The sequence below is a fragment of the Peribacillus sp. NPDC094092 genome (assembly GCF_050279365.1).
Taxonomy (GTDB): domain Bacteria; phylum Bacillota; class Bacilli; order Bacillales; family DSM-1321; genus Peribacillus.
In genome coordinates, this window is the sequence record NZ_JBNNUC010000003.1 from 230,686 (window position 1) to 288,356 (window position 57,671).

Consider the following 57,671-nt stretch of genomic DNA (forward strand, 5'->3'; position numbering starts at 1 on the left):
CGTACTGAATGCGGATGGCTGCAGCTGCTTCATTTGAAAATTTGTCGGCAACGACTGAGCGGATATGTGCACAAACTTCATTTGCATCTTGAGCAGATGAAGATTTTCCTGTTCCAATCGCCCAAATCGGCTCATAAGCGATTACGGCTTGTTTCAATTGATCGTCAGATAATCCTGCCAGGCCTTTTTCAATCTGGCTGCCTACGAAATCATTCGTTTCGCCAGCTTCCCTTTGCTCAAGCGTTTCACCGCAGCAAACGATCGGAGTCAACCCGTGGGCAAAAGCGGCATGAGCTTTTTTATTAACGGCTTCATCCGTTTCGTTGAACATTTCCCTGCGTTCAGAGTGACCAAGTATGACGTAGGATACACCAAGGTCGGCCAATGCGATCGGGCTGATTTCTCCTGTGAACGCACCGCTTTCTTCAAAGTGCATGTTCTGCGCCCCGATTTTCACATCGGTTCCTTTTGCCGCTTGAACCAGCTGATCCAAAAATAAAGCTGGAGCACATACAACCGTATCGATTACATCTTGCTTCGGAATCAAATTGCTCACTTCTTCTAAAAAGGCAGTCGCTTCAGATAGTGTTTTATTCATTTTCCAGTTTCCTGCAATAATCGGTTTACGCATTTGGTTTCTCATCCCTTCTAAAGTTGAATTATGTAACGGATTTATCTTATTTATCGTTCAAGGCCACAACGCCAGGCAACTCTTTGCCTTCCATGAACTCAAGAGATGCACCGCCGCCAGTTGAAATATGGGACATCTTTTCTGCCAAGCCAAACTTTTCTGCAGCTGCGGCAGAATCCCCTCCGCCTACGATGCTGTACGTATCTTGTGCTTCCGCCAAGGCTCTAGCAACCGTTCTCGTTCCATTCGCAAATTTATCGAACTCGAATACACCCATTGGTCCATTCCAAATGACAAGCTTAGAACTTTTGATTACATCCGCAAATAAATCACTTGTCTTTGGACCGATATCAAGAGCCATTTTATCATTTGGAATAGCATCGATATCGACATTCTCAGCCTCTGCATCAGGTGAAAATTCAGTCGTTACGACTGCATCGATAGGCAAATGAAGTTTTACGCCTTTTTCTTTTGCACTTTCGATGAAAGATTTGGCCAATTCTATTTTGTCTTCTTCCAATAAAGAATTACCAATTTCATGACCTTGCGCTTTAATGAATGTATAACCCAGGCCGCCGCCAATGATCAAGTGATCGACTTTTTCCAAAAGGTTTTCGATAACACCTATCTTATCCTTTACTTTTGCTCCACCAATTATAGCTGTAAAGGGCCGTTCCGGGTTCGATAGGGCCTTTCCTAGTACAGAAAGCTCTTTTTCCATCAGCAATCCGGCAACAGCTGGGAGATGGTGCGCTATTCCTTCAGTTGAAGCATGTGCACGATGCGCAGCTCCGAATGCATCGTTAACATAAACATCAGCCAGTGCAGCAAACGACTTCGCCAATTCTTGATCGTTCTTCTCTTCTCCTGGATAGAAACGAACGTTTTCCAACAATAAAATCTCGCCATTTTGCATGTTATCAATGATTGATTGCACGGTCTCTCCGTATGCTTCTTCTGCCTTTTGCACGTCCTTGCCACTAAGTTCGCTCAGTCTTTTTGCAACAGGTGCCAGACGCAATTCTTCAACGACTTGTCCTTTAGGACGGCCAAGGTGGCTGGCTAGGATGACTTTGGCCCCCTGTTCCGTCAGATAGGAAATCGTCGGCAATGCTGCTTTGATTCTAGTATCGTCCGAAATCTCTCCGTCCTGCATCGGCACATTGAAATCGACACGGCAAAAAACGCGTTTCCCCTTTAATTCAATATCTTTAATCGACTTTTTATTCATAATCCAAGAACCTCCTTAGATATTGTTATCATATTTTTGATTCTTTTAGCCAAAAAGGGAGAGGGTAAATTTCCCAACTCCCCTTTTCTCTTTTTCATTATAGTCGGTTTCCAGGAATTTATCCAAAAACAAGAAATGTAAACGCTTGACTGATTAATGACTTACTAATAATATCATCTTCTGCCAAGTTTTTTTAGAGGTGTGATAAAAAAAACCTCACCTTGGTGAGGTTTTTTTATTATTCTAATTACAATCCTTTTTTAGCCAAATAGTCGATCAAATCAACAACACGGTTAGAATATCCTGTTTCATTATCATACCAAGATAATACTTTAACCATGTTACCTTCCATTACCATTGTGGAAAGGGCATCAATTGTAGATGATGATGGGCTACCGTTATAGTCAGTTGATACTAGCGGAAGTTCGCTGTACTCAAGAATTCCTTTTAATTCGCCTTCAGAAGCCTTTTTGAATGCTGCATTAACTTCTTCAACTGTTGTGTCTTTTTCAAGCTCTGCAACAAGGTCGACAACAGACACGTTTGGAGTAGGTACGCGCATTGCCATACCATTCAGTTTCCCTTTAAGTTCAGGAAGGACAAGTGCAACAGCTTTTGCTGCCCCAGTTGTTGTAGGAATGATATTCTCGGCAGCTGCACGTGCACGGCGGTAATCTTTATGAGGCAAATCAAGGATCTGCTGATCATTTGTATAAGAGTGAACAGTAGTCATCATACCGCGTTTGATACCGAATTGTTCATGAAGCACTTTAGCAAAAGGAGCCAAGCAGTTCGTTGTACAAGAAGCATTAGAGATTACATGGTGGTTTGCTGCATCATATTTGTCTTCATTTACACCCATGACAATCGTGATATCTTCATCAGATGCAGGAGCGGAGATGATTACCTTTTTCGCGCCAGCTTCTAAATGCTTAGCTGCATCTGCACGTTTTGTGAAACGCCCTGTAGATTCTACAACTACTTCTACTCCCAGTTCACCCCATGCCAATTGTGCAGGATCACGTTCAGCCAATACTTTTACTTTGTGACCATCAACAACAAGGAAGTCCCCATCAACTGTTACTTTTTCATTAAGTGATCCATGAATTGTATCGTATTGAAGAAGGTGCGCTAACATATTAGCATCCGTTAAGTCGTTAATAGCTACAATCTCTACCCCAGGATTACTCAATGCTGCACGAAATACATTACGTCCAATACGTCCAAAACCATTAATACCAACTTTTACTGCCATGAAAAATTCCTCCTTTTAAGTTCGCAAATATATTAAGGGGTGTAATTCCCCTGAATTAACTCTTGTGCCGCCGCTTCATCCGTGATCAAAACGGTTGATGAAGGCGCGCCCTTCATGTAGGAACGGATAGCCTTTGCTTTAGTTTTGCCGCCTGCCACAGTTATCACTCGCTTTTCAGGGCTAAGATCATCTAACTGGATGCCGACCGTCAGAACTTTATGAACAACTTTGCCGTTTTCATCGTAGTAATAACCGAATGCCTCTCCTACAGCATTTCCATCTAACAGCTTCTTTAACATTTCTGGCGAAGAATTTCTTCTCTCTGCCATCGCCATGGCATCACCGATTCCATGAATGATCATATCGGCAGATTTGATTTGGGAAATCACTTCTTTAATTGCAGGCTCCTTCTGAAACGAAGCATAAACCTCACCGCTTAACTGATCGGGTACATATAACACTCTGTATGAGGCCTGTGCCTTCTGTGCCATTTTTTCGACAATCGTATTGGCCTGATTCTGCACAGCTTCACCTATTCCCCCGCGGGCAGGGACAAATAGCAATTTCTTTGACGCTTCATCAGGTGACAACGAATTAGCCACTTCGGCCATTGTTGATCCGCCAGTAACCGCAATGATATTCTTTGAGTTCCATTCCCGTTTCATACGGTTTGCACAAGCTTTACCCAATTCTTTTTTCACCCATGGGGTCTCATCACAATTTCCTGAGACGATAATGACCTCATCCACTTGTAACAAATCCTGCAATTGCCGTTCCATTATGTCTATACCCATTACTTCACGCATTATTCCTTCTAACTTATCCAGGATTTCCATCCCTTCATCAGTCAGCGTCATGCCAGAGCTGAAAATGTTAACCAGGTTCTGACTTTTCAGAAAATCAACCTCGCCCCTAAGCGTCCGCTCTGTCAAATTAAGGCTCACGGACAGACTGCGCCTCCCAACCGGCTGCATCATTTTGATATAACGCAGGATATCATATCTTTTTTGCATAACCAGAAGGAAATCTGGCAATAATTTTCTTTGTACCTCGAGTAATGTACGCATATTTAAAACTCCTAAAAAGTTAAGTTGGACATTTTATGTCCCTCGTAGTCATTTTCTGTCCCACTTAAAACAAAAAAATATTCCTGCTACATATTTTATTCTAGCAGGAACGGAATGTTTCTTCAAATGATTTGAAAAATTATTTTTCCAAAAGCCTATTTAGAGCTGATTTATCAACGTTTCCGAATTGAACGATATCATCTTTCCATTCTATGACAGGAATCATCAGCCCGAATTTCTCTAGCAGATCATCATCTGTATGGATATCGATTTCCTTATATCCTATGCCTGACTCTGCCTTCACTTCTTCAAGCACCTGCTTGGCTTTATCACATAACGGGCATTTATCCCTACTATATAAAACAAACGCATTTGATTCCAAACCACTCATCCTTTTCAATCATATCTTTTTCGTTTAGATGAAGAAGGTATCCCTAATTGTTCCCGGTATTTGGCAACGGTTCGGCGTGCCAGGATAATCCCATGCTCCTTTTTCAACCGTTCCGCCAGGTCTTGATCCGAAAGCGGCTTTTGTTTATTTTCCCCATTGATGGCTGCCTGCAGGCTCTTCTTTGCCTGCATGCCCGACATATCCTCATCAAGGCCGACTGACTGTAAAGAAGTGGTGAAAAATATCCGCATCTCTATCGTGCCAAATGGTGTCTGCACGTATTTCCCTTTAACCGCCCGGCTAACCGTGGACTCATGTATTCCAAGTTCGTCAGCTATTTCTTTCATCGTCATCGGCTTCAAATAGTTCAGGCCATGATGAAAGCACGCCGGCTGTTTTTCGACGATGCACTGAATGACCTTCAATATCGTTTCCTTTCTTTGTTGAATCCCCCTGGAGATCCATTGGTATTCCTGCCACTTATCCTGGATAAACCGTTGAACTCCCTGATCCTTATGGCTCTTCATTCGGTTCAAATACCCTTTATCCACATTAAGATTCGGTGTGTTACCATCATAATTCCCTACAAGCAGCATGCCATCCCGAACTTCCACTACCACATCCGGCACTATATAAGAAGGCTTTTCCTGAAAAAAGAGTGAAGCCGGACGCGGGTTCAACGTCTGGACATAATCAAAGACTTCTTGGATCTCCTTCATTGTAACACCGATCTTCTTACTTAAGTCTTTCCAGCGCTTTTCAGCAAAATCGAGGAAATGATTTTCCATGATCGATTCCGCCAGCAGGTTCTCCCCTTCTGCTTTCACCTGAAGCAAAAGGCACTCTTGAAGGTTTCTCGCCCCAATGCCATGCGGCTCGAGTTCCTGTAAAATCGAGAGACTCTCTTCCAAAATGGACCGGGATATGCCTGGGACACATATATCATCCAGCTGGGTCCTCAAGTAACCGTTTTCATCAAGGTTGTGAATCAATAGAAGCATTGCCTTCTGCTGCTCACCTGAAAACTGCTGGTGATTCACCTGGGACATGATATGCTGTTCAAGCGATAAGGTATCTTCACTGATCTGTTCAATCCAATAGTTGGCATCATACGTATTTTTAAGGGTCCGTTTACCCTTTTTCCGGTCAAAAGTTGGCTGAAATAAAGAAGATGTTGGCTGATCTATGGACAGTAATGGATTCTCCACCATTTTATTTTCTAAAAAAGCCGATAGCTCCTGCGAGGAGTATTGCAGCAATGTAATAGCTTGCATAAGCTCCTGGGTCATCGCCATCTTTAATGTTTGCTGTTGAAAAAGTCCTGCTTTCATATTCATACTCATCGATTCATCCCTCCCCACTCCATTTTACATTATCAGGAGAAAATTCTACACAAAAACCCATGAAAACGCTTACGATTTTTTTCTGAATAGTTTATTTGTTTTAAATACTATATGTTAGAAATGCAAATTAAACAACTACTTTTATTGAAAATTCACCATTTTTCAATAGTGTGGGCGAATATTTTCAAGACAGGAATGACATGACAGAATCCGATGGAATATTACGGAAAACGAGCGAATTCACCAAAAATCTTAGGGATCAGCCTAAAAATGGCCCAATAAAAAATCCCCCGCTTTATTAAGCAGGAGATTGGTAATGCCCTCGGCAGGAATCGAACCTGCATTTCAAGCTTCGGAGGCTTGCGTTCTATCCGTTGCACTACGAGGGCGTAATAGAAAATATTTTTTCAACAGATTTCATTATATGATAGAATCCCCTTCTTTGCAAGGGTTATCAGGTTTAAAACTTTGACTTTTGGGTATTATGGGTAATGTGGAAATTCATCCCTGTGCGGCATAATAGATAAAGCAATCTATCGGGAAGGAGCCTTAGCCAGAAAATTGTCGAACAAATTATCCATTATAGGGTTTGTTTTGTTTGACCTAAATTGACCAAAAAGTGTATCATACATACATAAAGAATTTAAATGATTCTCTTAATCGAAGGAGGAAATGAACATGAATTTAATTCCTACAGTTATCGAACAAACAAGTCGTGGGGAGCGTGCCTACGATATTTACTCCCGTTTATTAAAAGACCGGATCATTATGCTAGGAAGTGCAATTGACGATAATGTTTCCAACTCCATTGTTGCTCAATTACTATTTTTAGAAGCGGAAAATCCTGAAAAAGATATCACCCTATACATCAACAGCCCTGGCGGAAGCATCACTTCCGGTATGGCCATTTATGATACTATGCAATATATCAAACCTAATGTATCCACAGTATGCATCGGTATGGCCGCTTCCATGGGCGCTTTCCTATTGGCTGCAGGTGAAAAAGGCAAACGTTATGCGTTGCCAAACAGTGAAGTCATGATTCACCAACCGCTTGGAGGAGCTCAAGGACAAGCTACCGAAATTGAAATTGCTGCCCGCCGTATCCTTCACTTGAAAGATAAACTGAACCAGATCCTGGCAGAACGTACTGGTCAACCTATTGAAGTCCTTCAAAGAGATACGGAACGTGATAACTTCATGACTTCCGAAAGAGCTCTTGAATATGGCTTGATTGACAAAGTCATCACGCGCAGCATCCTTGATGACAAAAAAGACTCTAAATAATTATCAACAATAGGCTCCGAAGATCGCTTCAAGCGACTTCCGGAGCCTTTTTTACATTAATAAAAAAAGGATGCACTTTAAGGCATCCTTTTCTATTAACCCTCTTGCTGAACGAACTCTTCCAATGCCTCTAACGCTTCTTTTTCGTCGCGTCCTTCGACGATTAACTTCACGGACACGCCAGAACTGATGGCAAGGCTCATTAATCCCATTATACTTTTTGCATTCACTTTCTTTCCTTCTTTTTCAAGAAAGACATCTGAATGAAAGCGGTTAGCTTCTTGTACAAAAAGAGCTGCCGGCCGTGCTTGCAAACCCGTCTTCAATTTTACCTCAACTTGTTTTTCCACCATCTTGATCTCCCCTGTTAGCTTTATTTTTTCGCAGCAATAGCCTCTCCCCCACGGAGCCTGTCAGCTATTTCATCAATTTTTCTTAATCGGTGATTAATCCCGGACTTACTGATGGTTCCCCCGGATACCATTTCCCCAAGTTCCTTTAGGGTTATATCCTGAAACGCTATCCTAAGTTCGGCGATTTCCCGAAGTTTATCCGGTAAAATGCTTAGTCCTACCGTATCCTCGATATAATGGATATTTTCGACCTGGCGCAATGATGCCCCGATCGTTTTGTTCAAGTTGGCTGTTTCACAATTCACAAGCCGGTTTACTGAATTGCGCATATCACGTACAATCCGTACATCCTCGAACCTTAATAAAGCTGAATGGGCGCCAACTATACTTAAAAACTCGGCAATTTTTTCGGCTTCCTTCAAATAAATGATGTACCCTTTCTTGCGTTCAAGCGTCTTGGCCTTCAAGCCAAACTTATTCATTAACTCACAAAGGGCATCATTGTGCTCTTTATAAAGTGAGAAAATCTCGAGATGATAGGAAGACGTTTCCGGATTATTTACTGAACCCCCTGCAAGAAATGCACCTCTCAGGTAAGAACGCTTACAGCATTTCTTCCCAACAATAGTATCGGATATATCATGGAGGATTTCAAAGCCATCACCTAAAATTTCCAAGTCCGTTAAAACCGGCTGTCCCCCGGATGACATCCTGACGATATATACATTATTCTTTTTAAGTTTCATCTTTTTACGGACCAACAGCTCGACCTGGACTTCATAACTTTTTTTCAGCAGCGTATAGATCCTTCTGGCAATCGCAGCATTCTCGGTTTGAATATCCACCACAAGCTTCCGATTAGAAAATGAAAGGGATCCGTTCATCCGGATAAGCGCGCATAATTCCGCTTTTCCGCAGCAATCCTTTCCCTCTAATGTAGTAAGCTCTTTTTTCGTTTCTGAAGCAAAAGACATCCATTTCACCCCCAATCGAACGCAAGTAATCTATTTTTATCAATCAAAAAAACGTCCCCGCTTATATCTACGGAATGATGGGGCTTTTAGTTTCATTTACAAGCATATTATAAAGCAAATCAGCCACTTTTTTCGTGTCATGGCGTATTACATTCCCCTCATAGCTGAAAATGCGTTCCTGAATGATTTCAAGACCCATCCGTTTTAAACTTTCCACATCATACATGACCGGTTTGGCATATTCAGCTTGGTAGCGTTGCTGAATCTCGGTTGGTATTTCCTCATTATTAACAAGTATCCTGTCAATGTATGCATTCCCCATATGGTCATATATCGCTTTTATATGATCGCTCGCACTATAATCCAGCGTCTCGCCGGCTTGTGTCATCAAATTGCAAATGTACACCTTCTTAGCCTTGGAACGGGCAACCTCTTCTCCTAGGCCAGGGACAAGTAAGTTAGGCAGAATGCTAGTATATAGGCTTCCTGGACCTATGACAATAAGATCTGCCTGCTTGATTTCCTGGAGAGTTTCACTGAGCGGCTTTATATGATGAGGAGACAGAAAGACTTTCTTTATTTTCTTTCCTGAGAAGGGGATCTTGGATTCTCCTGTAACAATCGTTCCGTCATCCATCTCCGCATGGAGAACCACACTTTGGTTGGCAGCCGGAAGCACTTTACCGCGGACATTAAGGAATTTACTCATTTCCTGGATCGCATGGACGAAATCGCCTGTCAACGAGGTCATTGCCGCCAGTATCAAATTCCCCAGCGAATGCCCGGACAACTCATTTTTGCTCTGAAAGCGATGTTGAAACATTTGTTCAACAAGGGGCTCTACATCCGATAACGCAGCCAGCACGTTACGGATATCACCCGGAGCGGGGATATCCATATCCTCGCGAAGGCGGCCAGAACTGCCACCATCATCAGCTACCGTAACGATCGCGGTTATATCCACTGGATGCTTCTTCAACCCTCTCAACAAAACGGGAAGGCCGGTTCCCCCTCCAACGATCACAACCTTAGGTTGTTTCTTATTATTTAACATCTGCTTTCCCCTTACTTTTTTCGATATCGCGATGTGATACTTGAACCCTGTAATCCTTTTTGAAGTGGTTAGAAATATACTCCGTCAACGCTACTGAACGGTGCTGACCGCCTGTACATCCAATCGCAACAACAAGCTGTGCCTTCCCTTCACGTTTATAATAAGGAAGCATGAATGCAAGCAGATCGGTCACTTTTTCCAAGAATTTTTGCGTCTCACTCCATTTTAAAACGTAACTCGACACTTCCTGTTCCAAACCAGTCCTTGGCCTCATATGATCAATATAATATGGATTTGGCAGGAAACGTACGTCAAACACAAGGTCGGCATCTATGGGCAGGCCATGCTTGAACCCGAATGACATGACATTGACTGTAAAGCCGACACTTTTATCGGCAGAAAATTCCGAAGCGATTTTCTCCCTCAATTCGCGCGGTTTCAGCTGGGAAGTATTAAAGATCAATTGAGCCCTTCCCTTCAATTCGTCCAACAGTTCCCGTTCCATTTTAATGCCTTCCAATGGCCGTCCCAATGGAGCAAGCGGGTGGGTCCTTCTCGTTTCCTTATATCTGCGTACCAAAGAATCATCATCAGCTTCTAGAAAAAGGATTCTTGGTGATACTGCAGCTGTATCCGTTAAATCATCGAGTGCAAGAAATAAGGAATCAAAAAACTCCCTCCCCCTTAAATCCATGACAAGGGCCACTTTATTCATCTTATTCCCGGAGTCCTTCATTAACTCCAAAAACTTTGGCAATAGCGTGGGCGGCAAATTATCGACGCAAAAAAAGCCGAGGTCTTCAAAACTTTGAACCGCCACTGTCTTGCCTGCTCCGGACATTCCGGTAATGATGACCAATTGCGTTTCACTCATCTGCCCTGTACTCATAGTTTCTCCGCCCCCATGTATATCTTTTTTTATATTTAAAAATCAACCTGGATCCAATCGGTAAGATAGCAGCTTAAATTCAGGCGTATAGGTAAATGTTCCATAGATGATCCCACTTCCATGAACCATATAGTCCAGGATGTGAAAATCACCTTCAGCCATCATCAGCTTTTTAACATCTTCAACCGGATGCCAGCTAAGTTCCCCTTCTTCACAAACATCCACATTTACACCATCGGAATCCGTTGCAAAGAAAGTGAACATCATCCATTCTGACAAAACTTTATCTCCGTCCTTCATAATGAAGGTGAAAATGCCTTTGATGGAAGGGTTTTTTAAATAAACGCCCGTTTCTTCGCGATATTCCCTAATGCAAGCATCGCGTACAGATTCCCCAGGTTCCATCTTGCCGCCTGGAGCTACCCACCATCCGCGTCTAGGCTTTTTCAATAAGAGGATTTGATTATCTTTGATCAATACACAGTTTGTGACACGTTGCACGTTCTTCACCTCAATTGGCTCTGCTCGACTATAGAAACCATATCCTTAAACCGCCGCTAGATATCCATTTGGCGATTTACAAATGCTAATAGTTCAAACAAGTTGTATTTTTCATCTTCTTACCATTATGAAAGATTATGTTTAGTATATCTTATCATTATACTATTTTTGAAATGAGCTAACAATAAAGTAAACTTCCTGCATTGGGGGAATATTCATCCGCAAGGAATCAATAGGAAGCCTTTATCCTGCTTAACTCCTATTCTTCTCCACTTTCGCTGCCTAAATGCAAAGGGATGGCTTACTTCACTTTAAAAATCATTTAAAAACAACCTAAAAATTGGAACAAAAGATATGGTCTCAAAGCAGGAAAACAAAAAAAAGACACAGAAACTCTATCTGTGTCCTTAACGTTTATAATTAAAGGGGGTCAACTTCTACCCATACTATACCCAATTATTATTTCACGCATGTTACAACGCCATTAAAACGGAATTACGATTGTATATTATTGTAATTAAGCCTTTGGCTGTAATTTTTCTTGAAGTTCCTCTACAAAATGCTGAGCGGATTGAGCGGCAATGCTTCCATCGCCTGTAGCTGTAACGATTTGGCGCAATGTTTTTTCACGAACGTCACCAGCAGCAAAAATACCAGGCACGCGTGTTTCCATCCGATCATTCGTTTCAATATAGCCTGTGGAATTCAAGATGCCCAAGTCCTCAAATGGTTTAGTTAGCGGAAGCATTCCGATATAAATGAATACACCGTCTGCGTCCATCACTGTCTCTTCCCCAGTTTCAGTGGAAACTAAAGTGACACCGCCGACTTTGCCGCCATTTTCATTAATTTCCTTCAAAGTATGATTCCAGATGAAGTTAATTTTCTCATTGGCAAATGCACGATCTTGAAGAATCTTTTGAGCGCGAAGTTCATCACGTCTGTGAACGATCGTCACTTTTGAAGCAAAACGGGTTAAGTACACACCCTCTTCAACAGCAGAGTCTCCGCCGCCGATAACGAACAGTTCTTTTTGCTTGAAGAAAGCACCATCACAAACTGCACAATACGATACACCGCGGCCGCCCAATTCTTTTTCGCCAGGAACGCCGATTTTCTTGTATTCGGCACCAGATGAAATGATGATTGAACGTGCTTTGAATTCCTTGGAACCGGCTTTGATCGTTTTATACTCTTCACCGTCAATGATTTCCTTAACATCCCCATAGGCATACTCCGCACCGAATTTCTTTGCATGATCAAACATTTTCGTTGAAAGTTCAGGTCCGAGTATCGTGTCAAATCCAGGATAATTTTCCACTTCCTCAGTATTGGCCATTTGACCGCCAGGCACTCCGCGCTCTAACATCAATGTTGAAAGGTTCGCACGTGATGTATAGACAGCCGCCGTCATCCCTGCAGGACCAGCTCCAATAATAACAACGTCATAAATTTTTTCAGACATGTTTTCACTCCTCCATATTCCATTAAAAATGGAATCTTCACTACGGTTAGTGTTCCCTACCTATTATCCTATATAACAAATAATTTTTCGTCCAAATATCTGCTCATCCCAGTAAGTTTTGAACCAGTTTTACGTACTTCGATAAGGTGGACACCGATATGAAATGTTTGTCTGCGATTGCCTGTTTGCTCGCCTTCTCATCTTTAAGCTGATTCCACACATACTCCACCGCAGAAGCCCAGCCTGCTGGATTATTTAACTTCTGTTCGGAATTCACCGCTTCGATGAAAACGGAAAACCACATTAAATAGAGGCCTGCTTCATTTAATTGAATCGGTTGGAAATGCCGATATAATAACTCAGCTGTGCGATCGGCAAAATCAATTGGTGTTAATTGGCGATCTTTAGCAGGAACTTGAACAAGTTCGGCATAATCACGTTCCAAATCAGTGAAATTTTGATTTAGGTTGAGGACCTGGTTTTTCAATAGCTTCTGTTTATGAACCGAATGTTTCAGAAGGAAAATGGCAAACAGCCTTTCTTCGATGAATTCACTTTCCAGCCTTTTTATAATAGAAGGAAAATGATGTTCAAAACCATCTGATGTTGAATTCATATCTCCCCAAGGCTCCATGCCTTCTTTTTCCGGATTCATTTCCACGACCTTTTTCCATGCCTTTTTGGCAGCATGTTCATGGCCTAAATGGTACGCGGAAATGGTAAGCCAATAGTAGAAGGTTCCATCTCCCTCGAACCCTTGCTTTTGGAGTCCTTTCAGCCAATTATATGCAGAAGCATAGTTTCCGATCAAAGCGAAGGTCGCTCCAAGCTTGAAACGATGTTCGGATAGCATCGGCCGAATTTTCTCCAACATCTGTATAAGCTCTTCAACTTTTGCTTCATCCTGTTGATAATGATGAAAAACAACAAGGTTACAAAGCGCATGTAGGTTTCCCGGACTTTTTTCCAGTACCTCATCAAGTGTTTCAAAAGCTTCATTTACTTGACCAAGATAGAAATAGGCTAGTGCCAGGTTATTATAAGCGGACCAGTAATCCTCATACTCGGCAATCGTTTCTTTCAGGACTTCGATTGCCTTCGGAAAATTGCCTGATTCCAGGTACTCACGGGCTTGTTCCTGTTTGGTAATGAGCCCATCATGCTTAAACGGGTTTTCTTCCGACTCATCCGACTCAAAAGTTATCAGTTCAAGCAAATCCTCTGCGTCATCGCTGAACTCCCCGTCTTCTTCTTTATCAAGATAAGCACTGGCGTGACGGTAGGCCTCCTTGAACATGCCTAAGTGGGCATAATTATTCGCGAGGAAGTAATGACATTCTGACATATAGGGATCCATTACATCCAAGATATTCTCCAATAGGTTGTTTGAATAATTATATTCACCGATTTCCGAGCAGGTGATTGCCAATTGACAGGCTATCATCGGTTCAGCAGGTTCAAGTTCCAGGGCACGTTCCAGGTATTTTTTTGATTTAGGTAACTCTCGTCTATGATAAGCTTTTAAACCCTTGGTGAAATAATACTCACCTGTTGGGTGAAAAGTTAGAATTTTTGCCTGTTGGCCAAATTTAGAGTCTTTACTCATGTAATCCTCCATCTTCAAGTTGATTAACCATAGTATTATAACATATTGAAGAAAATTTGCCGAACAATTCAAGAAAATGGAAAACGATAATCACCATGCTTTCTTTAAGAAAAAATCGAATGATATCCCTGGTCAAATGGGAATGTCATACTTACAAAAAAAGCCCTCCTATTGACGGAAGGGCATAGTTAGTTGATAAAAGGGGTTGGAAATATCTCTTTAATCAATGATGGTCCCGAACAAAGCAACACCTTCATGTCTCAGGCAGGATTCACCAAAATTAGTAGCAGTAGTTGATTGAAGAGGAAATCAACTTCCAAATTGAACAAGCCATAAAAAAAACTGAAGACAAACGTGATATTCATCGAGTTTGTCTTCAGTCAGAGCCCTTCAATGGACGGAGGGCAATCCCATTCATTCGGTTTCTTTCGGTTCGTCTTTATCGGCATGTCTAGCCTTCAATACATCAAGCACAGCTTGGAAAGGCAACTCCTGCTCCCGAAGAAGAACGAATAAGTGATAGAGGAGATCTGCACTTTCCATCGAAAGTTCCTCTGCATCCCGGTTCTTGGCCGCAATGATCACTTCTGCCGCTTCTTCACCGACTTTTTTCAGGATCTTATCGACGCCCTTATCGAATAGGTAGGTAGTATATGAACCTTCAGGCATATCCGATTTTCTTTTTTCAATCAACCTTTCCAATTCCGTCAGGAAAGTCACATTCGCCTTCACTTCTTGTCCGGCTTCACTGTTTCGGTAAATCGTTTCACTAAAACAGCTTGTTGCCCCTGTATGGCACGCAGGACCTGCAGGAACGACCCGAACGACCAAAGCATCTTGATCGCAGTCATACTTCATTTCGATGATTTTCTGAGTATTGCCGCTGGTTGCCCCTTTATGCCATAATTCATTGCGCGAACGGCTGAAAAAGACCGTTTCACCTTTTTCAATCGACAATTGCAGTGATTCTTGGTTCATGTAAGCAAGTGTCAGCACTTCGCCGGTTCCTGCATCTTGAATAATTGCCGGTATCAGGCCTTTTTCGTCGTATTTAATAGTTTCAAGATTCATCGTACAACCACTCCTTGTTGTTTGAGAAACGCTTTGACTTCTTTGACGGATGTTTCTTTATAATGAAAAATCGATGCGGCTAATGCTGCGTCGGCTTTACCTTCTTGGAAGGCTTCCTGGAAATGCTCGGCGTTACCAGCACCGCCTGAGGCGATGACCGGCACTGAAACGGCTTCGGATACCGCTTTTGTCAAAGCGATATTAAACCCTTTTTTCTCGCCGTCACAATCCATGCTTGTCAATAAAATTTCACCTGCACCGCGGGTTACGGCTTCCTTCGCCCACTCGGTCACTTCCCATTCAGTCGGTTTCCGACCGCCGTGGGTATATACACGCCATGACCCAAGCTCTTCTTCATATCGGGCGTCTATGGCGACAACGATACATTGGGAACCAAAATAATCAGCACCTTCATTGATTAGATCAGGGCGCAGAATGGCTGCTGTATTTAAAGATACTTTATCGGCACCGGCCCGTAAGATCCTCTTCATATCGGCCAATGAATTAATGCCGCCGCCCACAGTGAACGGGATTGCCAAGCTGCCCGCTACCGCTTGAACGACGTCGACGATTGTTTCCCTGCCTTCATGTGATGCGGAAATATCCAGGAAGACAAGCTCATCGGCACCTTCCTGGTCGTAAAAGGAGGCAAGTTCGACCGGATCCCCAGCATCCCTAAGGGAAACAAATTGTATACCTTTGACTACGCGCCCATCCTTTACATCGAGACATGGAATAATTCGTTTAGTGAGCATTTAACCACGCACCTTTTCTAGTGCTTCTTCTACAGTAAAGCGATTGGTATAAAGCGCCTTGCCAATGATTGCCCCTGCAATGCCTTGGGCTTCATACTCTTTGAGGGTGACAAGGTCTTCGAGTGAACTAATGCCTCCCGAAGCGATCACGTTTTTACCAGTTGCCTCCGCCATGGCCAATATCCCTTTCACATTCGGGCCTGAAAGCATGCCATCCGTCGCGATATCAGTCACGATAAAGGTTTCAGCACCAGCATCGGCCAGTAATTTGCCAAGATCTATCGCAAGGGTTCCAGAAGTTTGAAGCCAACCATGAGTGGCTACCCTGCCATCTTTCGCATCAATCCCGATTGCGATATGACTTCCATATTTCCTGATCATATCTTTAGTGAAATCAGGGTCTGAAACGGCCGTGCTGCCTAAAATGACACGTTCCACTCCATTATCCAGGTAATGGGCTATATCCCGTTCCGTACGGATGCCGCCGCCGATTTGAATGCGGGCCCCTAACTCACTTGCAGCTTTTATTACGTATGAATCATTGATGCGCACTCCTTCTTTAGCGCCGTCAAGGTCGACCATGTGTATCCATGCGGCCCCTTGGTCTGCAAAGCTTTTAGCCATATCGAAGGGGGAATCGCCATAAACGGTTTCCTGATTGTAATCTCCCTGGATTAAGCGGACGCACTTGCCTCCGCGCATATCAATCGCCGGATAAATAGTAAAGTTGCTCATGCTTCTTCCTTCCCTTCTACTAATGACAGATAATTTCTCAAGAGTGACATGCCCATCTTCCCGCTTTTTTCCGGATGGAACTGCATGCCGAAAACATTCCCTTTACCGACGATCGCCGGCACTTCCACATCATACGTCGCCGAAGCCGTAACGAATGATTCATCCGTATCGACGTAGTAAGAATGGACGAAATAAACATGTTCCCCTTCCAGTCCCTCATTCACTGGTGACGCCTGTTTAAATTCAAGACGATTCCAGCCCATGTGCGGCACTTTATAAACCTGGTCATTCGCATCCACCCCTTTGAAACGAACGACTTTACCTGGGATGAGGGATAATCCTTTTGCAGGTCCATTTTCCTCACTTTCATCAAAGAGAAGCTGCATACCAAGGCAGATGCCTAAAAGATACCCCCCGCCTGCTGCATATTCCTTCAGGAATTCATCAAGCTTTTGTTTTTCCAGGAGACTCATGGCATCCCTGAAAGAGCCAACACCGGGAAGTATGATCCCATTCGACTTAGAAAGTTCTTTTGGGTCATCGGAAATGAATGAATCGGCACCAAGGCGCTCCAGCCCTTTACTTACGGAAAATAAATTCCCCATGCCATAATCGACGATCCCGATCATTTACAACATTCCTTTCGTCGAAGGGATGCCTTTGACACGCGGATCGATGGTCGTAGCTTCGTCCAATGCACGTCCAAGCGCCTTGAATACCGCTTCGATCATATGGTGTGTGTTGTGTCCGTAATGAACGACCACATGCAGATTCATCCTGGCTTCAAGAGCGAATTTCCAAAGAAACTCATGTACCAGTTCAGTATCGAAAGTACCGACCTTTTGCGAAGGAAACTCAGCCCGGAACTCCAGGTGCGGACGATTGCTTAAGTCGATGACAACTTGGGCGAGTGCTTCATCCATAGGTACGAAAGCATTTCCGTAACGCTTTATCCCGCGCTTGTCTCCGAGGGCCTCCAATAACGTCTGCCCCAAACAAATGCCAATATCTTCAGTTGTATGATGATCATCCACGTCTGTATCTCCGTTTGCATCTACAGTCAAATCAAACTTTCCGTGTTTCGTGAACAAATCCAGCATATGCGTCATGAACGGAACGCCCGTCTTAATGGAGGAATTACCTTCCCCATCCACACCAAACTTCAAGCTTATTTCCGTTTCATTCGTCTTTCGCTCCACACTAGCAAAACGTTCCATTACAACTCCTCCTCAATTCCCAAGATGTAAAAGCATGTCAAAAATCTTTATATCAATTATTTCACTTATTTTAATAATTCAGGACTTTTTCCCGGATTCATTCACACCACGTGATTCAATGGCACGGGCGTGAGCCTCGAGTCCCTCCATCCGGGCAAATGCGGCAATTTTCCCTGCATTTTTACGGAAGGCTGTTTCACTATACATGATGACGCTCGATTTCTTTTGGAAATCATCCACATTCAGCGGGCTGGAAAAACGGGCCGTTCCATTTGTAGGCAACACATGATTGGGGCCTGCAAAGTAATCCCCGACAGGCTCCGAACTAAAGCGGCCAATGAAGATTGCCCCGGCATGACGGATTTTAGCCATGATTTCAAGTGCATCTTTAGCCACAATTTCCAAATGTTCCGGTGCAAGTTCATTGATCGCTTCAACAGCCTCTGCCATATTCCCGCATACTACGATTCGTCCATAATCCCTTATGGATGCTGCGGCAATATCATGGCGTGGAAGCAACGCCACCTGCTTGGTCACCTCTGCTGCCACTTCTTCTGCAAGAGACGTTGACGTCGTCACCAAAACGCTGCATGCCCGGGCATCATGCTCCGCCTGTGATAGCAAGTCTGCCGCAACTTCTGCGGCGATGGCTGATTCGTCCGCCAAAATCGCTATTTCACTTGGACCTGCTATCATATCAATGGCAACATCGCCGAATACTTCGCGCTTCGCTAATGCCACATAAATATTTCCCGGACCCACTATTTTATCCACTTTCTTAATTGTTTCCGTCCCATAGGCAAGAGCAGCTATGGCCTGGGCCCCGCCAACTTTATAGATTTCCTTAACCCCGGCAATTTTGGCAGCCGCCAATACCGCTGGTGATAATTTCCCGTCTTTTCCTGGTGGGGAAACCATAACGATCCGTTCCACTCCTGCGGCCTTTGCAGGCAACGCATTCATCAATACTGACGAAGGATATGCCGCTGTGCCTCCAGGTACATATATACCTACAGCATCAAGAGGGGTCAATTTTTGTCCTAGCATCGTTCCCGTTTCATCAGTCGTAAACCATGAATTTCGAACTTGTTTCTCGTGAAACATTCGAATATTATTAGCAGCTCCTTGAATAATATCAAGCTGCTCAGCATTTAAGGCCGCCGTCGCTTCTTCCATTTCCCGTTCCGAAACAAGTAATTCGCCTGGACTGACACCATCGAAACGTTCGGTATAGGTATGTAAAGCGGCGTTTCCGCTTTTCCTGACATCGTAAATAATATCCTGAACCGCTTTCCTTTGATCGGCAGTACCTGCTTCAACCGAGCGTTTCAGTGAAATCCCTTCAGCAAACCGTTCTATTTTCATACCTTCACCTCATTAGCGATTCTTTACTATTCAATAATTTCTGCTAGCCGTTCCACGATTTCGGTAATCCTTGCTTCTTTAATTCGATAGCTGACAGGGTTCGCTACCAGCCTCGAAGTCACATTGGCGATTTTTGCATATTCCACAAGACCATTTTCCTTCAATGTCCGTCCCGTTGAAACGATATCGACGATTCGTTCAGCTAAACCGATTAACGGTGCTAACTCAATAGACCCATTCAACTTAATGATCTCGACTTGCTCCCCCTGCTCACGAAAATAACTGGAAGCAACGTTCGGATATTTACTCGCTATTTTTGGGGCGATGTCACTTATTTTCGTACCAGGCAATCCAGCTACAGCCAAGTAACAGGCACTGATTTTCAAATCAAGTAACTCATAGACATCACGTTCTTCTTCCAACATGACATCCTTCCCTGCAATTCCAATGTCAGCGACGCCATGTTCCACATATGTTACGACGTCCATCGGTTTTGCCAAAATGAACCGCAGGTTTTCCTCTTCCACTTCAAGGATCAATTTCCGGGAATCATCAAACTCGGGAGGGAGACGAAAACCGGCCCTTCTTAACAGCTCTGCCGCTTCTTCAAATATTCTCCCTTTCGGCATGGCAATCGTTAAAAAGCTACTATTCATCTTTTCCATTCCCCCCATTCCCTACGAATAAATGAACTTCAGAAAATGTCCGTGTAAAAGCATCGACATTTTGGACGACCGTAATATCTTGAATCGTTACCGGCTTTCCTTCGGAGCGTTTTTTTCTTGCAAATTGTATGGCTTCCAATCTTCGTTCGGGACTGAACAAAATGCATTCTGGCGCTACAGGCTGAATCGGCTCCCCAAGAGCTTCTGCTAGACGGTCCACCCTGATTGCAAAACCCGTGGCCGAAGCATTCCAGCCGAATTTCGAAAGCAGATTATCATACCTGCCGCCATTGCCGATTGGCGACCCCACTTGTCCGGCATACACTTCAAATAAAGTTCCCGTGTAATAACTCATATGACTGACCAATGTTAAGTCGAAGCTCACATATTGTTCAACGTCAAATTCTTTCAGCTGCGCAGACAATTCCTTCAGTTCAGCCAAAGAATCTTGCCCTTTATTATTCTCAACCAACCCTAGCGCATTGTTCAGGGTTTCTTCACTGCCCCTTAATGAGGTAAATTCGATAAGCCGTTGTTTATCAATGGATGAAAGCGGCAGGGATTTAACATGCTCGCGATAACCGACATAATTTTTTTCATATAAAAACTTTCTTAATACAGAGGCTCTCTCCTCCGTACCTAGAATGCTTAAGAAAAATTCTTGCAGAAATCCGATATGTCCAATGGAAATCTTAAATTCCTGAAGCCCTGCAGCCTTTAGAGCATCCGCAAGCAGGGCAATCATTTCAGCATCGGCACTTATCGACTTATTACCGATACATTCAATGCCAATCTGTTCGAATTCTGCCGGCCTGCCTCCTTCGCGCTGCTGTGCGCGGTATACATTCGCGGAATAGGCAAGGCGAAGCGGAATTTGCTGTTTTAACAGTTTGGATGCTGCTACCCGTGCAATGGGAGCTGTCATCTCGGGACGGAGTACCAGTGTATGCCCCTGGGAATCGAGAAGTTTAAACAACTGTTGGTCCAATATTGCCGAAGCATCGCCAATTGTTTCATAATATTCCAAAGCAGGCGTTTCAATAAATTGATAGCCCCACTTCTTGATTTCATCACTCATTTTATTTCTGGCCGACACTTTCGTTTCATACAGCACCGGCAGTGTATCTCTCATGCCTAACGGTTTTTCAAACATAAATGGCTTTGTCACGACTGCACATCCTTTTGAAATTTTGATTAATTCCTATATCCAATCGGTCTGCTTATAGGCAAAAACCGATGCACCCATTCCTAATTTTGTTTATCCCTTTTATCTTTCCAAGGTTTCACGCTTAAATCCAAATTTCGGATAACATATAAAAATAGTATCAAATAAATTGACATAATAATATAAATAATCACAATAATCGACCAAACACTTTAGTTCGCTAATATGGTAGCAAGATGAAGTTACTAATAGTTTACCCCTGCCCCCACCTAACGTCAAGGAAAATATGCCTAATCTCATTCATGGCGGTTTTCGATATTCTTCATGATCGGTTTAAGTCCAAACGGAAGGAGTATACCTTTTTAACCGAATATTTCTTCCTATTTTTAACCAATCACTGTTATTAATGTATACCTTTTGGTTTAGCTGTTTTATAATGTTTAGGAGTTTGGTAATATTAGATAATTTTAGGGGGATATGGGAATGAAGAAATATTTTTCGTTTTTTTTGGCACTTATCGTTCTTTTTTCACTGGGTTTAAGCGGAACGAAGGGTTTTGCGGCAACTAAGATCAACCAGGACGAGCTTAATGCATACCTTTCTGAAGTTAGAATGACGCAAGAAGAATTGGAAGAGTATTTATCCTATTACGACATATCATTGGATGAACTGAAATCGGTAGAAGAGCTGCGTGATACATTAGGACCGACCGTCACTCCTGAGACCATACAGAATCTACTTAAACAATATGGAATGACAGAAGCTGAACTTACGGAATTATTAATAGAATACGGCGAACTGGAAGAGGGGGATTCCATCATCGATACCTTCCATTTCATTTACGACATTGAGGATATCATCGATTTAGCAATGGATGATGAGGAAGAGATGGAATATGATGAGGAAGAGATCATCGATCTAATGGATGGTCTTTTTACTGAGATCGGCCTTACAGATGAAGAGATGGACAGATTCATGAACCACCTTTTACCTATCGTCGAAGACCCTTCTTTTGAAGCTCGTTTAATGGCAATCTCCGATAGGATGGATCAACTCGAGTATTTTGAAACAATTGATGAATTATCTGCTGAACAAGTGGCAGAATTGCTTTCCATATATAATGATCTTCAAAGCTTGCTGCAAATTCAATTCAAATTCTCCTTAATTCAGGATGGTGTCACGACAAACCTATCCCTTGAGGCTTTATTCCAACTTAAGGAAATGACGAATGCCAGTTTACTAGTTTCCATTTACGATTTAAACGGCAACTTTTTGCTCGATTTTACATTGACAGGTGAAATGATCGGTTCCGATTTAGTGAAAGAAACCGGCAATGACATTAAACAGTCCACTGAGGTCATTTCTAAAGTGGTTGAGGTAAAAAAGGAAAAGAAAAAACCGACAAAACCTGAACATAAGACGGAAAAAGGCGGAGTGCTTCCTAAAACGGCCGGTAATTACTTATTCGGTACTTTAATCGGTTTAGTGTTGATGGGGATCGCTTTCGGATTAATCAGAAAAGCGAGACTCACTAATTAAAATGCGCAAAAATAGGCAATCCAGACATAAGAAAAAAACGTTACTTATCACTGCTGTTTGCATTTTAACCTTAGGTTTATATATTACAACGACAAATGCCTATACGCTGTTAAAGGGCTATGCCCTGTATAAATGGAATGAATCTGACACAACGGAAGCGACGGCTAAGCTCCCCGAACCGAAGACGAAAGCTGATATTCCCAATGGGCCTGAACTTTATGAAGAACGACCGGAGACAGGTGATTTGATGGGTGAGCTTCATATTCCAAAAATCGAGGCAACACTTCCAATTTATCATGGAACGGACGAAGATGAACTCGAAAAGGGCGTCGGCCATTATGCGGGGTCCGTCCTCCCCGGTGAAAAGGATAATTCCGTTTTATCAGGCCACCGAGATACAATTTTCAGAGATCTAGGTGAAGTCGGCAAGGGTGATTTGCTGATTGCCAAGACAGAAGCAGGTACGTTTACATATAAAGTGAGGAAGGTTCGCATCGTCGATGCAGATGACCGTACCGTGATCGTTCCCAAGCCTAAAGCTACACTTACAGTAACAACCTGCTATCCTTTTTCATATATTGGCAGTGCACCGGAACGATACGTACTGGTTGCCGATTTAATGAAATCGGAGAAAAAGTAAATGAAATACGGGGCAGAAGTTGTTCTGCCCCGCTTTCATAAATCTTTAATAGATGATAGGAGGACAAGTTCAACATGGATAAAGAGGCACAGCAAAGGTTTTTTCAAATTTTAAAAGAAACGTATGAAGCAACGGTGAACCAGGAAAATGCATCAATCGACGAAGTGATAGAGCATCTAAAGAATGAACTGACTCCGTTATACCCGAAATATCATTAAAAAGGACTTGCCGCATATATGGGCAAGTCCTTTTTTCATAAAGAAGTTTGCTGCTCTCTCACAAGCATTTCCTCTTTGGTATATATGATTTTCATTGGATTTCCCCCGACGAAAGCTCCCTCCGGAACATCCTTATGGACAAGCGTCCCCGCAGAGACAATCGCCCCATTACCAATTGAAAGTCCTGGAAGAATGGTCGAATTGGCTCCGATCAATACTTCATCACCAATGACTACATCTCCTAAACGATATTCATGAATCAAATATTCATGAGCAAGAATCGTTGTATTATAGCCAATGACAGTATTCATTCCAACTGATATTTTTTCCGGAAACATCACATCCGGCATGACCATCAGGGCAAATGAAGTATGCTTTCCTACTTTCATATGTAAAAAAGTCCTGTATAGCCAATTCTTCATTCCCAGAAATGGCGTATAACGCGCTAGCTGTATCACCACAAAATTCTTTACGACTTTCCAGAATGGAACGGTCTTATAAACATGCCATAGTGAATTAGCCCCTTCAACCGGATATCGGGACGTGCGTCTCATTTTCTGGCCTCCATGGGTTTTGCAACCTCAACGATATTCAATAAATCCGCCATCTGCTCAAGCATATAATCTGGGTGATAACTTTCCAAGAATTCACGGCCTTTAATGGACCATGAGACTCCTGCCGTTTTTGTACCTGTATTTTTACCGCCCAAAATATCATGATAGCTGTCGCCAATCATGATCGCTTCTTCAGGAACCGAACCAAGTTGATTTAAAGCTTTTACCAAAGGCTCTGGGTCCGGTTTTGCCTTTTCCACTTCATCCAGTGTGACCACCACTTCAAAGAATTGATCCAGTTTGCTTAAACGCAGTCCTTTTTCGACGACATCACGCCTCTTTGTCGTAACGACTGCCAATTTATAACCGCTCTGCTTCAACGTTTGAACCGTTTCGAACACCCCGTCAAATTGTGTGACAAGCAAATCATGGTTCCTCCAATTATGCTCCCGGTAGTAAGCGATCATTTCATCCACTTGTTTTGGATCAATGGAGGAGAAAGTATCGAACAAAGTCGGTCCGATAAATGGAATGATATCTTCCCGATTGTACTTTCCGGGACAAAAGTGGTTTAAAGTTTCCGTAAAAGAGGCGATGATCAATTCATTCGTATTGATCAACGTCCCATCAAGATCAAATAATAATGTAGTTATGTTACTGTTCATATACAGCTTCCTTTCTCTGTACCCTGTCAGTCCGATTCCATATATACGCAACGGCCATCGTTAAAACAACGGCAGTGAGTAGCCGAATGATCAACAACGGCAAGACCGGAATCCCCAGCGGAATAAAAATCAGTGTATCTTCTACAACAGCATGGCAGGCAACTAAAAAGATGAACGCAATCGTCATATCCTTTTTCGAAACATTATCTTCTTTAGCGGCTTGAATCATTACGCCTGCCCCATATGCCAAACCGAGAGTCAGGCCTGTAACGAAAGGCATGGAAGCATTCGGCTTCATCCCCAGGACCTTCATGAAGGGAGCAAGGGCTTTCGAGAAGGCTTCCAGCCATTTTAAATCTTTCATGATTTGAACCGCAACCATGAGCGGAATAACGATGACCGCCAACTGAACGATTCCTGAAAGGGCCTGGAGGACACCATGTAAGAGGATTGCACCTGCTCCGTTAATCTCTGCAGCCTCACCGATAGCCACTCCTTGGGCCATTTCAGATCCGCCCTGCCAGACAAGATTGATGACGATCGCTGATAAAAGCGCAAGTCCGATCCGAACTGTTAAGATGATCCACAGCTTGACACCGGTTTTCATCGCCACACCCGACTCGATCAATAAATTATGTGAAAAAGATAGCATCATAGCAATAATAAAGACTTCTTTCACAGTCAAATCAAGTGTTAATATGCCAGCGATCGCCGCGTATAAATTCAGGAAATTCCCTAACACAAGCGGAATTGCCGCATCCCCTGGAAGACCTATGAGATTCATCAAAGGCGCAATCAAGTTAATGATGAATGGCAATACTGGCGTATATTGAAGCACAGTGACGATCAAAGTGACTGGAAATATCACTTTCCCCAAAGACCAAGTTGTATTCAAGCCTGAAAGAAGTCCCTTTTTAACTGAATCCACTATCACTATGCCCTCTCCCTTTACACATATTCCCTATGCATCTAAATATCTTTTGTTTGCATGCCCGCGGACCCTTCTATAGACCACTAAAGCAATCGCTACAACGACCAGCACAATCGAGATCACTTGGGCGATACGCAGTGACTCCGTCAGCATCAAACTATCCGTCCGCAATCCTTCAATGTAGAAACGGCCGATGGAATACCATAATACATAGGTTAAAAATAGTTCCCCCCTGCGTAAGTTCACTTTCCGCAAGCTTAAGAGAATAATGACACCCGCGATATTCCAAATCGATTCATACAAAAAGGTCGGGTGATAGTACGTACCGTTTATGTACATTTGATTTATGATGAATTCAGGCAAATGCATATTTTCCAGGAATGACCTTGTTATTTCCCCGCCATGCGCTTCCTGATTCATGAAATTACCCCAACGGCCAATCGCCTGCCCCAACAATAAGCTCGGTGCAGCAATATCCGCCAGCTTCCAAAATGACACTTTCTTGACCTTGGCAAAAACGATGGCAGTCAGCACCGATCCAATCAACGCACCATGTATGGCAATTCCGCCATTCCATATTTTTATGATATCCCCCGGATTTTGTGAATAGTACTCCCATTGGAAGATCACATAATAAATACGGGCACTAATGATCGCGATTGGGACAGCAAACAAAATCATATCCGTAAATATTTCCTTATCAAGACCTCTGCGCTCTGATTCCCTCAAAGCGATAATAAGACCCAATAACACACCGAAACCGATGATTAGTCCATACCAATGTACCTGGATCGGACCAAGATCTATCGCGATTGGATTCAGCGGCTGTATTCCTTGTTCCATTTTGTCCCCTCTTTTCCTATAACCTTTTAAAATTCATCATGTTCCGGATCTGCAATGGCATGGTTCAAGCGGTCTGAAAACTGTTCCGCAGCATTTACTCCCATTCGTTTCAGGCGGTAGTTCATCGCTGCCACTTCAATGATAACAGCTAAATTTCGCCCTGGACGGACAGGTACGGTAATTTTCGTCACTTCCGTATCGATGATTTTCATTTTTTCTTCATCAAGTCCAACCCTGTCATACTGCTTGTTTTTTTCCCATAGTTCCAGATTGATGACGATTGAAATCTTTTTGTTGCTCCGGACTGCACCAGCTCCAAAAAGTGTCATTACATTAATGATTCCCAACCCTCTTATTTCAAGAAGATGTTCGATTAAATCCGGGGCATTCCCCACTAGCGTATCTTGGTCTTCCTGCCTGATTTCCACGCAGTCATCGGCTACAAGACGATGTCCCCGTTTCACCAATTCCAGGGCTGTCTCACTTTTACCGACTCCGCTTTTCCCGGTGATCAACACGCCTAACCCATAGATATCCACCAATACACCATGAACAGCAGTAGTTGGTGCCAACCTGCTTTCAAGGAAATTGGTCAGACGGCTGTATAACCTTGTTGTCTTCATATTGGATCTCATCACAGGAACGGATTCCCGCTCAGAAGCTTCGATCAATTCTATCGGCACTTCCTGACCACGCGTAATGATGATGCCTGGAGTAAAGTCCCTGCACAACTCTTCCATCCTCTGTATTCGCTCCGGTTCATTTAACCGATTGAAAAAGGACATCTCCGTCATACCTAAAAGCTGTACTCGATCCGCGGGATAATAATCAAAAAAACCGGCTATTTCAAGTCCCGGACGAGATAAATCACTCGTGACTATCGGTCGGTTAATTCCTTCTTCCCCACTGATAAGTTCTAGGCCGAACGCTTCTAATATATCCTTTGTACGGACTTTTGCCATATATCTTTCCTCCTTTTGGAGCGTTGCTATTTTTCGAGATACTTTTTCTATTTTAGCATTTTTCTGTTAATAACCAAACTAAGCATTATCGATTTACTGTTTTTTTATTCACTGCACCCGGATGATGACAGCGGGAAGGTCTCCGTGAACAGGAAGCGATGAGATGAAAATGTATACACCATAAGAAAGCCTGCAAGTTTATATGGGAGGGCTCACTTTATAGACAAAAGGGTCAACGGCTGATTGGAGCAAGTGTGCGAGACTCCTGCGGGAAAGGCGCAACTAGCGGAGACCACGCATGCTGAAAGCGAAATTAACATCCACATTGTACAAGCCAGAAAAAAATGTAGGCAAACCTCGGTTTTCACCAAAGTTTGCCTACATTCTGAGCTGCAGTTATATCAGCGGGCTTTCTTTTTTCCTCAGGAAACGGTTATCGCTGCAGTCTTGGTTTCTGCAAAAACATGAAGCACAGGAACCTCTTCCTTAACCGTCTTAAACTTAAGAACCTTCTGAACCACATCACTTTTCTCTTCGATGATGGTCATCCCTTCCAAAGTTACATTAAAGCTTCCTAAATTTGATTTCAGCTCTCCTTCGATCGCCTTCCCTGGCGGCAGGGTCAGCTGGACCTTTCCAGTGATTGACTTAGCATGGATCGAATCGCAATCCATCCCGGAATTCGTACAGATGATTTCCCCATTGAAGGTTTGGACATCCAATTTCTTGAAGTATCCATCGGCATTAATCGCTCCATTCAAGGTCTCAGCTTCCAAGTCATTAAAGTTGGTATCGGAAATGGTGATCGTTCCGTTTCCTGTTTCAAGCTCACACGAATCCCCCGTACCCTGCATGATATGAATGGCACCATTCGCCGTCTTCGCTTTAAGGTTCTCTGATTTCAATGATTCGGTCGTGATAGCGCCATTGAACATCCTTACATGGATATCTTCATATTCCTTCCTTGGAATGTACATGATCGTATCAACCTTTATGGATTTTTCACGAACCTTGAACCTCAATTTCCCATTTTCAATCGTGAAATCTACTTCTTCCAAAAAGCTCTTCCTGGCTTCTTCTATATCTTCCACACGGTATACCTTGGCTTCGCATTCAACCCGGACATCATTATGGTCCCATGCGGCGATTTTTATTTTCCCATTTGCTATATCCACATCGACTTCATTAAGAAAATCATGATCATGCTGGAAAATATGACGAACCTCCACAGATTTCCCGAAATTGAAATCAAGGTCCGTCTCTTTGATTTTCTTAAAAGCACTTTCAACGAAATCCATAATCTTTTCTTTCGATGACTGGATATTCTTCTTAAACGTATCCTGAGTGCTTCCCTCGCTTTTCTTATCCACGACTACCGTCGATAATTCATTTTGCAATTTCTGCTCCTTAGCTTCACTTTCCTGACTGGCTTTATCTAATTCTTCCAATAATCCCATGGCTTCTTCCGCTGATAGCTTTCCACCCTGAACCATTTCCAAGATTTTCTTTCTTTCCTCCTGCATGAACATTCCTCACTTTCTTCTATCATTTTATTCATACATACGCCCAGATATCTAAAAAGTTTCATAAATACCATTTTTCCCATCATTCGACAAAGGGAAATGACAATTTCCGAAAAGGAAGATGTATGATTTCCCCGGAAATATCTTGTTTTCCGATTCTTTAATCAAATGATTGATTAAAAACACACCGTCATTTTTCTACAAAAAAACAAGCCTGATGGCTTGTTCCGGACTGTGGATAGACTTGAAGAAAAAACAGTTTGCCTACAGTTTTTTATAAAAAACCATTTCAATTGATTTCAGTAATCGGCTCCCTTTCCGCCGACTGCCTGCCAAGCCTCCCCGACGCAAGCGCCTGTTAGTCTTGGCTAGCCAGTTATTAGACAGGAGTTTCTCCAATTCCTTCAATCCAATAAGGGTTACAGGAAATTAACATTAAAGATAATCTGGTCTTTCCTTAAAACCGGCTCGGGATGACGTACCGAACCCACATTTTTTATGCATGTTCATGCTGAGTTTCTTTTTCTTCTATCCAATTTTCCATTCGAATTTGATCACGGGTAAGTACAGGTTTTAAGTATTTTCCCGTATATGAATCGGAAACCTCACATATTTTTTCAGGTGTTCCATAAGTGACGATGGTTCCGCCCTTATCTCCGCCTTCCGGTCCCAGGTCAATAATATGGTCCGCCGTCTTGATGACATCCAGATTATGCTCGATCACCAAAACTGTATCCCCATTGTCGACCAGCCTCTGCAGAACCTGGAGCAGCCTTGCTATATCGTGGACATGAAGTCCGGTAGTTGGTTCATCCAAGATATAAAAGGAGCGCCCAGTGGAACGGCGATGCAATTCAGAAGCAAGTTTCACCCTTTGCGCTTCACCGCCTGATAAAGTGGTAGCAGGCTGTCCAAGCTTGATATAACCCAAACCAACATCATAAATCGTTTGCAGCTTCCGTTTGATTTTTGGGATATTTTCAAAGAAACTTACGCCTTCCTCAACGGTCATATCGAGGATGTCGGAAATGTTTTTCCCTTTATACTTCACTTCAAGAGTTTCCCGGTTATAACGTTTCCCATGACAGATTTCACATGGGACATAAACATCTGGAAGGAAATGCATTTCGATTTTGATAATGCCATCACCTCGGCATGCTTCACAGCGGCCGCCCTTCACATTGAAACTGAACCTTCCTTTTTTATACCCGCGGATTTTCGCCTCATTGGTTGAAGCGAATACGTCACGAACATCATCGAATACACCCGTATAGGTAGCTGGATTCGACCTAGGGGTTCTGCCGATCGGTGATTGATCGATATCAATGACTTTATCTAAATGCTCAATCCCCTTTATCTCACGGAAATCGCCTGGTCTGGCTTTTGACCGATTCAGCTTTTGGGCCAACGATTTATGAAGGATCTCATTCACTAATGTACTTTTCCCTGATCCAGAGACTCCTGTTACGGCCGTAAAGACACCCAGCGGGAATTTCACATTTACGTTTTTCAAATTATTTTCCTTGGCACCTTTTATCTCGATGACACGGCCATCATTTTTCCGGCGTTCCAATGGCAATGGGATGAATTTCTTCCCTGCTAAATATTGGCCCGTTAAGGATTTAGGGTTATTCATGACCTCTTCCGGAGTACCAGCGGCCACTATTTCCCCTCCATGCGCTCCTGCTCCAGGACCGACATCGATCAAATAGTCTGCAGCAATCATCGTATCTTCATCATGCTCGACAACAATCAGGGTGTTCCCGATTTCGCGCATATTCTTCAATGTTTCGATCAATCGATCGTTATCCCTCTGATGCAGCCCTATTGAAGGTTCATCCAAAATATAAAGCACACCCGTCAATCGGGAACCGATCTGCGTAGCCAATCGTATACGCTGCGCTTCACCGCCTGATAATGTTCCCGCTGCCCTGCTCAACGTCAAATATTCCAAACCTACATTAGCCAGGAAACCGAGCCGCTCACGAATTTCACGTAAAATCAATCTCGCAATCGCGGCTTCCTTTTCAGTCAAATCAAGCTTATCGAAAAATACTAACGCATCTTCCACTGATAAAGCTGTCGTTTCACTTATATGGACCCCTTGAATGAGCACGGAAAGACTCTCTTTTTTTAATCGATGACCCTTACAGGTCGGGCAGTGATGTTCTGACATATATTTTTGCATCTGCTCGCGAATATAGTCTGAACTCGTCTCCTTGAAGCGCCTTTCGATGTTTCTTAAAACTCCTTCAAAAGAAATATATCCTTCTTGCACTCTTCCAAAATCGTTTTTATAACGGAAATATATCTTATCTTTACCTGAACCAAGCAAGACCTTATCCATCTTCTCTTCCGGTAAATCTTTAACGGGCACATCCATATCTATCCCATAATGGTTGGCTACCGCTTCAAGAAGCTGCGGATAATATTGGGAACTTGTTGGCTCCCATGGCGCAATCGCATGTTGTCGGAAGCTTAATTCGTTATTCGGGATGACCAGATCACGGTCCACCTCAAGCCGCGCCCCCAAGCCATCACAATCCGGGCATGCCCCAAACGGGCTATTGAAGGAGAACATCCTCGGCTCTAACTCATCAATCGAAAATCCGCAGTATGGACAAGCATGATGTTCACTGAACAGAAGCTCTTCTTCACCCATGACGTCAATGATGACTTTGCCTTCGCCAAGCTGCAAAGCACTTTCCAATGAATCTGCGAGCCGCGCCATGATCCCCTCTTTAATGACGATCCGGTCTATGATGACTTCAATTGAATGCTTTTTATTTTTTTCGAGAGTGATCTCCTCACTGAGATCATGCATTTCCCCATTCACACGAACGCGGACATATCCTTGTTTCTTGACTTCCTCCAAAACTTTTGCATGTGTTCCTTTTCTGCCTGAGACAAGCGGTGCCAATACCTGAAGCTTGGTTCGCTCAGGGTAATCAAGAATGCGGTCCACCATTTGCTCAATCGTTTGTGAGGTGATTTCAATATTATGGATCGGACAGGTCGGCCTTCCGACCCGTGCAAATAACAGCCTTAAATAATCATAGATCTCGGTAACAGTCCCTACGGTTGAACGTGGGTTTCGACTGGTCGTTTTCTGGTCTATGGAAATGGCTGGTGACAAACCTTCGATCGCATCGACGTCCGGTTTATCCACTTGGCCTAAGAATTGACGAGCATAAGCGGAAAGTGATTCTACATAACGCCTTTGCCCTTCTGCATAAATCGTATCAAAAGCCAAGGAAGACTTTCCAGATCCGGATAATCCGGTCAGCACAACAAGTTTGTCTCTCGGTATCGTGATATCAATATTCTTTAAATTGTTGGCCCTGGCTCCTTTTATCACAATTTTATCCATTGCCATGTTTCGTCACCCTTCCGCTTTCAACTCTAGTAATAAATCACGCAGCTCGGCAGCCCGCTCGAAATCCAGTGCCTTTGCCGCTTCCTTCATTTCTTTTTCCATGCTCTCCATCACTTTTAAGCGCTCTTTTTTAGGGAGTTTCGCGAGGCTTGGTGCAAGGTCTTCTTTATACTCTTCGCTTTCTTCGGCTACATGAGTCGCCCTTATGGAGTCACGGATATCCTTTTGGATGGTTTGAGGCATTATTCCATGCTCTTCATTAAAACTTTCCTGGATTTCACGGCGCCGCCTCGTTTCATTTATGGCAAGTTCCATCGAATTCGTGATGCGATCTGCATACATGATGACGTGGCCGTTCGCATTACGGGCTGCACGGCCCATCGTTTGAATGAGCGAACGTTCCGAGCGAAGGAACCCTTCCTTATCGGCATCCAGAATGGTCACCAACGACACTTCCGGTATATCCAGGCCTTCCCTTAAAAGATTGATTCCAACGAGTACATCATATTTGCCCATTCGAAGTTCCCGGATGATTTCTATCCTTTCCAAGGTCTTCACTTCCGAATGAAGATATTGGACCTTGATGCCGATTTCCTTTAAATAGTCAGTTAAATCTTCAGACATCTTTTTCGTCAAGGTCGTAATGAGCACACGCTCGTTCTTTTTGATACGCTCCTGTATTTCACCGATCAAGTCATCTATCTGCCCTTCAATCGGCCGCACTTCTACCGTCGGATCCAGCAATCCGGTAGGACGGATGATCTGCTGAACCATTTCTGGCGTATGTTCTAGTTCATATGGTCCCGGAGTTGCCGAAACGAATATGGATTGATGTACCTTTTTCTCAAATTCTTCAAATCTTAGCGGACGGTTATCTTTGGCAGACGGCAGACGGAAGCCATGATCGACGAGCACTTGCTTCCGCGCCTGATCTCCATTGAACATTCCGCGGATTTGTGAAAGGGTTACGTGTGATTCATCCACGACCAATAGGAAGTCCTCTGGAAAGTAATCCATTAAAGTGTATGGTGTCGCACCTGCTGGACGAAGGGTTAAATGGCGGGAATAATTCTCGATCCCTGAACAAAAGCCCATTTCCCGCATCATTTCCAAATCATAACGGGTCCGCTGCTCCAAGCGCTGTGCTTCGAGGAGTTTTTCATCATCCCTTAATTCCTTCAATCGCTCTTCCAGTTCCGTTTCGATATTTTGAATGGCTATCCGCATTTTCTCTTCGCGAGTTACGAAGTGGGAGGCCGGGAAAATCGCGATATGTTCCCGTTCACCGGTAATTTCACCAGTCAGGGCATCCACTTCACGGATACGGTCAATCTCATCCCCGAAAAACTCGACCCGTACGCAATGTTCATCACGTGAAGCCGGGAAAATTTCGACCACGTCGCCGCGAACGCGGAAGGTCCCCCGTTGGAAAGCAATATCATTCCTCTCATATTGAATGTCCACGAGTCTGTGCAGCAAGGCATTCCGGTCTATTTCCATGCCTGTCCGGAGGGAAACAACCATCTCCTTGTACTCTTCAGGGGAACCGAGCCCGTATATGCACGAAACGCTGGCAATGATGATGACATCTTTCCTTTCGAACAGAGAAGAGGTTGCCGAGTGACGCAGTTTATCGATTTCATCATTGATGCTAGCATCTTTTTCGATGAATGTATCCGTGGATGGAACATAAGCCTCTGGCTGGTAGTAATCATAGTAGCTGACGAAGTATTCGACGGCATTATTAGGGAAGAACTCTTTGAACTCACTGTAAAGCTGCCCTGCCAACGTTTTATTGTGGGCAATGACAAGAGTCGGTTTATTGATTCGTTGAATTACATTGGAAACGGTGAACGTTTTCCCTGTCCCCGTTGCCCCCAATAACGTCTGCATTTCCTTGCCTTCCTTAATCCCTTCGACCAGCATGTCAATCGCTGCCGGTTGATCTCCTTGAGGAGAGTATTTTGAGACTAACTCAAACTTATCCTTCACCAAGCATAGCCTCCTATTGAAATATTTTTATATGAAAACGGGACATGCCTATATCCCTTCTATTTATTCCGGTTTAATAAAGCATATATACACATTCTACCACAATAGCCTTAAAACAAACCAGCAATAAGCGAACATCCATTCTATTTTCGTTTTATGGACTTCATGATGCATGGAGGGGGATGACATGTTTGAGTACAAAAAAAGCACCTTTTGTGTCAGGCGCTCTTGGATGTACGTTTCATCATTCTTTTTGATAACCAAAACCCCACTGTCAGGGATAAGGCATCGACGATGATCAATAAATTTGTATGCGTATAACCTTTATATGCGGAAGCTGTAATCAAGGCAACAGTTAAAACAAGGCCCACGACATTGTTATAGGTGACTCTTGAAAACAGCATGACAAGTAGACAGGGAAGGAAAAGGGCAGAAAGAATTTTAATCATTTTTTCATCTCCTTTATTAAGAGAAAAATAGAGTAGTTTCAGTTTAAATGATTATCAAGTTTTTTGCCAATCAATTTCCTACTCGATTTTCAAGGCATCATCAGAAGAGCATCCCACACATCCTCCAATTATGCCCATAAAAAAAAGAGGCAAACCCCTTTAAAGGGAAGTTTGCTTCTTTTTCAGTCCAATCAATATGGATCGGCTTCATGTCCTTTTCTAACGGAGTCCTCAGGGTTATCCGTCCCTCCCAGAGGTTTTGAAGAGTCCGTATGTTCAGAAGCAGAAGCCAGCCCCTCTTTCAATCTGCGGCCATACTCTTCATCGGCCTCCTCGGCAAGGGCTATCATTTTTTCCTGAATGCGCTTGTCGGCAGGAGCCAATGCCGCCACTAAATTGGAAATCAAATCGTCTTTTTCCCAATCCTCGAATTCACGGAATGTTTCCCCGGCCTGTTTCGTATTGTTTTGGCGATCGATCGTTTCACGAACAAGTTTCCCTTCCACCATAGGTGTATACTCCTTGCCCGTCTGCTTGGCCTCTTTCAAGCCGCCGACAGTTGATGGTTCGTAGTTGATGTGAGGGCTTTGGCTGCCTCTGCCAACTTCATATTGCATCTGTCCGCCCGTCTGATTCGTGGCTGTTCGTTTCTTTGGAGCATTAATCGGCAACTGCAGATAATTCGCACCGACACGGTGGCGCTGTGTATCGGAATAAGAGAATGTACGTCCCTGTAACATCTTATCATCAGAAAAGTCCAGTCCATCCACAAGGACACCAGTGCCGAATGCAGCCTGTTCGACTTCAGTGAAATAGTCTTCAGGGTTTTTATTCAATACCATCGTACCGACGTGCAGCCACGGGAACTCATCTTTCGGCCAGATTTTCGTATCATCCAGCGGATCAAAATCCAGCTCAGGATGATCATCATCACTCATGATCTGTACGTTAAGATCCCATTCAGGATAGTCCCCTCGTTCGATCGCTTCATATAGATCCTGTGTGGCATGATTGAAATTCGTAGCTTGAATTTCATTTGCCTCTTGCTGTGTCAGGTTCTTGATCCCTTGTTTCGGTTCCCAATGATACTTGACAAGCACCGCTTTCCCTTCCTCGTTCACCCATTTATAAGTATTGACCCCTGACCCCTGCATCATGCGGTAGTTTGCCGGGATGCCCCATGGGGAAAACACAAAGGTAACCATATGGAATGTTTCAGGCGAACTCGCGCAAAAATCGAAAATCCTCCTTCCGTCCTGAATATTCGTGACCGGATCCGGTTTGAAGGCATGAATCAAATCCGGGAATTTCATTGCATCACGGATAAAGAAAATTTTCAAGTTATTGCCTACAAGGTCCCAGTTGCCATCTTCCGTATAAAATTTAACGGCAAATCCCCTTGGGTCACGTAACGTTTCCGGGGACGTTCCTCCATGAATAACGGATGAAAATCTCACGAATACCGGGGTCTTTTTACCCTCTTCCTGAAAAACCTTCGCTCGCGTATATTTTGAAATCGGCTCGTCCCCCGCTTTGCCGGTCGGAACGAAATATCCATGTGCACCTGCACCGCGGGCATGCACGACCCGCTCAGGGATGCGCTCCCTATCGAAGTGGCTGATCTTTTCCAGGAAATCATAGTTCTCAAGTGTACTAGGACCTCTGTTCCCTACAGTTCTAATACTCTGGTTATTCGTTACCGGGTGACCTTGCCTGTTCGTTAAAGTTTCTTCCGATTCTTCATTTGTTTTTTTGGATTTATCGGACAAAAAAACCCCTCCTCTGTTAATAAATGCCATAACACTACTATACTTTCCCCCATCTCCTATATTTCACTCTTCAATCTTCAAATTTAATTGAAAAAGTTAAATTCCCCCTATATATCGCTGATCATTTGTTTATGCCATTGATAACTGGTGCAAATCATATAATGAAAAGAAAGCCTTTAAGCATTTAGTGGAAACATGGAATGAACACACCCATTTTTGTATAGGGCAACATCGCTCCATTATAATGATCTAAGGATAAAAAATTCAAAAAGCGGGGTGTCTTCATTGGACGAATCAATAATAGGAAGACTTGGCAGGATGATGACCGGAAAAACCAGTCGTTGGGTTGTCATTGCTGTATGGATAATTGCAGCAATCGCATTAACCTTCACATTGCCTGCCGTTAATGATCGAACAGCAAATAATGCTGCAGACTTGCCTGAGGACTCACCTTCTGTCGTGGCTGATGAACTTATTAAAGAAGAGTTTCCAAGATCCTCCGGATTACCCGCCCTCCTTACATGGCATCGGGAAAGCGGACTGACAGAGACCGACTTGGCTGAAATCCAGTACCTTTCCAAAGAACTGTCAGATAACCCATTGACACAGCAATCTTTTTTACCGCCGCTTCATGAAATGCCGTTGCCTGCGCTTCAAAAATCGGTTTCAGAAGATGGAACGACTTTCGTACAGCCGCTTTTCTTTAAGGAAAAGACCGAGACTGAAATTCTCGAAAAAAATCTTGAAAGCATCAATGAAGCAGTTTCGGAACGCATTGGTTCGGACCCTTTCAAGGTCCCGACAGGTTCAGGTGAATTATCCCTTCGAGTGACAGGCCCTGTTGGGATATCCGTCGATGCCACGGGTTTATTTTCAGGTGCTGATTTCAAATTGCTACTAGCGACAGTAATACTTGTACTTGTTGTCTTATTACTCATTTACCGCTCCCCCCTTTTAGCCATCATTCCTCTAATCGGAGTGGGCTTCGCCTATATTGTCACAAGCCCGATTCTTGGATTCATGGCAGATCATGGTTGGATCACAGTCGATTCACAGGCCATCTCAATCATGACCGTATTATTATTCGGTGCCGGAACGGATTATTGTCTATTTTTAATCTCTCACTACAGAAGTGAATTAAGGAATCATGAAAGCAAACGGAGAGCCATGATCGCCGCATTTAAAGATTCATCAGGCGCCATTGCGATGAGCGGACTTACGATCGTCATCTCCCTGCTAACATTGCTTGTAGCCAAATACGGAGCCTACCACCGTTTCGCTGTACCATTCAGCTTATCCATTTTAATCATGATGCTGGCAGCTTTAACACTTGTACCGGCATTGCTTTCTGTATTCGGAAGGGCTTCCTTCTTCCCGATCGTTCCGCGTACACCTGAAATGGAGGAAGCACGTGCTAAGAAAAAGGGGAAAGCCGTCAAAAAGCATAAAGAAGGCCGCATCGGTAAATGGATTGGTCATATCGTCACGACCAAGCCATGGACTGTCATTCTTACATGCCTGATCATCTTCTGTGTTTTAGCTGGATATTCTTCACAAATAAAATATTCATATGATATTCTCTCTTCCTTCCCTGAAGATATGAATTCCCGTGAAGGCTATTCCGTCATCTCCGACTCGTACTCACCGGGCGAACTGGCACCAGCCACAGTGGTTATCGATACGGATGGTGAAGATATCGATTTAGCGCCGGCATTGGAAAGGATGAATATTGTTGAAAGTGTTGCAGATCCAGTCACAAGTAAATCCAATCAAGATCTGCAATCTTATGAGGTCACATTCAGCTTGAATCCATATGCCATCGAGGCCATTGATTCCATTCCGGAAATACGTAAAATGGCGGAGAGAGAAATGAAGTCCGCCAATATATCTTCCGCTGATGAAAAAGTTTGGATTGGCGGGCAAACTGCGACGCAATTCGATAAAAGGGATATTGTAAAATCCGATGAATTCATGATCATCCCGATCATCATTGTCCTGATTTCCTTGCTCCTCTTAGCCTACTTGCGATCTGTGACAGCCATGGTGTATTTAATGGGGACAGTCATTCTCTCATTCTTTTCAGCAATGGGCTTAGGTTGGATAATCCTGCACTATTTCATGGGTGTCGATGCCATAGAAGGGTCCATTCCACTTTATTCTTTCGTATTCCTGGTTGCACTTGGAGAGGATTATAACATTTTCATGGTTTCTAGCATTTGGCGTAAGAAAGAAACGATGCCAATCAAGCAGGCCATCAGAAAAGGCGTTGCCGAAACTAGCGGTGTCATCACTTCCGCCGGAATAATCTTGGCCGCCACTTTTTCCGTTCTAGCCACACTTCCGATCCAAGTATTGGTTCAATTTGGTCTCATTACCGCTCTTGGAGTGTTAATGGACACATTCATTGTGCGCCCGTTCCTTGTTCCTGCCATCACCGCCCTACTTGGCCGCCATGCTTTTTGGCCGAGTAAAGTGACCAATCAAGAAGAGAAGGAACATGCCAATTAATAAAGGCAATGAAAAAACCCTGTGCCCCATAAATGCACAGGGTTTGAGTTTGTAGACAAAAGGGTTTTACCTAAAATTCCAAAACCAAGTTGATTGGAACGGAAGGTGCGAGACTCCTGCGGGAAAACGCGTCGAGGGGAGACCCCGCAGGCGCAAGGCGCCGAGGAGGCTCCCGGACCGCCCGCGGAAAGCGAGTGCCTGGAGTGGAAATCGACGTTCGAGGTTTTATAAACCTTCATAAAAACTGAGACAAACTTGATTTTCATCGAGTTTATCTACAGTCTGAAAAACCCTGTGCCCCATAAATGCACAGGGTTTTTCATGTTTTCAAAATTAAGGAAAAATTCCAGTTGACACTTTTGCTTTTACCTCATATAATTACATTAAGTTAAGATATCTCAAATTAAAGATATATAAATTCAAGATTAATAATCAGGAGGAATAAACATGACAAATACAAAATGGACAGTCGATCCGACTCACAGTGCTATTGAATTTTCCGTAAAACATATGATGATCGCCAAAGTAAAAGGCAGCTTTAATAAGTTCGAAGCAAACATTCTAGCAAACCCATTGGACCTAACAACTGCGGAAATCGATTTTACCGTTGATGTTGCCAGTATCGACACACGCAATGCAGACCGGGATAATCACCTGCGTTCCGCTGACTTCTTTGATGTAGAAAACAATCCTACTTTAACATTCAAATCAACAAAAATCGTGAAAACGGATGATGATGAATACGATGTAACCGGAAATGTGACGCTTAATGGAATCACACAAGAAGAAACGTTCAACATCACCTTCGAAGGCCAAGGAAAAGACCCATGGGGAAATGAAAAAGCGGGATTTAGCGGCAAAGGGAAAGTCAAACGCAGTGATTATGGTCTAACCTATAACGCGGCATTAGAAACAGGCGGCGTACTGATCGGCGATCAAATCACCCTTACCATTGAAATCGAAGTAGCTAAAGAGGCTTAATGAAAAGTCCGCAATTTCTCTAGATTTGGCAAAGTATATTTGTCTACAATCAGAAGCAGCAGCCATCCCTGGGATGGCTGCTGCTTTCTACATTTACCGGAATTACGAATTCCTCGTTTTATATAGTAAATAAATGAAGTATGGTGCCCCGATGCTCGCTGTGAAGACACCAGCCGGTATTTCCAAAGGTGAGAATAAGGTCCGTCCAATCAAATCCGCCACCATAACCAGGATGCCACCAAGCAAAGCTGAAGTGGGCAGTAACACTCCAAAACTCGAACCAACCAGCCTTCTGGCCATGTGGGGTGCCATTAACCCCACAAATCCTATTCCGCCGGCAAATGCCGTGGAACCACCAATCAAGGCCGTACTGATCATCAGTAATGCAAACCGCTGTTTTTGGACATGGCCCCCAAGCCCCGTTGCAAGGTCATCGCCTAGCTCCTGTAAATTAATATTCCTGGCATACAGGAATGCGATCAACAGGAATAGAATCGTCCATGGTGCCAGTACAGCGATATTATTCCAGGTGGAGTTAGACACTGACCCCGTGATCCAAAGGTTGGCCTGGCTCGCTTGATAGACAGGGCCAAGAATCATCATCATCGTAGTGAGTGCCTTCATTAAAGCCATCACCCCAATCCCGATCAACACAAGCCTTATCGGGGGAACTCCATTTTTCCAAGCTAATGAATAAACAAGAAAGGCCACGACCGTCGCCCCGATGAATGCCGCTAGCGGCAGCCAATTGATGCTCACTGTCAAAGAATGATTCTTATCGCTAAAAATGGCCAGGAATCCAACGACCGCTACAGTCGCTCCCCCTGTTATCCCCAAGATATCAGGCGAAGCAAGTGGATTTCGAATCATCCCTTGAAGGATTCCCCCAGCTACTGCAAGGCCCATCCCTACCAACAGAGCAACAATTATTCTAGGCAGGCGGAAAGATTGGATAATAAGCCGATCGCTCTCCGTCCCCCCTCCGAAAAAGACCTGGAGGACACTTAGCGGATTTATATTCATTTCACCCACTCCAGTACTGATCACGAACACTAGTGAAGTGACTAAAAATAATACGAAAATCACGATCATGGCTTTTTTATCCATCAAGAAGGATATTTTTTCATTAAATAAACGAAAGCTCTTATATGACTTCATCGACCGCTGAACCCCTTTCTGGCAATATAAATAAAGAATGGGGTCCCGATAATGGCTGTCATAACTCCAACCGGAACTTCTCGCGGCATCAGGATATACCTGGATATGACATCGGCCGCAATCAAAAGCACCGCCCCGAAAAGTCCAGAGAAGGGAATCAACCAGCGATGATCAATGCCTACTATAGAACGGGTAAGATGAGGAACGACGATTCCTATAAAGCCAATCGGACCCGCAACCGCCACTGATCCGCCAGCAAGCAGGATGATTGCCAGCCCCAGGACCAGTTTAAGGAAAACTATATTCAGTCCAAGGCCTTTCGCAACATCTTCACCCATTGATAACACATTCATTTTGCCGGACATGATCAACGCAAGGCCCCATCCTAGGACAAGATAAGGCAGGACGGCAACTAAATTGTCTAGACTTCTACCGGAAACCGATCCGGCAAGCCAGAAAAGGACTTGCTCCAAAAGAGCCTCATTAGAAACTAGAAGTCCTTGGGTAAGTGAAGCCACCATGGCCGTCATGGCTGCACCAGCCAATGTCAGCTTCATCGGTGTCAAGCCGCCGCGTCCCATGCTTCCAATCATATATATGCTTATCGCGGCTATGGCCGCCCCTATGAACGACAGCCATGTGAATACTTGAAGATTGCTTATCCCAAACACGGTGACCCCAGTGACAACCGCCAACCCCGCCCCGGCGTTGACCCCGAAGATATCTGGAGAGGCCAGTGGGTTTTTAGTTAGCGTTTGCATCAAAACCCCCGAGATGGCTAAACTTGCACCAATTGCCGAAGCAATCAGGGCACGCGGAAGTCTGACTGATTGAATGACAATATGTTCATTCGTCCCATTGAAATGGGTAAAAGCATCGATGGCCATTTTCCAGGTTGTATCGGTATATCCGTAAACAATGCTTGAGCACATTAAAAACAGCAGCAAAAGAATGGTAATGAAAAGCCCCATCCATTTCTGCCATGTATATTTTAATAACATATCAAGTTACCTTTCCAATCACGTTTGTATAGTAATATTTTACTGGTGGTAACGGGATTATGTCAACGAATTTGAGAATCATTTTCATTTATATATTGACAGAAAAGTATATTCATTTTATGATGATGCTGTTAAGTGCGAATGATTATCATTTGCTGAAAAATTGGGAGGGGTACATAGATGTTTAGATTCAAGTCATTATTAACGATTTTCACAATATTTGCAGTCTTCCTTCTAGCAGCTTGCGGGAATTCGGATGATAAAGCCGAAGGAAATAAAGCTGAAGACAAGAAAGAGGATAAGAGCTACACAATAGAGCATGCCATGGGCACTGCCGAATTGAAAGAAACGCCTAAAAGAGTGGTCGTTCTAACAAATGAAGGTACAGAAGCATTGCTCGCTTTAGGAATTAAACCTGTTGGTGCCGTTCAATCATGGCTCGGTGACCCTTGGTACGACCATATTAAAGATGATATGGATGGGGTCGAAGTTGTTGGTGTTGAACATGAAGTTAACTTAGAAAAAATCGCATCACTGAAGCCTGACTTGATTATCGGAAGCAAGATACGCCAAGAGGCTGTTTATGATAAATTAAATGCGATCGCCCCTACCGTTTTCTCGGAAACGCTAAGAGGAGATTGGAAAGAAAACTTTAAACTATATGCAAAAGCCTTGAACCTTGAAGAAAAAGGTAACGATGTAATTGCGGAATTCGATAAAAACACAGAAGATCTTAAAGCTAAATTGGGTGATAAAGTAAATCAAGAAGTTTCCATTGTTCGTTTCATGGCTGGAACTACTCGTATTTATTACACAGATTCATTCTCTGGTGTGATTTTCGATCAATTAGGATTTAAGCGTGTAGAACAACAGAAGGAACTTTTCACTGCAGATAATAAATTAGGTAACCTTGCCATTGAAGTTGGGAAGGAAGTCATCCCTAAAATGGACGGAGATATTCTCTTCTACTTCACTTACGCTCCTGAAGGGGACAAACAAGCCCTAAGCACAGCAAAAGAATGGACGAATGATCCACTTTGGAAAAACCTTGATGCAGTCAAAAATGGAAATGCCCATGAGGTTAGCGACGCAACATGGAATACAGCTGGCGGAGTAATAGCAGCTAATAAAATGCTGGAAGATATAGAAAAGATCATGCTTGAAAAGTAATATTTTGAAAAAGGCCTTTCTCGATATATTCGGGAAAGGCCTTTTATTTACTACTTTTATTGTGTCTTTAACCCACTTGTCCGCTTTCCTTTAATTGATCGTCTACGAACAAGATGCCCAATTCGTAATGCTCCCCGTCAAAAAGGGCTCTTTGCACAAATCTGATCTGTTCATTATTATCGATGACCTCAAGCTTGCAATGTGCCCGGTTTATTTGGAGCGCCCTGTATAACTCTTCTTCTTCCCTGACGACGACCCCATTTATTTTCGAAATGACCTCGCCTTTTTGCAATCCCATTTTATCTGCCGGAGATTGAGGGATAACGCCTAAGATCTGGACACCCAGCTTACTTTTCGAAAAATAAAAAGGAAGCTTTTTATCCATTGCCTTTTGGGTATAGTGCAGGAATTCACGACCAAGGATTGCTAAAACAGCCGTAATGATTGCCAATGGAGGGAACCAGTAGCCAATTGCAGCCAATAGCGTAATCACGATTCCCAATGCTCCTACCTTTTTGCCTTGGGCCCTAATGGCCAGTTCCGGAAGCGTCCCATGAACTTTTTGATTAAAGCCAATTAAAATGGGCAGTACGATCGGCGATAGGGACATATCCCCGATTGAAAAAACCGGATACCATTCGAAAGGCACTGGAAGTTGTCCTCCAGGAATCATGACGAACATGGGAATTAGCCAGATTCGCTGTGAAACATACACACCTATCGGCTGCCCCCTCTTGGATACCTCCAACTGAGGAGAGACCTTTTCACTTCCATTGCCAGCAATCAAAAACCCTTCAGCAATCAGTAATAACCCCATCAAAATAACAAGTGTCGGATATACGGACCGATCCAGCTGATTAAAGGCATCCTGTAATAAAGTCAGCTGGATATCACTATCATATAAAAAGAAAAGGATAAAGAAGGTGAATCCCACTGTATAAACGGGGGAAACAAACCTCTTTTTCATGGATAGCATGGACAAAACCGTAACCACTGTCATGATGGACAGAGCCGCCAAAGGAATGGCTAGTCCAGTAGCCAGCGTGAGGAAGGAGAGGATCAATCCCCATATCAATCCTTGAGGTAACATGGAACGCAGCTCCATGGAAAAACCGTAAATCTTCGTATTGAAATCATGGCGTTCCCGTTTAACGCGAAGATAGCCGATGAATAAACAATAGGCAATCGAAACATAAAGCAAAGGATGAAGGAAGATTTTCCCTAATCCCATTAAGCATGCAATCAGCCAATCCGTTGTCAATTTCTTTCCACCATCCTCAAAAGTAATCAAAATTTTGTCAAATTTCGTTCTGGTCAGTTACCTCCTATTCTATCAAAAATGTAACCTTCATGCCTATTAAGATGCAGAAAAAGTAGCTTTATCTTAAGTTTTCCCCATACTGCCTTCATGTTCGCAGGCAGGGCTCGATTAATGCAAAAGAGGCACCGCTCCAAGGGGAACGGTGCCATCAATTTATTTCACTAAATAATTCAAAGCCGTGCGTAACTGAATATCATTATCTTCATCTTGGATCTTATCCAGAATGGCGGATTCCAGATGTGCTGCGGTTTTAGCGTCCAGCTTACCAGTCACTTCCAGTCCAAATTGTTTTTGGAATGCCTTTACTGCAATTTCTGTACTCCAATCATAATATCCATCCTCACGACCCGGTTCAAATCCGAGTCCTTTCAGAATGCTTTGGGCATACTGGATTTGTTCATCGTTCATATCCCGCTGCAACACCTTCTCAATGGCCAGCTGATGTGCACCAAAATAATCCGGTTGTTTCACTTTGATTGTCGGTTCGATCCCTTTTTTATGGATCCAGTTCCCGGAAGGCGTCAGCCACTTATATAACGTAAGTTTAATCTTACTGCCATCACCCATTGGTACAGCCTGCTGTACAGTGCCTTTCCCGAAGGTCTTCTCACCGACCAATGGATAGCCTCCCGCCTCTTGCATCGCGCCAGCCAGGATTTCCGAAGCTGAGGCACTGCCTTTATCCGTCAAGACGGCAATGGGATAACCTTTCGCTTTCTTAAGGCTTGTAAAAAACGATTGTGTTTCTCCCGTTCTTTCCGCGATTTGCAAATAGGGTTTGTCCTTCGTGATAAACTCGCCAAGAATCGTTTCCACACTGGAAAGAAGGCCGCCCGGATTGCCGCGTACATCTATGACCAAACCCTTGATTCCCTTCTTTTCAAGCTCCTTCAATTGCTTTTTGAAATCAGTCGCAGTATTTTCCGAGAATGTGGTCAACTCGATATAACCGATTTGTTCTCCGGTGACTTCCTTAATGGATGAAAATACAGTATCCAACGGGATTTCGGCTCGCACCATATTGAATTCCAGAGGATTGTCCACCCCGGCCCTCTTTATTTCCATTTTGACGGGTGATCCTTTTTCGCCACGGATTTTCAGGCGTGTCTCATACAGATCCAAACCTTCCACACTCTCCCCATTCACTTTAAGAATTTGATCTTTCGGCTTTAATCCCGCTTTTTCTGCAGGGGAATCTTTGTAAGGAGAAACAATGATGACCTTACCATCTTCCATTCCGATTTCAGTCCCAATCCCTTCAAAAGAGGAGTCCAGGGTTTCATTGAATTGCTTAGCGGTCTCCTTGTCCATATATACGGAATAAGGATCTTTCAACGCTGACAGCATGCCTTGGATGGCACCCTCGACCAGTTTGGAACCTTCCACCTGTTCTACATACTGACTTACGATCAAACCGTAAGCTTGTTCAACTTTTGCCCATTCCTTATCCTTCGATATTTCTTGGCTTTCATCCTTTGCTTCATTCTTGGCCGGCAGGCTTGTCCAATATATGCCCCCCACTGCTCCAATGGCTAGTGACATGATGATTGCTAGAGGAAGTACCCATTTTTTGACCATATTTATCCCCATTTCTGACCTGATATGTATTTCACTATATGAGGGGAGTGGAAAGAATATGCTTATAGATAAAAGTGATACAACACGAAAAAACAGACAAGGAATTTATCCTTGTCTGTTTTTCCGTTAATATATTGGGTATTAATTAGGTATATAGTTTAATGGATTAACAGCATTTGACTTACTATAATTCCATGGGCCTTTATGTAGTTCAAAGTGTAAATGCTGACCGAATGAATGTCCTGTGTTACCCATGATGCCAACTTGTTGACCTTTGGCAACTACAGCTCCTTCGCCTACTTGTCTGGAGCTTAAGTGTGCATACACGGTAGTCCATTGCTGACCGCCGATTGAATGTGTAACGAAGACGACATTACCGTATGAACTGGAGAAGTAAGAACGGCTTACGACCCCGTCTGCTGCCGCTACAACTGGAACCGTTCCGCTAGCGGCGATATCGATGCCGGCATGCTGTTTATTCCAGCGTTCACCCATTGTTGATGATACATATCCTGCACTTGGTCTAGTGAAAGTACCAGATGATACAGCTGGCGCTTGACTTACATTAGACGAAGATTGTGAAGATGATGATGAGCTGTTGCTTTTTGCACTATATCCTGAAGATGTGGATTGTTTTTTAGTCTCGGATGCTTGTGATGCTTGAGAAGCTGCTTGTGCTGCCGCTTGCGCTGCTTCTTGCTCTGCACGTTTCTTCGCTTCGGCTGCCGCTTTTTTACGGGCTGCTTCCAATTCGGCAAGACGTTGATGCTCTAAGCTGATGGCAGATTTGATCGCTTTTTCTTGAGCGGCAAGATTCGCTTTCTCTTCCTCTAGACCCATCTTCTCGTCTTCATGCTTTTTAGTTTGTTGCTTTAATTTCTTAACCAAAGCATCCTTTTCTTGCTTCTGCTGCTTTTGCTGCTTTTGAATTTCCAATAGTTCAGCTTTTGCCACTTCTAAACTGGCTAGCTTCGTTTCTACAGCTTGTTGCTTTTCTTCCAGATCCTTTTTATCCAGCTCATGCTGCTTTAAGATATCGCGGTCGGCTTCTGCGATTGTCGCTACAGCTCCGACACGGTCAACTAAATCCCCAAAACTGGATGATCCGAATAGTACTTCAAGGTAGTTCACGTCCCCGCCAGTCTCCTGGAAAGAAAGGGCCCTTTCCTTCAATACTTCATTACGCTTGGCGATCCGCTCTTTTAATACTTTAATCTCTTCTTTCAATGCCTCGATTTCTTTTTTCGTTTGAGTAATTTCAGCATTTTTGGCATCGATCTTTTTTGCGGACTCGGCAATTTTCGCTTCAAGGGCAGCGATTTGGTCTTCTGCTGTCATTTGCTTATCCTGCAGGTTATCGATTTTCTTTTCCGTTTCGGAAATATTCGATTCAACACCCGAACGTTTTTCCTGGATGGATTCTTTCTGTTTTTCTAAATTCGAAATCGATTCAGCATAAACCGAAGGTGCCGCTAGAATGCTTCCCAACCCGATCATGATGGAGGCATTCATGGCGATGATATTTTTTTTCAACGTTTCATTTCCCCTTTCAACCCGTTACATCCGTGCCTTGTAACGTCTCTCTATTTATGTCTGGCTTCTTTTGGCTTTCGAGTAAAGGTATACTTTTATACTTTCAAGAACTTCCTGACGGACATCAAGCTGCCCCATATCCCGATAACGGCACCAATGACGATGAGGATGGCCGAAACTTGATAAATAAATGGATTTGCAGGCAGGAAATCTATGAATTTGAACGTGATCTGCGGTGCTGCATATTTATATAGATTGTAGTAGAGTACGGAAATCAGACCTATCGGAATGATGGAACCGAGGACCCCCAACCAGAGACCTTCCAAGAAGAATGGCCAGCGGATGAATGTATTCGTCGCCCCTACCAACCTCATGATCTCAATTTCTTTTCTTCTTGCCACAATGGTAATTTTAATCGTATTCGAAATCAGGAACATTGCAGTGAATAGTAAACCTACAATAAGAACGATCCCTATGTTTCTAGCAATATCAACAAAGCTGAATAGTTTCTCTACGTAGCCTTGTCCATATTTAACACTTTGGATATACTCCAAACCTTCGATCTGTTTTGCCACCTTGATGACATCTTGCGGGGATTTCGTTTTGATGACATAAACGTCCCTTAATGGATTATCCTGTTCAAATGGTTTGAACGCATCACCATTATCTCCTAAATCATCTATTAAATTAGTAAGCTCTTCATCTTTCGGAGAGAAAATCACTGATTCAATACCGTTCATCTCCGTTATTTGCTTACCGATAGCTTTTATATCGTCATCATTCGCCGCATTATCAATATGTGCCCGAACTTCGACATCTTTCTCCACATTTCCCGCGATATGATTTAAATTCATCATGAGCACTAAAAAGACGCCAACCAAAGTTAGAGTGACCGTTACTGCACTGACTGAAGCAAACGTCATCCATCCATTACGGCCAATATTTTTAAAACTTTCACGGAAGTGACGGAGCAATGTTCTAAATTTCATATCCGTAATCACCTCGATGTTCATCGCGAACTATTTTTCCGCTTTCAATGGCAATGACACGTCGTTTAATGTTGTTGACGATGTCCCTATTATGAGTGGCCATGACAAGCGTAGTTCCACGTTTATTAATTTCTTCAAATATGTTCATGATTTCCCATGATGTTTCGGGGTCAAGATTACCTGTAGGCTCGTCAGCTATGACTACCTTAGGGTCATTGACGATCGAACGGGCTATTGCAACCCTTTGCTGCTCCCCACCGGATAACTCGGAAGGCAGCATCCTCGCTTTATGTTTAATGCCAACCAGATCGAGAACATCCATGACTCTCTTTTTGATTTCTTCTGGTTCCTTTTCAATAACTTCCATGGCAAAAGCTACATTTTCATATGCAGTGAATGTTTGAAGGAGTTTAAAATCTTGGAATACCATACCGATATTACGGCGGAATAGAGGAACTTTCGAATTGCGGATACTTGGAAGGCTGAGGCCATTGACCAAGATATTACCGCTTGTAGGCTTTTCTTCCCTATACATCATTTTGATGAAGGTCGATTTTCCGGCACCGCTCGGACCCACTACATAAACGAATTCGCCTGCCTTTATTTTCACATTGATTCCATTAATGGCAATTACGCCATTTGGATATGTCTTTTTCACATCTATCATTTCTATCATTCTAAAACCACCTAATTTGCTTGGATTATCACTATGTACCAAAAGCTTTTTCGACAATTTTCACTGAAATTTGACAAGAATCTCTCTTACTTGAGCACAGAAACATTATAACATCATATTTTGTCAAATTAAGCATAAAAAATATTACAGTTTCATTTCAGTTAGACATATATCAACATCTATGTAATAATTCCAGGATTTGAATGCTTGATAAGGGATTAAATGTGAGTTGTATCGAGGTTTTAAAGGAGTCTAAATGAAACGTCCTGCTAAGCAGGACGTTTGTCGATCATTACTTATGTCCAGCAAGCCATTCAGCTACCATGCTCGCTTCCTTGCCCTGGATTATACCTTTTGGCATTGCACCTTGGCCATTCGCAATGACTTTTTCGATGTCTTCTTTCGATAGCTTAGAACCGACCTTCGTTAAATTCGGTCCCACGCCCCCTTCAAGATTCACCGCGTGACAACTTGAACATTTGTTTTCATAAATTTTAGCGGCATCACCGGCACCTGCCGTAGTCGTTTCATTATTTTCACTTGCAGGCTCTTTATCTGCAGCATCATCGTTCCCACCGCATGCAGCCAAGGCCAAAGAAGTACCCAGAACTAAGGCTAACCATTTCACTTTCATTGAATTTACCCCCTCTGATTTATACCAGCACAAGAACATTATACCAATTTTAATCCAGTTTAAAACCCTTTCCGAGTACCTCCGATGCGTCCATTACAATTACAAACGCTTTAGGGTCAACGAGTTTAACCAATTGTTTCAATTTGGTGAATTCCGACTGGTCTATCACGCACATCAAAATTGGACGAGTATCATCCGTATAGCCGCCATACCCGGATATGCCTGTTACACCCCGGTCCAGCTCATGTATGATAGCATCCCTTACTTCCATTTCTTTATTCGTGATAATTAATGACATCTTCGACCGGTTCAAACCAATCTGGACGAGGTCGATCGTCTTGCTTGTCACATATAGCCCTATTAATGCATAAAGCCCTTTTTCAATATCAAAAACGATGGCAGCACTCAAAACGATGATTCCATCGATGACAGCCACACAGGTCCCCAATGACAGATGGGTATACTTATGGAAAATCTGTGCCGCCAAATCGGTCCCCCCTGTGGAACCCTTCCCGCGAAAGACGATCCCAAGCCCAAGTCCGACCATCATCCCCCCGCAAATCGAACCAAGCAAAGCATCGTTCGTCCATGCTTCCCAATCCTTTGTCAGAAATACCACAAAAGGCAAAAACAAGGTTCCAATCAGGCTTTTGGCCCCGAAATGCCTTCCAAGGATAATAAGCCCCGCAATGAACAAAGGGATGTTAAAACCCCAAAGTACATAAGCCGGCTCCCAACCGAGAGTTGAATCGAGAATCGTGCTAATCCCGCTGACCCCGCCAGATGCAACCTGGTTTGGCAGTAAGAATACATTAAAACCAATGGCAATTATGGCCGAACCGACAATCACCAATCCATACTCCATTAACTTCTGAATTAAAGGGTGCTTCTGCTCCCGGTACCTTTTCTTCATTCTGCATAAGTCTCCTCGAACCATCATTATTATCTAGTATTGGCCGAACGAGGTAGAGCATCCCTTTTCCATCCTGTAAATGTCAGCCAGGAAATCATAAAAAAAGCCGGACCGGGGAATCCGGTCCGACTGGCTGATCTTATAATTTTGAACGCAAGTACGCATCAATGAACATATCGATATCCCCATCCATGACCGCTCCCAAGTTTCCGGTCTCCGCACTAGTACGGTGATCTTTAACCATGGAATACGGGTGGAAAACATAAGAACGAATTTGGCTGCCCCAGCCAATTTCCTTTTGCTCACCACGGATTTCATCCAATTCCGCTTGTTGCTGTTCAATTTCACGTTGATATAATTTGGCTTTCAGCATATTCATGGCCTGGGCCTTGTTTTTGATTTGAGATCTTTCATTTTGGCACGTTACTACGGTGTTCGTAGGTATATGGGTGATCCGGACTGCAGAGTCCGTTGTATTGATATGCTGACCACCTGCACCACTTGCCCGGTACGTATCGATTTTCAAATCTTCCGTGCGTACTTCTATATTGATCGTCTCATCGAATTCCGGCATGACTTCACATGAAACGAATGAAGTGTGGCGTCTCCCTGAGGAATCGAAAGGAGAAATCCGGACAAGACGGTGTACTCCTTTTTCCGCTTTCAAATAACCATAGGCGTTATGGCCTTTGAAAATTAAAGTGACACTCTTGATTCCAGCCTCATCACCTGGAAGGTAATCAAGGGTTTCCACTTTAAAGCCTCTTTTTTCACCCCATCTTGTATACATACGAAGCAGCATGGAACCCCAATCCTGGGACTCGGTTCCGCCTGCACCAGGATGCAGTTCAAGAATGGCATTTTTCGAGTCATATTCTTCACTTAGTAAAAGTTGAAGTTCAAAGTCATTCATTTTTTGTGAAAGGATCGTGATTTCTTCTTCCAGCTCAGCCAAAAGTTCTTGATCATTCTCCTCCTTCACTAATTCATATGTCAGATCCAGATTTTCATATGATTCATTCAGTTCGGACAATTGATTGACTTGTTCTTTCAAAGCATTCGTTTCATTGATGACAATTTGTGCTTTTTGCTGATCATTCCAAAAATCGGGATGTGTCATCTCATTTTCAAGCTGTGCGATTCGTGCCTCTTTTTCATCTAAGTCAAAGAGACCCCCTAAAGTCCGTTAATCGTTGCGCTGTCCGTTCAAGTTCATTTCTTATTTCTGCTAATTCCATTTCTCTTCACCTCATTAAGTATGTTAAAAAAAATCCCTGAAGAGGGATTCTCTTCATTACAAATAAACCTCTTCAAACTATATGCAAATATATGGCTTTTTGCAAACTAAACATGAAAAGAGGCGGCAAGCCTTACACTTAACCGTCCCATAATCATTATACACCTAACTTTAGCCTAAATTGCCATGGCAATTCTTATATTTTTTACCGCTGCCGCATGGGCATAACGCGTTCCGGCCAACATCTTCCTTTTTCCGGGCAGGGGCCTTTTTCACTTTTCCCCCGTCTTCTTCCTTGGGATTGACCGCTTGTCCTTTTATGACTTCCTTACGCTCCAAATTGTTGCGGATTTCAGCCTTCATGATGTATTTGGCGACTTCATCTTCCATTGAAGCAATCATGGCTTCAAACATTGCAAAACCTTCAGATTGATATTCACGTAACGGATCAATTTGGCCATAAGCGCGAAGGTGGATCCCTTGGCGCAATTGCTCCATTGCATCAATATGGTCCATCCACTTACTATCGACCGCACGAAGAACGATTACTTTTTCGAACTCACGCATTTGTTCTTCAGATAGTTCTTCTTCTTTTTGGTCATAGCTTTCTTTCACTTTCGCTAAAATGAACTCAACCAATTCCGATTCATTTTTCCCTTCCAATTCAGCTACAGTGATTGAACCTTCATTAAATAGGTTGCCATTCAGGTAATCCACAAGGCCTTGTAAATTCCAGCCTTCCTCATCACCCATTGGTGCGAACGCAACAACATTTCGCTCGATGGATGCCGTAATCATCCTTTCGACGATTTCACGTAAGTTTTCACTTTCCATTACATCGAAACGCTGTTTATATATAATTTCCCGTTGTTGACGGAGAACATCATCATACTGCAGCAATTGCTTACGTGAATCAAAGTTATTCCCTTCGACCCGTTTCTGTGCGGATTCGACGGCCCTTGTCACCATTTTACTTTGAATTGGCTGAGAATCATCCATTCCAAGGCGCGCCATCATGTTTTTCATATTATCCGAACCGAAGCGGCGCATCAATTCATCTTCCATTGATAAATAGAATTGAGTGACCCCTGGGTCTCCCTGACGGCCTGACCGACCACGCAGCTGGTTATCTATACGCCTGCTTTCATGACGTTCCGTGCCGATGACAGCAAGGCCTCCAAGCTCCTTGACGCCTTCACCAAGCTTGATATCCGTACCGCGTCCTGCCATGTTCGTAGCAATCGTAACTGCACCTTGATTACCTGCATTCGCAATGATTTCCGCCTCACGCTCATGGTTCTTGGCATTCAAAACATCATGAGGGATGCCTTTTTTGGATAAATAGGCGGAAATGACTTCAGATGTTTCGATGGCAACCGTACCGACAAGCACAGGCTGGCCCTTTATATGTCGCTCGGCGATGTCTTCCACAACAGCCTTGAACTTCCCATCAGTTGTCGCGTATATAAGATCTGCCCTGTCATCCCTGATGATAGTCCTGTTTGTCGGAATCGCAATGACATTCATATTATAAATATTGCGGAATTCCTCTTCTTCCGTTTTGGCTGTACCTGTCATGCCTGAAAGTTTTTCATACATCCTGAAATAGTTCTGGAATGTAATCGTCGCGAGGGTCATGCTTTCATTTTGAATTTCAAGACCTTCTTTCGCTTCGATCGCCTGGTGGAGACCTTCACTGTAACGGCGGCCTTTCATCAAACGGCCAGTGAATTGGTCAACGATGACTATCTCGCCTTCCTGGACCACATAATCCACATCCAAATGCATGGAAACATGCGCCTTTAGAGCCTGATTGATATGATGATTCAAAGTAACGTGATTAATATCGAACAAATTATCGATATTAAACGCTTTTTCAGCTCGATTCATCCCATCTTCCGTCAGCTGAACACCTTTTGTCTTTTCATCATATGTGTAGTCCGTCTCTTTTTTTAGGGTTCTCACAAACGCATTGGCCTGGATATAAAGCTGAGCCGACTTTTGTGCGGAACCGGAAATGATCAATGGCGTTCTCGCCTCATCGATCAAAATCGAATCGACCTCATCAATGACGGCAAAGTGCAGCGGGCGCTGTACCATTTGTTCTTTATATAGCACCATATTGTCACGAAGATAATCAAAACCTAACTCATTATTGGTACTGTACGTAATATCCGCATTGTACGCCGCCTGCTTTTCTTCTTTAGAATGACTGTTCAAATTCAATCCGACGGTCAAACCGAGGAAATCATACAATACACCCATCTCGGTGGCATCACGGTGTGCCAGGTATTCATTGACAGTAACGACATGCACACCTTTACCGGTAAGCGCATTTAAATAAACAGGCATGGTGGATGTCAGGGTTTTACCTTCCCCAGTTTTCATCTCGGAGATATTTCCATCATGAAGGGATGCCCCACCCATGATTTGAACACGGTAAGGATATAAGCCCAAAGCACGCTTTGCCCCTTCACGCGCAACCGCAAAAGCCTCGACAAGCAAATCATCAACGGTTTCCCCATTTTGATAACGCTCTTTAAACTCGTCGGTTTTGGCACGCAATTGTTCATCCGATAGCGCAGCCGTCCCATCAGCCAGTGCTTCGACCTGATCGGCGATTTTTTCTAAACGTTTGATTTCTCGCTTATTCGGATCAAAAACTTTATTTAATATATTAAGCATTCAATAACGCTCCTCTATTATGGTAATGATCGTTCATTGACTAAATTCATATAAGTAAGAAGAAACACATCTTCCATTATTACTGATGTACGCTTAATTTTACCACTTCTATCATAGAGGTACAACTTCATGTCACTTCCCTGGTATAGACCTGAATTCAATTCTTGCGAAAAACAATGGATAAATGAGGAGTAATACTGTTAAAATAGAAGGAAGTATAAAAAATATGCTGAAAACTCCCCACTATTCCATATGTAAACGAGAATTATCCATAACCTTCCATCACTAGATGCTATGTCCTCTCTAGCGATTGCATGTCAAGGTAATCCAACCTTTATAGCCGTCATGTTTTGAATGATAAGGTGGGCGACTGAAACTTAATAGCGGAAGATAAATAGAACATGTTTCGAGGTGGTATTGATGATTGGTGAACGTGTAAAAAAACTGCGAGAAGAAAAGAAAATGTCGATGACTGAACTTGCCGATAAAGCGGGTGTGGCAAAGTCTTATTTAAGTTCGCTCGAGCGGAACTTACAAACGAATCCTTCTATTCAATTTCTTGAAAAAATCTCCGCCGTACTTAACATTCCTGTCGATGCCCTGCTTTATGATGCACCAAATAAGGAAACCTTGGACAGTGACTGGATGAAAATCGTTGAAGAAGCCATGAATTCTGGTGTTTCAAAACAACAATTCAGGGAATTCATCGAGTTTAATAAATGGAGAAAAGATAAAGAAGAGTAGAGTGGTAGTGCACTAGTTTACCTACATAATCCAAAAGACTATAGTTTAAATAAGCTAGACTCACTAGAATCTCAAGGAGAAATAAACCCTATAAACAGCTAATGAATGAATCGAACCACTGTTTATAGGGATGCTCTCGATCTTGTTCGGAACCTATTTTCCATCGTTCTCCTCAAAATTCACCTCAACGCTTTCCCTTTTCAAAAAAGCACTGATTTCCTCTTTTTTGAAACCCAAACTCCTTGCTTCAGAAATCAATTTCACCCATTCTTGATCCATTGCCACATTAGCCACCTCTTCTACCTCCTAAAATACCCTTGTATTTCAGGCAGACCAGCCATCATAGTCATAAGGACCTTAGACCTGTGCCTTTGCGCCCTAATCTTTCAATAAGTTTGCCTTTGTCATGGTACTTATTACCAAATACAGTGCTTATAATCATATTATAACGGAAACACACTCCATATATTGTTATTTTATGACGGTAATACTCATAAATGCAAAAACTTTTATCCGACAAAATATTACAATATTATGAAAATTCACAGTTCAGGTCATTCATCACGGACTAATTCCATTTCGTTTTCTTGTATAATAGGGAATATTGCTCTTCTTAATATTCCGCTTGGGTGTATTGATTCTCTCAATTATAAGTGCATCGAGGGCTTTTTGCGCAGTTAAATCCTCACTGCAGGTCGGGCAACGCCACTTTCCATCTTCCGCACTGCTAAAAGAAGCCCTATGGCATGTATGGCAATTCTTTTGATACAAGTTATCCAACCCCTCTGCACCTTATTCAAATTGTTTTTTATAAATAAACAGTTGTTCTTTTTAAAGAACTAACAATTCGAGTATAGTGCAAAAGTCAGAGGTATTTAAATAGGTAAAATTAACTATTTATCTTAATAAAGAACATCAATAGTTCTTTTAAATGAACTTTCGGATTTTATAGAGAACAAAATTTTTTATAGTAAATCAATAAATAGCCGACGAATTCTATCAAAAAAGCACAACCCAGAGGCTGGGTTGTGCTTTTATCTTAGATTAATAGTTAACTAGGTTCAATCAATCCATAACGTCCATCTTTTCGGCGGTACACTACGTTTGTTGTGTTAGTATCCGCATTCGTGTAAACGAAGAAACTGTGACCAAGCATATTCATTTGCAAAATCGCTTCTTCACTGTCCATCGGCTTTAAATCAAAGCGCTTATTGCGGACCACTTCAATATCATTATCTTCTTCGAATTCATCCACCACTTCGTCAACATCCGTATTGAAGGCGAATGCATCGGGTGTCGTCGATAGATTGTTCCGGAACTTACGATTGACCTTCGTTTTATGTTTACGAATTTGGCGTTCAAGCTTATCATTGATCAAGTCAATGGCAGCATACATATCCGCATTTTCCTCTTCAGCGCGAAGAACCAAATTCTGCATGGGAATCGTCACTTCGACCTTAGATGTATTATTGTTCACTTTTAAATTCACTAACACATTCGCATCTGGTGTATTGTTAAAATATCTTTCTAACTTGCCAATTTTCTTTTCGACGTATTCTCGAATTGCTGGAGTTACCTCAATGTTTTCACCGCGTACGTTGTAATTCATAAAGTGAGTCCTCCTTAAATTAAGACTATACAGTTAGATTCTACAATACCCCTCCGGTTCCCTTTAGAAACACATCATGAAATATGTCGAAATAATGAAACAGTTGTCGGAAGGTTTGGAAAGGGTTGATGTCTGCCCTATCTTCATTATATCAAATGCTATGCTATAAAGAAAAAATTAAGCCTACTTTATTTACAGAAAATTTAAAAATATTTAACATAAAAACCGTTTGGAATCCAAACGGCAGGGTAATCAATTTCTTTTATCATAAAACACGCCATCCACTGATAGACTTTCATACGGATTCGTGTATTTATTGGATGATCGTTTCTTCTTGTTTATTTCCTGGATATCCCGTTGTATCTCCTGCTTTTGGAGCTTCAGCAAGCGATCGACCTGTTGGTTGAGCAACAGTACTGCACGGCCCAATTGTTGCTCTTCACATGTAAAGGG

At 43.1% G+C, this 57,671-nt stretch carries 55 protein-coding genes, 1 tRNA gene and 1 riboswitch (2 of these 57 only partly in view); of the genes, 9 read left to right on the forward strand and 47 right to left on the reverse strand.

Annotated features, from left to right (window positions below; genetic code table 11):
* The 7 genes from tpiA to ACQKNS_RS16825 form a co-directional block, all read right to left on the reverse strand.
* On the reverse strand, window positions 1–631 hold the 5' portion of the coding sequence (gene tpiA, locus ACQKNS_RS16795; protein WP_427644470.1) for a triose-phosphate isomerase. 131 nt of this gene lie to the left of the window's left edge; 631 of the gene's 762 nt are visible here — the first part of the coding sequence; its start codon is at window positions 629–631; the stop codon falls past the left edge of the window.
* A gap of 46 nt (window positions 632–677) precedes the next feature.
* On the reverse strand, window positions 678–1,862 hold the full coding sequence (locus ACQKNS_RS16800) for a phosphoglycerate kinase (protein ID WP_427644471.1): 1,185 nt from the start codon (window positions 1,860–1,862) through the stop codon (window positions 678–680).
* Between the two features lie 247 nt (window positions 1,863–2,109).
* The gene (gene gap, locus ACQKNS_RS16805; protein WP_427644472.1) at window positions 2,110–3,117 is read right to left on the reverse strand and encodes a type I glyceraldehyde-3-phosphate dehydrogenase; all 1,008 of its coding nucleotides are present in this window, start codon (window positions 3,115–3,117) and stop codon (window positions 2,110–2,112) included.
* Window positions 3,118–3,149: 32 nt separating this feature from the next.
* Window positions 3,150–4,184 (reverse strand): sugar-binding transcriptional regulator, encoded by a 1,035-nt coding sequence (locus ACQKNS_RS16810; protein WP_427644473.1) that lies wholly within the window; start codon window positions 4,182–4,184, stop codon window positions 3,150–3,152.
* 139 nt (window positions 4,185–4,323) lie between these two features.
* Complete coding sequence (locus tag ACQKNS_RS16815) at window positions 4,324–4,566, reverse strand: glutaredoxin family protein (protein ID WP_427644474.1); 243 nt, start codon at window positions 4,564–4,566, stop codon at window positions 4,324–4,326.
* Between the two features lie 14 nt (window positions 4,567–4,580).
* Complete coding sequence (gene rpoN / locus ACQKNS_RS16820; protein ID WP_427644475.1) at window positions 4,581–5,918, reverse strand: RNA polymerase factor sigma-54; 1,338 nt, start codon at window positions 5,916–5,918, stop codon at window positions 4,581–4,583.
* Between the two features lie 317 nt (window positions 5,919–6,235).
* A tRNA-Arg gene (locus ACQKNS_RS16825) sits at window positions 6,236–6,307 on the reverse strand.
* 289 nt (window positions 6,308–6,596) lie between these two features.
* On the opposite strand from ACQKNS_RS16825, the gene clpP reads away from it, so the two are divergent.
* Window positions 6,597–7,205, forward strand: a complete 609-nt coding sequence (clpP, locus tag ACQKNS_RS16830; RefSeq protein WP_063233960.1) for an ATP-dependent Clp endopeptidase proteolytic subunit ClpP — start codon at window positions 6,597–6,599, stop codon at window positions 7,203–7,205.
* Window positions 7,206–7,300: 95 nt separating this feature from the next.
* Here the strand turns inward: clpP and ACQKNS_RS16835 are convergent, their stop codons facing one another.
* From ACQKNS_RS16835 to ACQKNS_RS16905, 15 genes are all read right to left on the reverse strand, one after another.
* Window positions 7,301–7,558 (reverse strand): HPr family phosphocarrier protein, encoded by a 258-nt coding sequence (locus ACQKNS_RS16835; RefSeq protein ID WP_048688029.1) that lies wholly within the window; start codon window positions 7,556–7,558, stop codon window positions 7,301–7,303.
* Between the two features lie 20 nt (window positions 7,559–7,578).
* Entirely contained in the window at window positions 7,579–8,532 is a 954-nt protein-coding gene (gene whiA, locus ACQKNS_RS16840) for a DNA-binding protein WhiA (RefSeq protein ID WP_427644476.1), read from the reverse strand.
* Between the two features lie 67 nt (window positions 8,533–8,599).
* Window positions 8,600–9,586 (reverse strand): gluconeogenesis factor YvcK family protein, encoded by a 987-nt coding sequence (locus ACQKNS_RS16845; protein ID WP_427644477.1) that lies wholly within the window; start codon window positions 9,584–9,586, stop codon window positions 8,600–8,602.
* Window positions 9,576–10,475 (reverse strand): RNase adapter RapZ, encoded by a 900-nt coding sequence (rapZ, locus tag ACQKNS_RS16850; protein ID WP_427644478.1) that lies wholly within the window; start codon window positions 10,473–10,475, stop codon window positions 9,576–9,578. The genes ACQKNS_RS16845 and rapZ overlap by 11 nt, the downstream gene beginning before the upstream one ends.
* Window positions 10,476–10,517: 42 nt before the next feature.
* The gene (locus ACQKNS_RS16855; protein WP_063233957.1) at window positions 10,518–10,976 is read right to left on the reverse strand and encodes an NUDIX hydrolase; all 459 of its coding nucleotides are present in this window, start codon (window positions 10,974–10,976) and stop codon (window positions 10,518–10,520) included.
* Window positions 10,977–11,493: 517 nt separating this feature from the next.
* Window positions 11,494–12,441, reverse strand: a complete 948-nt coding sequence (trxB, locus tag ACQKNS_RS16860; RefSeq protein ID WP_427644479.1) for a thioredoxin-disulfide reductase — start codon at window positions 12,439–12,441, stop codon at window positions 11,494–11,496.
* A 103-nt stretch (window positions 12,442–12,544) separates the two neighbouring features.
* Complete coding sequence (locus ACQKNS_RS16865) at window positions 12,545–14,047, reverse strand: tetratricopeptide repeat protein (RefSeq protein WP_427644480.1); 1,503 nt, start codon at window positions 14,045–14,047, stop codon at window positions 12,545–12,547.
* Between the two features lie 414 nt (window positions 14,048–14,461).
* On the reverse strand, window positions 14,462–15,118 hold the full coding sequence (gene hisIE / locus ACQKNS_RS16870) for a bifunctional phosphoribosyl-AMP cyclohydrolase/phosphoribosyl-ATP diphosphatase HisIE (protein ID WP_427644481.1): 657 nt from the start codon (window positions 15,116–15,118) through the stop codon (window positions 14,462–14,464).
* Window positions 15,115–15,873, reverse strand: a complete 759-nt coding sequence (hisF, locus tag ACQKNS_RS16875; protein WP_427644482.1) for an imidazole glycerol phosphate synthase subunit HisF — start codon at window positions 15,871–15,873, stop codon at window positions 15,115–15,117. Before hisF ends, hisIE begins: the two co-directional genes overlap by 4 nt.
* Complete coding sequence (hisA, locus tag ACQKNS_RS16880) at window positions 15,874–16,608, reverse strand: 1-(5-phosphoribosyl)-5-[(5-phosphoribosylamino)methylideneamino]imidazole-4-carboxamide isomerase (protein ID WP_427644483.1); 735 nt, start codon at window positions 16,606–16,608, stop codon at window positions 15,874–15,876. It abuts the gene before it with no gap.
* Window positions 16,605–17,237: an imidazole glycerol phosphate synthase subunit HisH gene (gene hisH / locus ACQKNS_RS16885; protein ID WP_427644484.1), complete on the reverse strand. Its 633-nt coding sequence runs from the start codon at window positions 17,235–17,237 to the stop codon at window positions 16,605–16,607. Before hisH ends, hisA begins: the two co-directional genes overlap by 4 nt.
* Window positions 17,238–17,825, reverse strand: coding sequence for an imidazoleglycerol-phosphate dehydratase HisB (hisB, locus tag ACQKNS_RS16890; protein ID WP_427644485.1), 588 nt, complete (start codon window positions 17,823–17,825; stop codon window positions 17,238–17,240).
* A 78-nt stretch (window positions 17,826–17,903) separates the two neighbouring features.
* Entirely contained in the window at window positions 17,904–19,190 is a 1,287-nt protein-coding gene (gene hisD / locus ACQKNS_RS16895; RefSeq protein ID WP_427644486.1) for a histidinol dehydrogenase, read from the reverse strand.
* Window positions 19,191–19,216: 26 nt separating this feature from the next.
* Complete coding sequence (gene hisG, locus ACQKNS_RS16900) at window positions 19,217–19,846, reverse strand: ATP phosphoribosyltransferase (RefSeq protein WP_427644487.1); 630 nt, start codon at window positions 19,844–19,846, stop codon at window positions 19,217–19,219.
* Entirely contained in the window at window positions 19,839–21,023 is a 1,185-nt protein-coding gene (locus ACQKNS_RS16905; protein WP_427644488.1) for an ATP phosphoribosyltransferase regulatory subunit, read from the reverse strand. The genes hisG and ACQKNS_RS16905 overlap by 8 nt, the downstream gene beginning before the upstream one ends.
* 480 nt (window positions 21,024–21,503) lie before the next feature.
* On the opposite strand from ACQKNS_RS16905, the gene ACQKNS_RS16910 reads away from it, so the two are divergent.
* The 3 genes from ACQKNS_RS16910 (at window position 21,504) to ACQKNS_RS16920 (ending at window position 23,417) form a co-directional block, all read left to right on the forward strand.
* Window positions 21,504–22,559: a processed acidic surface protein gene (locus ACQKNS_RS16910; protein WP_427644489.1), complete on the forward strand. Its 1,056-nt coding sequence runs from the start codon at window positions 21,504–21,506 to the stop codon at window positions 22,557–22,559.
* A 1-nt stretch (window position 22,560) separates the two neighbouring features.
* Entirely contained in the window at window positions 22,561–23,199 is a 639-nt protein-coding gene (locus tag ACQKNS_RS16915; protein WP_427644490.1) for a class D sortase, read from the forward strand.
* Window positions 23,200–23,273: 74 nt separating this feature from the next.
* The gene (locus tag ACQKNS_RS16920) at window positions 23,274–23,417 is read left to right on the forward strand and encodes a hypothetical protein (RefSeq protein ID WP_427644491.1); all 144 of its coding nucleotides are present in this window, start codon (window positions 23,274–23,276) and stop codon (window positions 23,415–23,417) included.
* A 35-nt stretch (window positions 23,418–23,452) separates the two neighbouring features.
* Here ACQKNS_RS16920 and ACQKNS_RS16925 read toward each other — a convergent pair whose 3' ends face one another.
* From ACQKNS_RS16925 to ACQKNS_RS16970, 10 genes are all read right to left on the reverse strand, one after another.
* Window positions 23,453–23,971: an acyltransferase gene (locus tag ACQKNS_RS16925; protein ID WP_427644492.1), complete on the reverse strand. Its 519-nt coding sequence runs from the start codon at window positions 23,969–23,971 to the stop codon at window positions 23,453–23,455.
* Window positions 23,968–24,636: a pyrophosphatase PpaX gene (ppaX, locus tag ACQKNS_RS16930; protein WP_427644493.1), complete on the reverse strand. Its 669-nt coding sequence runs from the start codon at window positions 24,634–24,636 to the stop codon at window positions 23,968–23,970. Before ppaX ends, ACQKNS_RS16925 begins: the two co-directional genes overlap by 4 nt.
* On the reverse strand, window positions 24,626–25,570 hold the full coding sequence (locus ACQKNS_RS16935) for a nucleoside recognition domain-containing protein (RefSeq protein WP_427644494.1): 945 nt from the start codon (window positions 25,568–25,570) through the stop codon (window positions 24,626–24,628). The genes ppaX and ACQKNS_RS16935 overlap by 11 nt, the downstream gene beginning before the upstream one ends.
* A 27-nt stretch (window positions 25,571–25,597) precedes the next feature.
* Window positions 25,598–26,410 (reverse strand): prolipoprotein diacylglyceryl transferase, encoded by an 813-nt coding sequence (lgt, locus tag ACQKNS_RS16940; protein WP_427644495.1) that lies wholly within the window; start codon window positions 26,408–26,410, stop codon window positions 25,598–25,600.
* 26 nt (window positions 26,411–26,436) lie between these two features.
* Window positions 26,437–27,372 carry an HPr(Ser) kinase/phosphatase gene (gene hprK / locus ACQKNS_RS16945; protein WP_427644496.1) on the reverse strand — a complete coding sequence of 312 codons (936 nt, stop codon included), beginning with the start codon at window positions 27,370–27,372 and terminating at the stop codon, window positions 26,437–26,439.
* A gap of 422 nt (window positions 27,373–27,794) precedes the next feature.
* The gene (locus tag ACQKNS_RS16950; RefSeq protein ID WP_427644497.1) at window positions 27,795–28,895 is read right to left on the reverse strand and encodes a DUF4097 family beta strand repeat-containing protein; all 1,101 of its coding nucleotides are present in this window, start codon (window positions 28,893–28,895) and stop codon (window positions 27,795–27,797) included.
* A 496-nt stretch (window positions 28,896–29,391) separates the two neighbouring features.
* Window positions 29,392–32,271, reverse strand: a complete 2,880-nt coding sequence (gene uvrA / locus ACQKNS_RS16955) for an excinuclease ABC subunit UvrA (protein ID WP_427644498.1) — start codon at window positions 32,269–32,271, stop codon at window positions 29,392–29,394.
* Between the two features lie 6 nt (window positions 32,272–32,277).
* A complete protein-coding gene (uvrB, locus tag ACQKNS_RS16960; RefSeq protein ID WP_427644499.1) occupies window positions 32,278–34,263 on the reverse strand; it encodes an excinuclease ABC subunit UvrB in 1,986 nt (661 codons plus the stop codon).
* Between the two features lie 218 nt (window positions 34,264–34,481).
* Entirely contained in the window at window positions 34,482–34,712 is a 231-nt protein-coding gene (locus ACQKNS_RS16965) for a CsbA family protein (protein WP_034309928.1), read from the reverse strand.
* 191 nt (window positions 34,713–34,903) lie between these two features.
* Window positions 34,904–36,481 carry a catalase gene (locus ACQKNS_RS16970; RefSeq protein ID WP_427644500.1) on the reverse strand — a complete coding sequence of 526 codons (1,578 nt, stop codon included), beginning with the start codon at window positions 36,479–36,481 and terminating at the stop codon, window positions 34,904–34,906.
* Window positions 36,482–36,766: 285 nt separating this feature from the next.
* On the opposite strand from ACQKNS_RS16970, the gene ACQKNS_RS16975 reads away from it, so the two are divergent.
* Together ACQKNS_RS16975 and ACQKNS_RS16980 are read left to right on the forward strand one after the other, a co-directional pair.
* The gene (locus ACQKNS_RS16975; protein ID WP_427644501.1) at window positions 36,767–38,989 is read left to right on the forward strand and encodes an MMPL family transporter; all 2,223 of its coding nucleotides are present in this window, start codon (window positions 36,767–36,769) and stop codon (window positions 38,987–38,989) included.
* A 447-nt stretch (window positions 38,990–39,436) separates the two neighbouring features.
* Window positions 39,437–39,970, forward strand: coding sequence for a YceI family protein (locus ACQKNS_RS16980; RefSeq protein ID WP_427644502.1), 534 nt, complete (start codon window positions 39,437–39,439; stop codon window positions 39,968–39,970).
* Window positions 39,971–40,072: 102 nt separating this feature from the next.
* Here ACQKNS_RS16980 and ACQKNS_RS16985 read toward each other — a convergent pair whose 3' ends face one another.
* The gene (locus ACQKNS_RS16985) at window positions 40,073–41,128 is read right to left on the reverse strand and encodes a FecCD family ABC transporter permease (RefSeq protein ID WP_427644503.1); all 1,056 of its coding nucleotides are present in this window, start codon (window positions 41,126–41,128) and stop codon (window positions 40,073–40,075) included.
* Entirely contained in the window at window positions 41,125–42,129 is a 1,005-nt protein-coding gene (locus tag ACQKNS_RS16990; RefSeq protein WP_427644504.1) for a FecCD family ABC transporter permease, read from the reverse strand. The genes ACQKNS_RS16985 and ACQKNS_RS16990 overlap by 4 nt, the downstream gene beginning before the upstream one ends.
* Window positions 42,130–42,188: 59 nt before the next feature.
* Here ACQKNS_RS16990 and ACQKNS_RS16995 point away from each other — a divergent pair, with 59 nt between their 5' ends.
* Window positions 42,189–42,317, forward strand: coding sequence for a hypothetical protein (locus ACQKNS_RS16995; RefSeq protein ID WP_339201110.1), 129 nt, complete (start codon window positions 42,189–42,191; stop codon window positions 42,315–42,317).
* Entirely contained in the window at window positions 42,310–43,299 is a 990-nt protein-coding gene (locus ACQKNS_RS17000) for an ABC transporter substrate-binding protein (protein WP_427644505.1), read from the forward strand. The genes ACQKNS_RS16995 and ACQKNS_RS17000 overlap by 8 nt, the downstream gene beginning before the upstream one ends.
* A 67-nt stretch (window positions 43,300–43,366) precedes the next feature.
* On the opposite strand, the gene ACQKNS_RS17005 is transcribed toward ACQKNS_RS17000, so the two are convergent.
* The 9 genes from ACQKNS_RS17005 to secA all read right to left on the reverse strand — a co-directional run bounded on the left by ACQKNS_RS17005 (window position 43,367) and on the right by secA (window position 54,865).
* On the reverse strand, window positions 43,367–44,560 hold the full coding sequence (locus ACQKNS_RS17005) for a PDZ domain-containing protein (RefSeq protein ID WP_427644506.1): 1,194 nt from the start codon (window positions 44,558–44,560) through the stop codon (window positions 43,367–43,369).
* Window positions 44,561–44,773: 213 nt separating this feature from the next.
* Entirely contained in the window at window positions 44,774–46,198 is a 1,425-nt protein-coding gene (locus tag ACQKNS_RS17010) for a S41 family peptidase (RefSeq protein WP_427644507.1), read from the reverse strand.
* A gap of 141 nt (window positions 46,199–46,339) precedes the next feature.
* A complete protein-coding gene (locus ACQKNS_RS17015) occupies window positions 46,340–47,731 on the reverse strand; it encodes a murein hydrolase activator EnvC family protein (protein ID WP_427644508.1) in 1,392 nt (463 codons plus the stop codon).
* 95 nt (window positions 47,732–47,826) lie between these two features.
* Entirely contained in the window at window positions 47,827–48,720 is an 894-nt protein-coding gene (gene ftsX, locus ACQKNS_RS17020; RefSeq protein WP_427644509.1) for a permease-like cell division protein FtsX, read from the reverse strand.
* Entirely contained in the window at window positions 48,710–49,396 is a 687-nt protein-coding gene (ftsE, locus tag ACQKNS_RS17025) for a cell division ATP-binding protein FtsE (protein ID WP_427644510.1), read from the reverse strand. The genes ftsX and ftsE overlap by 11 nt, the downstream gene beginning before the upstream one ends.
* A 292-nt stretch (window positions 49,397–49,688) precedes the next feature.
* Window positions 49,689–50,030 carry a cytochrome c551 gene (cccB, locus tag ACQKNS_RS17030; protein WP_427644511.1) on the reverse strand — a complete coding sequence of 114 codons (342 nt, stop codon included), beginning with the start codon at window positions 50,028–50,030 and terminating at the stop codon, window positions 49,689–49,691.
* A gap of 49 nt (window positions 50,031–50,079) precedes the next feature.
* Window positions 50,080–50,895, reverse strand: a complete 816-nt coding sequence (locus ACQKNS_RS17035) for a YitT family protein (protein ID WP_427644748.1) — start codon at window positions 50,893–50,895, stop codon at window positions 50,080–50,082.
* Window positions 50,896–51,082: 187 nt separating this feature from the next.
* Window positions 51,083–52,181 (reverse strand): peptide chain release factor 2 gene (gene prfB / locus ACQKNS_RS17040; RefSeq protein ID WP_228467568.1). Its coding sequence is split into 2 segments (ribosomal slippage): window positions 51,083–52,117 and window positions 52,119–52,181, totalling 1,098 coding nucleotides; the frame shifts between segments, so codons are not numbered across the junction.
* A gap of 170 nt (window positions 52,182–52,351) precedes the next feature.
* A complete protein-coding gene (secA, locus tag ACQKNS_RS17045; RefSeq protein ID WP_427644512.1) occupies window positions 52,352–54,865 on the reverse strand; it encodes a preprotein translocase subunit SecA in 2,514 nt (837 codons plus the stop codon).
* Window positions 54,866–55,285: 420 nt separating this feature from the next.
* Here secA and ACQKNS_RS17050 point away from each other — a divergent pair, with 420 nt between their 5' ends.
* Window positions 55,286–55,609 (forward strand): helix-turn-helix domain-containing protein, encoded by a 324-nt coding sequence (locus tag ACQKNS_RS17050; protein WP_427644513.1) that lies wholly within the window; start codon window positions 55,286–55,288, stop codon window positions 55,607–55,609.
* A gap of 153 nt (window positions 55,610–55,762) precedes the next feature.
* Here ACQKNS_RS17050 and ACQKNS_RS17055 read toward each other — a convergent pair whose 3' ends face one another.
* The 4 genes from ACQKNS_RS17055 to ACQKNS_RS17070 all read right to left on the reverse strand — a co-directional run.
* The gene (locus ACQKNS_RS17055) at window positions 55,763–55,903 is read right to left on the reverse strand and encodes an anti-repressor SinI family protein (protein ID WP_427644514.1); all 141 of its coding nucleotides are present in this window, start codon (window positions 55,901–55,903) and stop codon (window positions 55,763–55,765) included.
* Between the two features lie 30 nt (window positions 55,904–55,933).
* A riboswitch (cyclic di-GMP riboswitch) is annotated at window positions 55,934–56,019 on the reverse strand.
* A 151-nt stretch (window positions 56,020–56,170) separates the two neighbouring features.
* On the reverse strand, window positions 56,171–56,380 hold the full coding sequence (locus ACQKNS_RS17060) for a hypothetical protein (RefSeq protein ID WP_427644515.1): 210 nt from the start codon (window positions 56,378–56,380) through the stop codon (window positions 56,171–56,173).
* 280 nt (window positions 56,381–56,660) lie between these two features.
* Window positions 56,661–57,218, reverse strand: a complete 558-nt coding sequence (gene hpf, locus ACQKNS_RS17065) for a ribosome hibernation-promoting factor, HPF/YfiA family (RefSeq protein ID WP_076368278.1) — start codon at window positions 57,216–57,218, stop codon at window positions 56,661–56,663.
* A 252-nt stretch (window positions 57,219–57,470) separates the two neighbouring features.
* Window positions 57,471–57,671, reverse strand: partial view of a flagellar protein FliT gene (locus ACQKNS_RS17070; RefSeq protein WP_427644516.1) — the 3' portion only. It continues 144 nt past the right edge of the window; the window shows 201 of its 345 coding nt (coding positions 145–345); the start codon falls outside the window, past its right edge — the gene reads right to left on this strand; the stop codon is at window positions 57,471–57,473.

Excerpts from the sequence above, each read along its gene's own strand:
- ACQKNS_RS16800 (WP_427644471.1), bottom strand. The coding sequence starts at position 1,862 with ATGAATAAAAAGTCGATTAAAGATATTGAATTAAAGGGGAAACGCGTT.
- gap (WP_427644472.1), bottom strand. The coding sequence starts at position 3,117 with ATGGCAGTAAAAGTTGGTATTAATGGTTTTGGACGTATTGGACGTAAT.
- ACQKNS_RS16810 (WP_427644473.1), bottom strand. The coding sequence starts at position 4,184 with ATGCGTACATTACTCGAGGTACAAAGAAAATTATTGCCAGATTTCCTT.
- rpoN (WP_427644475.1), bottom strand. The coding sequence starts at position 5,918 with ATGAGTATGAATATGAAAGCAGGACTTTTTCAACAGCAAACATTAAAG.
- clpP (WP_063233960.1), top strand. The coding sequence starts at position 6,597 with ATGAATTTAATTCCTACAGTTATCGAACAAACAAGTCGTGGGGAGCGT.
- ACQKNS_RS16835 (WP_048688029.1), bottom strand. The coding sequence starts at position 7,558 with ATGGTGGAAAAACAAGTTGAGGTAAAATTGAAGACGGGTTTGCAAGCA.
- whiA (WP_427644476.1), bottom strand. The coding sequence starts at position 8,532 with ATGTCTTTTGCTTCAGAAACGAAAAAAGAGCTTACTACATTAGAGGGA.
- ACQKNS_RS16845 (WP_427644477.1), bottom strand. The coding sequence starts at position 9,586 with ATGTTAAATAATAAGAAACAACCTAAGGTTGTGATCGTTGGAGGGGGA.
- rapZ (WP_427644478.1), bottom strand. The coding sequence starts at position 10,475 with ATGAGTACAGGGCAGATGAGTGAAACGCAATTGGTCATCATTACCGGA.
- trxB (WP_427644479.1), bottom strand. The coding sequence starts at position 12,441 with ATGTCTGAAAAAATTTATGACGTTGTTATTATTGGAGCTGGTCCTGCA.
- ACQKNS_RS16865 (WP_427644480.1), bottom strand. The coding sequence starts at position 14,047 with ATGAGTAAAGACTCTAAATTTGGCCAACAGGCAAAAATTCTAACTTTT.
- hisIE (WP_427644481.1), bottom strand. The coding sequence starts at position 15,118 with ATGAATCTTGAAACTATTAAATACGACGAAAAAGGCCTGATACCGGCA.
- hisF (WP_427644482.1), bottom strand. The coding sequence starts at position 15,873 with ATGCTCACTAAACGAATTATTCCATGTCTCGATGTAAAGGATGGGCGC.
- hisA (WP_427644483.1), bottom strand. The coding sequence starts at position 16,608 with ATGAGCAACTTTACTATTTATCCGGCGATTGATATGCGCGGAGGCAAG.
- hisH (WP_427644484.1), bottom strand. The coding sequence starts at position 17,237 with ATGATCGGGATCGTCGATTATGGCATGGGGAATTTATTTTCCGTAAGT.
- hisB (WP_427644485.1), bottom strand. The coding sequence starts at position 17,825 with ATGGAACGTTTTGCTAGTGTGGAGCGAAAGACGAATGAAACGGAAATA.
- hisD (WP_427644486.1), bottom strand. The coding sequence starts at position 19,190 with ATGAAAATAGAACGGTTTGCTGAAGGGATTTCACTGAAACGCTCGGTT.
- hisG (WP_427644487.1), bottom strand. The coding sequence starts at position 19,846 with ATGAATAGTAGCTTTTTAACGATTGCCATGCCGAAAGGGAGAATATTT.
- ACQKNS_RS16910 (WP_427644489.1), top strand. The coding sequence starts at position 21,504 with ATGAAGAAATATTTTTCGTTTTTTTTGGCACTTATCGTTCTTTTTTCA.
- ACQKNS_RS16915 (WP_427644490.1), top strand. The coding sequence starts at position 22,561 with ATGCGCAAAAATAGGCAATCCAGACATAAGAAAAAAACGTTACTTATC.
- ACQKNS_RS16920 (WP_427644491.1), top strand. The coding sequence starts at position 23,274 with ATGGATAAAGAGGCACAGCAAAGGTTTTTTCAAATTTTAAAAGAAACG.
- ACQKNS_RS16925 (WP_427644492.1), bottom strand. The coding sequence starts at position 23,971 with ATGAGACGCACGTCCCGATATCCGGTTGAAGGGGCTAATTCACTATGG.
- ppaX (WP_427644493.1), bottom strand. The coding sequence starts at position 24,636 with ATGAACAGTAACATAACTACATTATTATTTGATCTTGATGGGACGTTG.
- lgt (WP_427644495.1), bottom strand. The coding sequence starts at position 26,410 with ATGGAACAAGGAATACAGCCGCTGAATCCAATCGCGATAGATCTTGGT.
- hprK (WP_427644496.1), bottom strand. The coding sequence starts at position 27,372 with ATGGCAAAAGTCCGTACAAAGGATATATTAGAAGCGTTCGGCCTAGAA.
- ACQKNS_RS16950 (WP_427644497.1), bottom strand. The coding sequence starts at position 28,895 with ATGCAGGAGGAAAGAAAGAAAATCTTGGAAATGGTTCAGGGTGGAAAG.
- uvrA (WP_427644498.1), bottom strand. The coding sequence starts at position 32,271 with ATGGCAATGGATAAAATTGTGATAAAAGGAGCCAGGGCCAACAATTTA.
- ACQKNS_RS16965 (WP_034309928.1), bottom strand. The coding sequence starts at position 34,712 with ATGATTAAAATTCTTTCTGCCCTTTTCCTTCCCTGTCTACTTGTCATG.
- ACQKNS_RS16980 (WP_427644502.1), top strand. The coding sequence starts at position 39,437 with ATGACAAATACAAAATGGACAGTCGATCCGACTCACAGTGCTATTGAA.
- ACQKNS_RS16985 (WP_427644503.1), bottom strand. The coding sequence starts at position 41,128 with ATGAAGTCATATAAGAGCTTTCGTTTATTTAATGAAAAAATATCCTTC.
- ACQKNS_RS16990 (WP_427644504.1), bottom strand. The coding sequence starts at position 42,129 with ATGTTATTAAAATATACATGGCAGAAATGGATGGGGCTTTTCATTACC.
- ACQKNS_RS16995 (WP_339201110.1), top strand. The coding sequence starts at position 42,189 with ATGTCAACGAATTTGAGAATCATTTTCATTTATATATTGACAGAAAAG.
- ACQKNS_RS17000 (WP_427644505.1), top strand. The coding sequence starts at position 42,310 with ATGTTTAGATTCAAGTCATTATTAACGATTTTCACAATATTTGCAGTC.
- ACQKNS_RS17010 (WP_427644507.1), bottom strand. The coding sequence starts at position 46,198 with ATGGTCAAAAAATGGGTACTTCCTCTAGCAATCATCATGTCACTAGCC.
- ftsX (WP_427644509.1), bottom strand. The coding sequence starts at position 48,720 with ATGAAATTTAGAACATTGCTCCGTCACTTCCGTGAAAGTTTTAAAAAT.
- ftsE (WP_427644510.1), bottom strand. The coding sequence starts at position 49,396 with ATGATAGAAATGATAGATGTGAAAAAGACATATCCAAATGGCGTAATT.
- cccB (WP_427644511.1), bottom strand. The coding sequence starts at position 50,030 with ATGAAAGTGAAATGGTTAGCCTTAGTTCTGGGTACTTCTTTGGCCTTG.
- ACQKNS_RS17035 (WP_427644748.1), bottom strand. The coding sequence starts at position 50,895 with ATGGAGTATGGATTGGTGATTGTCGGTTCGGCCATAATTGCCATTGGT.
- secA (WP_427644512.1), bottom strand. The coding sequence starts at position 54,865 with ATGCTTAATATATTAAATAAAGTTTTTGATCCGAATAAGCGAGAAATC.
- ACQKNS_RS17050 (WP_427644513.1), top strand. The coding sequence starts at position 55,286 with ATGATTGGTGAACGTGTAAAAAAACTGCGAGAAGAAAAGAAAATGTCG.
- hpf (WP_076368278.1), bottom strand. The coding sequence starts at position 57,218 with ATGAATTACAACGTACGCGGTGAAAACATTGAGGTAACTCCAGCAATT.